Genomic DNA, 57671 nt, shown 5'->3' with positions numbered 1-57671 from the left:
GCTGATGCTGCTTGAGGTAGTCCTGCACCACTCCAACCAAGTGATCGTTGGTCATCGCGCCGCGAGATGGAATTCCCTGTACAAACAGGCTCATGAATGCAAATCGAACCGCTTCTGATTGAGATCCCTGTCTCAATGGCGGGGAAGCTCCATCCGGCCACGACTCGGCTGGTGTAGTTCGAACTGCTTTTGGCGCATCATCTGACTCCAGTGTCAGCACTGCGGTCTCAGGCAATAGGTGATGGAAATCCGGATGCTTGAAAAACCATCTTGCCGCACCCGCTCGATTTACTTCGACGCGAGACAAATTGACTAAATGCGCGTAATCTATTGGCAGATGTTCGATATCACCTCTAATCCAACCTTCCCGATTATTGATTGCAATCGAAAATGCCTTGCAAACGCGCTTTTCTAGTTTGCCTTGCAGCGGATCAGTACTCGATAGCCACAACATCGTGTAGTATGGCATGTCTTTGTTTTGCATCAACTGGGAATGCTGCTGCCTTTCTTTAATCGAGGCGGTTTTTGAGAGATGAGCTACCAGCATCCGACCGAACTCGTACATTGATGACCAGTCAGCAGCGAACCACCCTCGCCAATACTCTCTCCCATTTCTATCTCCATAGGCAGCCTCGTATATATCAGCGATCGATAGTTCCGGGAAAATGAAACTGTTAGCAATAATCCATCCAATTGAATTGCGGCGGTCCTCAGGTGGAAGATTGCCAATTGTTTTGGCTTGGGCAAGCAGCGACTCAGCCGGAATCTGCTCCCTAAAGGACTTCGGTTGAAAGTCAGCCAATGTGATCTCCCGTACGCTGGCAGGACTTCTGGTAGGGTGTCTGCTGTATGCACCACATTGCCCACGCATCCATCAGCTCGCGCCGCTTCTCGAACAAGTCGCCGCGCCGGTATGCCGCCTCGACCTTGTTCTCCAGCGTGTGCGCGAGTGCGGCTTCGGCGACCTCCCGTGGAAACGTCGTGCGCTCCGCCGCCCAGTCGCGGAAGGTTGATCTGAAGCCGTGCACGGTCACGCCCGGCCGATCCATGCGACCCACCACTTCCCACATCATGCCCCGGGCGAGGTGGTCACTCTGACGGCGACCTGGGAACACGTACTCGCCTCCAGATGATCTCAGCGCCTCCAGGATGGCGAACGCCGGCTCTGAAAGCGGAACGCGATGCGCTCGGCCGGCCTTCATGCGCTCGGCCGGAACCGTCCACGTCTTCTCGGCGGAGTCGATCTCGCTCCATCGAGCACCGATCACCTCGTTCGAACGGGCGGCCGTCAGGATGGTGAACTCCAAGGCGCGCGGCGCGATGCCCGCCTGCCCTCGCAGGCTCGCCAGGAAGGCAGCGACCTCGTCGTAGGGCAGAGCCGGATGGTGTGCGGTCCGCTGCACCTTGGACGGTCTCGGCAAGAGGTTCTGAAGGTGCCCACGCCAGCGCGCCGGGTTGTCCCCTGTTCGGTATCCACGCGTCTTGGCCCAGTCGAGCACGAGCTCGATGCGGCCGCGCACCCGGCTCGCAGTCTCGTTCTTCGTCTTCCAGATCAACTCCAGGGCCTCCATGACGAGGTCCGTATCCACGGCCTGCACCGGCAGTGCGCCAAACACAGGGTAGGCGTACGCGGCCAGCGACATTGGCCATTGCGCTGCGTGTGCGGCGTTCCGCCAGCCTGCCTGGTGCGCCTTGATGTACGCCTCTGCGCAGGCCTGGAACGTCACCGACTTCGCGCTCGCGAGGAGTGCCTCCTGGCGGCGCTCTCGCCTGACCTCAATCGGGTCGACCCCCTCGTGAACCATCTTGCGGCACTCGATGGCTCGGGCGCGGGCGTCGGCGAGGCTGTAGATCGAGGCCGAGCCGAGCCCCATCTCACGCACGCGGCCGTTCAACGTGAACCTGAAGGTCCACGACTTGCCTCTGGCCGTGACCTGAAGCCACAAGCCGTTGCCGTCGTTGTACATGCCGGGCGTCTTCAGCTTCGCCACGCCCATGGCGGTCAGTTTGTTCCGCGCGGTTGGATCGCCCATGTTCGTACCCATGGCAGAAGCGCGGATTGTAGCGGATAACGACGCACTCTGGCGAACGCATTCTCCGAGAAAAGGCGTGTTTTCAATGGGGTTTGCGACCGTCGATGAACCGCGGCGAACGCGATCCGTCTGGAGCATTTCTCCGCCTGGCTCAGCCGTCTCCCGGAGGCCGAGGCGTCCGCCATCGTGGCGACGCCGGCCGGCACCTTCGCGCCGCGCGCGCTCTACGGCCGCTATCTCGGCGACCTGCTCACGCAGGCGGTCGTCACAGATGGCGCGCCGAGGCTCCACCTCGTCCACGACGCCGTCGCCGATCTCGTCCCGGTCGCGGGCGGGTACAGCCTGCGCACTGAGGGCGGAGCGGCCTACGCGGTCGCCGGCGCGGTGCTCGCCATGGGAAACCTCACCGGTCCCGGCGCGCCGCCGAGCCGCCACCGGCTCGATCCGTGGCGGCCGGAGGCGTTCGGCCGGCTGCACCCGCACCTGCCGGTGCTCGTCGTCGGCACCGGCCTCACGATGGTCGACGCGGTGGCGTCCCTGCGCGGGCAGGGCTTCTCCGGCCGGATCGTCGCCCTGTCCCGCCGCGGCCTGGTGCCGCGCGTTCACGCACCGACGAGGCCCTGGCCGGTGCCCGACCTCAAGGCCGCCGACCTCGCCTCCCTGGCCCGGCTGACCCGGCGGATCCGGGCCGAGGTCGCCGCGGCGGAGCGGGCCGGACGGGATTGGCGCGACGTGATCGACGCGCTGCGGCCGATCATCGGCTACCTCTGGCGCAGCCTGCCCGCCGCCGAGCGGGCCCGGTTCCTGCGCCACCTGCGGCCGTTCTGGGACGTGCACCGCCACCGGGCCGCCCCGCCCGCCGCGGCCGCCATCGCGGCCGAGATCGACGCGGGAAGCCTGGAGGTGCGGGCCGGGCGCATCCTCGCCATCGCGGACGCGCCCGGTGAGGCCGTGGTGCAGATCCGGCCCCGCAGCGGCGGGGCGGACGAGACGCTGGCGGTGCAGGGCGTCATCGACGCCACCGGGATCGGGCGCATCGACGAGACCGGGGATCCGCTGCTGCGTCGCCTCGTGGTGCGCGGCCTCGCCCGGCCGGACGCATGCGGGCTCGGCCTCGCGGCGGGCGACGACTTCCGGCTGCGCGCCACCCGGCCGGGCCGGCTCTGGACGCTCGGCCCGCTCCTGCGCGGCACGCTCTGGGAATGCATCGCGGTGCCGGACATCCGCAGCCAAGCCGCCGAGGTCGCCGCCGTCGTCGCCGCCGAGGTCGAGCGCCTGCCGGCGTCGCCCCGGCGGGCTGCCTTCGTCTGAACGGCCGCACGCGCGCCGGGCCAGAATAATCCTCGTCGAACTTGATCAATCGAGAGCGCAAGTCTTCTCTCCCGCCGCAGAAATAAAAAATTGTACTTCCATTGACGCTCCGGAAATCCTCTGGACATCATTGAACGCCGAGCGCGTCGAGCGTGCGGGACATTTCGGACACGATCAGGTGCGGCGCTCCGGCAGGCCGGGCGATCCTTGGGGGATGATGACGATGCGCAAGACCACACCGCTCCGAACGGCCCTCGCCGGCGCCGTCCTGGCGGCCCTGCTGCTGCCGGCGGCTCCCGCCCTGGCGAAAGCCGGCGCGTCCGCCACGGCGGCGCCCGTCCGCGACGCCGCGAAGAGCCCGCTCGTCTCGACCGAGTGGCTCGAGAAGAACCTCGACCAGCCCAAGCTGCGCATCGTCGAGGTCAGCGTCGATCCAGGCGTCTACGAGCGCGGCCACATCCCGGGTGCGCACAACATCGCCTGGCACACCGACCTCGTCGAGACGGTGAGCCGAGACATCGCCGGGCCGGTAAAATTCGCCGCCCTGGCGCGCCGTCTCGGAATCGACCGCGACACCACCGTGGTGCTGTACGGCGACAACAACAACTGGTTTGCCGCCTGGGGCGCCTGGGTCTTCGCGCAGTACGGCCTCGTCGACACGGTCAAGCTGCTCGACGGCGGGCGCAGGAAGTGGGACGCCGAGAAGCGTCCGCTCGACACCCGGACGCCGGAGGTCGCGGCCTCGCAGTTCGCCGTGACCCCTGCCTCGACGGCGCTCAGGGCCCGCTTCTCCGACGTGCTGGCGGTGGCGCGCAAGGAGAAGGACGAAAAAATCCTCGACATCCGCTCGCCCGACGAGTTCTCCGGCAAGGTGATCGCCCCGGCCGGGGTGCCGGAACTGGCGGTGCGGGCCGGCCACATCCCGGGCTCGGTCAACGTGCCCTGGGCCAGGGCGGTGAACCCGGACGGCACCTTGCGATCCTTCGAGGAACTGAGGACGCTCTACGCCGAGGCCGGCATCGACGGCTCGAAGCCGGTGATCACCTCCTGCCGCATCGGCGAGCGCTCGAGCCATTCCTGGTTCGTGCTGAGCCGGGTGCTCGGCTACGAAGCCCGCAACTACGACGGCTCGTGGACCGAGTACGGCAACGCCGTCGGCGTGCCGGTGGTCAACCTCGCCGGAACGGTCTGGGGCGGCCGGTGAGCGGCGTCGCGGCGGCCCTGCCGGCCGCCCCTGCCGGTTCAGCCGTCCGCGCCGGCCTCGCCCTGCTCCTCGCCGCGCTCCTCGCGGGAGGCGCCTGGCGCCTCTCGGGCGAGGCCGGGGGCGGCGGCCTCGCCCTCTCCCTGGTGTTCGGGGCGCTGTTCGGGTTCGTGCTGCAACGCTCGCGCTTCTGCTTCCTGTGCCTGTGGCGCGACTTCCTCGACGACGGCGACCCGCGGGGGGTGCTCGGCCTCCTCGCCGCCCTGGCGGCGGGCCTCGCCGGCTACACCGTGGTGTACGGGGCCTGGCTGCCGGATCCGGGCGGGACGCGGCTGCCGCCGGGGGCTCATATCGGGCCGGTCGGGCCGGTCCTGGCGCTGTCCGGCCTCGCCTTCGGGGCCGGCATGGCGGTGTCGGGCTCGTGCCTCAGCGCCCACCTCTACCGCCTCGGCGAGGGCTCGCCGACGGCGCCCTTCGCGCTCCTCGGCTCGGCCCTCGGCTTCGGCCTCGGTTTCGCCACCTGGAACCCGCTCTACCTCGCCAGCGTGGCGGGGGCGCCGGTGACGTGGCTGCCGCGGCATCTCGGTTACGCCGGCCACCTCGCGGCCGGGCTTGCTCTCCTCGGCGGCCTCGCGCTCTGGCTGCTGCGGCGGTGGCCGCCCGCGGCCGCTCCGGCGCCGGCGGCTCCCGATCCGGTGCGGGCGGTGTTCGTGTCGCGCTGGCCGGCATGGCTCGGCGGCCTCGCCGTCGGGGCGATCGCAACCTTCGCCTACCTGCGCGTCGGTCCCCTCGGGGTCACGGCGGAGATCGGCGGGCGGAGTCGGCAGGCCGCGTCGGCCCTCGGGCTGCTGCCGGACCGCCTGGAAGGGCTCGACGGCTTTCGCGGCTGCGCCACCGCCCTGCGCGAGAGCCTGCTGACCCCGAACGGTCTCTTCGTCGGCGGGCTCGTGGTCGCAGCCTTCGCGGCGGCCGTCGCGGCCGGCCAGTTCCGCCCCGCGTGGCCCGGGAGGGGTCAGATCCTGCGCGGCCTCGTCGGCGGAACCCTGCTCGGCTGGGGCGCGATGACCGGGCTCGGCTGCAGCATCGGCACGCTGCTGTCCGGCATCATGGCGGGCGCCCTCTCGGGCTGGGTGTTCGGGATCGCGATGCTCGTCGGCGCGACCGTCACGCTCCGCCTCGGCCGCCGGCTCGGGCTGCCGGCGTGACGCCGCGCACGGGGCGCGGGCCTGCGGGTCGCGACGAACGCCGGCCAGCGCGGCCCACCGCGCGCGTCACCGCGGATTAAAATAATATCCTTTGAACGTCGCCTGCATGGGAGGTTCTGATCTCCTTATCAGGATGAAGGTAAAAAAACGTTTCTGTTGACGGTATTGGCGGAGAACGCCAGATATCCCGTGCGGGATCAGCTGCCTCCCGGCTCCCGAGAGCGATTGAGAAGATGCTGATGATCAAGCAACGCAGCCTGCTTCTGCCCAGGCCGGCCGTCGCCCTGCTCGCAGGTCTGGCCATGCTGGCGGCGCTGCCGGCCGGCCCGGCCGCCGCAGCCGAGGGGAGCCTGCGCATCGCCAAGCAGTTCGGCGTCGTCTACCTGCTCCTCAACGTGGCCGAGGATCAGAAGCTGATCGAGAAGCACGGGCGCGCGGCCGGCCTCGACATCAAGGTCGAGTACCTGCAGCTCTCCGGCGGCTCCGCGGTCAACGACGCGCTGCTCTCCGGCAGCGTCGACATCGGCAGCGCCGGCGTCGGCCCGCTTTTCACCCTGTGGGACCGCACCCGCGGCCGCCAGAACGTCCGCGGCGTCGCCTCGCTGGGCAACTTCCCGTACTACCTCGTCAGCAACCGCCCCGAGGTGAAGTCGATCGCCGACTTCACCGACAAGGATCGCATCGCCCTGCCGGCGGTCGGCGTCTCGGTCCAGGCCCGCATCCTGCAATGGGCCTCGGCCAAGCTGTGGGGCGACAAGGAGTTCGCCCGGCTCGACCGCAACAGCGTGGCGGTGCCGCACCCGGAGGCGGCGGCCGCGATCATCAAGGGCGGCACCGAGATCACGGCCCATTTCGGCAACCCGCCGTTCCAGGAGCAGGAGCTGGCCGAGAACCCGAACGCCCGGGTGGTCCTGAGCTCCTACGATGTGCAAGGCGGGCCGGCGTCCTCGACCGTGCTCTACGCGACGGAGAAGTTCTACAAGGACAGCCCGAAATCCTACCAGGCTTTCGTCGACGCTCTCGACGAGGCGGCGCGCTTCATCGCCGCCGATCCGGAGCGGGCCGCTGACATCTACCTCAGGGCCAACGCCAGCCGGATCGACCGCGCCCTGCTGCTCAAGGTGATCAAGAGCCCCGACGTGACCTTCAAGGTCGAACCGCAGAACACCCTCGGCCTCGGCCAGTTCATGCACCGCGTCGGCGCGATCAAGAACGAGCCGAGAGCCCTGAGCGACTACTTCTTCGTCAACCCGCGCGTCGCGGCCGGCAGCTGAAGGCGAACGGCATGCCGCTCGTGATCGAGCGCGACGCGCCCGCCGCGGCGCCCCAGCCACCCGCGTCGCCGCGCGCCCTGCCCGACCCGCTCCTGCGCATCGCCGGCGTCTCGCTCGAGTACCGCACCCCCGGACGGGTGGTGCGGGCGGCCCACCGGATCGACCTCGACGTCTACGAGGCCGACCGCTTCGTGCTGCTCGGGCCATCGGGCTGTGGCAAGTCCACCCTCCTCAAGGCCATCGCCGGGTTCATCGCCCCGGTCGAGGGCGAGATCACGCTCGCCGGCGTGCCGGTGCGCAAGCCCGGGCCCGACCGCATCGTGGTCTTCCAGGAATTCGACCAGCTGCCGCCCTGGAAGACCGTGGTCGAGAACGTCGCTTTTCCCTTGCGCGCCGCCCGCGGTCTCGGGCGCCGGGAGGCGCTGGAGCGGGCTCGCGTCACGATCGAGAAGGTCGGGCTCTCGGCCTTCGCCGGCAGCTACCCGCATCAGCTCTCCGGGGGCATGAAGCAGCGCGTCGCCATCGCGCGGGCGCTGGCGATGCAGCCGAAGGTGCTTCTGATGGACGAGCCCTTCGCGGCCCTCGACGCGCTCACGCGCCGCAAGATGCAGGAGGAGCTGCTGGCGCTCTGGGACGAGGCCCGCCTGACGCTCGTGTTCGTCACCCACTCGATCGAGGAGGCCCTGGTGGTCGGCAACCGGATGGCCGTGCTCTCGCCGCATCCGGGCCGGGTCCGCGGCGAGTACAATTGCCACGAGTTCGACCTGTCGAGCATCGGCAGCCGCGCCTTCCAGGCCGCGGTCCAGCGCCTGCACCAGCGGCTGTTCGAGCCCGCTCCCGAAGCCGCCCTGCGATGAACCAGGCCCTCTCGCCGCCGGTCCGGCCGGAATACGACCGCGCGCTGCCGCCCTTCGTCGAGGCGCCGGTCGAGCGCATCCTGCCGCTGCCCGCCCGCCTGTGGCAGCAGGGCTGGCTGCGCCGCGGCCTGATCCTCGTGAGCCTGGCGCTGATCTGGGAGGCGCTGGCGCGCTGGCAGGACAACGACCTGCTGCTGCCGGGCTTCCTCGCCGCCCTCTCGGCCCTCGTCGACGGCCTCGCGACCGGCGAGATCCTGGAGCGGACGCGGATCTCCCTCACGCTGCTGGCGCAGGGCTACGTCTGCGGCGTCGTCCTCGCCTTCGGGCTGACCTCGCTCGCGGTCTCGACCCAGTTCGGCCGCGACCTGCTCTCGACGCTCACCGCGATGTTCAACCCGCTGCCGGCGATCGCACTCCTGCCGCTGGCGCTCCTGTGGTTCGGGCTCGGATCGGGAAGCCTGATCTTCGTGCTGATCCACGCGGTCCTGTGGCCGCTCGCGCTCAACACCTACGCGGGCTTCCAGGCGGTGCCGGAGTCGCTGCGCATGGCCGGGCGCAACTACGGGCTCGAAGGGCTGGCTTACGTCGGCCAGATCCTGGTCCCGGCGGCCCTCCCGGCGATCCTGTCGGGCCTCAAGATCGGCTGGGCCTTCGCCTGGCGCACGCTGATCGCGGCGGAGCTGGTCTTCGGCGCCTCGTCGGGCCGCGGCGGTCTCGGATGGTACATCTTCCAGAACCGCAACGAGCTCTACACCGACCGGGTCTTCGCCGGCCTGCTCCTCGTCATCGCGATCGGCCTCGTGGTCGAGACGATCGTGTTCGCGAGCCTGGAGCGGGTGACGGTCCGGCGCTGGGGGCAGGTGCGCTAGCCCGGCACCCGAACCCGCTGCCATCGGGCGCTGCACTCGGCCGTTGTTCCGACGCGCGTCCTCGTGCCGGACCGGTGTCCATTCCGGCGGGGAGCGCTCTGCGTTCGCATCACCGGTCGCAAGACCCGAGCGAACGACGACACCGAGGCCACGATCGCCCCGGCGCCTGCTTCCACGCCACGCGCCACCTCGGCGTCGGCTGGCGCCAGCCCTCGAGCGAGGCCTCGCTGCGCCGCCGGCGGCCTCGCGCCCGGCGTCCGCGCCACCGGCTCGGTTGCGATCATCGGCTCGCTTCGGACCGACGATCGCTCGGGATCGTCAACGCGCCGCACCCCGATCTCAAATCTTCCACATGAATTGCCATCCGAAGAATTTTCATTCCATGGATTCTACGAAATAGAGGCGATCCTGTTATTGACGATCGTTGTATCAACAATCATAACTGACGCACTCATCATAGAGCCCGGGCTGTCGATGCTGCGTCTGGTCTCGTCTGTCGTGAAATTTTCGAGCCAATTCTCAACCGATACACGTAAGCGCCCAGCGAGACACGTGCCGCGGCATGCCTGAGTTCTGTCGCCGACGAACGTTGCGCGCTTCATCCGCGCGCAGCCTCCCTCGCTCGCCCGCTCAGCAAGTTGCGACGTCCCGCCCGCGACTCAGAACGCCACCAACGGAGGCATGCATTGGCTGATGCTATCGTTCGATCGTCGCCTCTGGAGGCCGCGGCGCAACCTCTCCTCGACGGGCTCGTCGCCGAGTACGACGGCCGGTACGGCGCGGCGAGCCGGCCCGGGGGCGCGCGGTCCGAGATCCTGCGCTATCCTGCGGAGGTTTACGGCCCGCCGTTGGGCGATTTCCTGCTCGTGCTGCGCGACCGGGAGACTGTCGCCGGCGGCGCGTTCATGAGCCACGACGACGAGACGGTGGAGCTCAAGCGCATATGGACCCGGACCGACCTGCGGCGGCAGGGGCTGGCCCAGCGCATCGTCCAAGCCCTGGAGGACAGCGCGGCGCGGCTCGGCTACACGCGGGCCTACCTGACGACGGGCTTCCGCCAGCCGGAAGCGACCGCGCTCTACCTCTCCCTCGGCTATCGGCCACTCTACGACGTCGGGGCCGATCCGACCCTGTACCGCTCCCTCCCGTTCGAGAAGCTGATCGGGGCGCGGGCGGGGGAGAGGGCCACGTCCTCGGTCTTCGTGCCGGCTGCCTCCTTCGAGGAGGCGACCGCGCGCGTCGCCGCCGTGAAGGCGGAGCAGGAACGCAAGGTCCTCGACCGGCTCGCGGGCCATCGCGCGAAGGCGGCCTGAGCCGCAGGCCTCTGCCCCGAACGTCGACGAGACCAGGCTCGACGGGGCGGAGGATGCTGACGAGGTCCCTCGGCACACGTCTCAGCGCAGGGAGAGAACGGGTTCGGCTCCGCCCCGCGTCCGGGCGCTCGACGTCGGCGGGATCTTCGGCGAGTGCGCGCGCGACCGCGTGAGACACTTAGACCTCGCCGGAGGCCACACGCCTCCCCCTCGCCCTCGGCTGCGGCCCCGCTCGACCCAGGAACCGGCCCATGGCCTCATCCCGCCCACGCCGTCTCAAGACGCTCGTCGGGGCCGCCGGCATCGTCGCCGCGTCGAACGACGGCGAGCCCGCTGCCGGCATGAGGCGCGCCGTCGACCTCGCACGCAGGGCCGAGGCCGAGCGGATCACCGGCCTGTTCACGGCCGACCTCCTGCAGATCGACCCCGCCGGCCTCGCCGGCACGGCGGGTGCGCAGGAGCCGCTCATCGCGCTCGCGGCCCTGAGCCAGGCGACCTCGCGGATCGGCCTGGTGGCGACCCTGTCGACCACCTTCCACCACCCCTACAACCTCGCCCGGCAGATCGGCACGCTGGACCACGCCAGCGGCGGCCGGGCGGCCTGGAACGCGGTGACCTCCTCCGTCGGCGAGGAGAATTTCGGGCAGGCCTTGCCGAGCCCCGAGGAGCGTTACGCCCGAGCCGCGGAGTTCATCGAGATCGTCAATGCCCTGTTCGACGCGAACGAGCGCGACGCGGCGCAGCGCAAGGCGTCCGGGGCGGTCACGGTCGATCCGACGAAGTTCCATCGCATCGACTACCGCGGCCGCCATTTCACGGTCGCCGGGCCGTTGAACGTGCCGCCGCTGCCGCAGGGCCGTCCGGTCCAGTTCCAGGCCGGGCAGTCGGAGGCGGGCATCGCCATCGGCGCGCGCTACGCCGAGGTCGTCTACACCTCGCAGCCGACGCTGGAAGGCGCCCTCGCCTTCGCGACGGAGCTTCGGCGGCGCGCCTCCGCCTGCGGGCGCGGGAACGGGCTGCCTCTCGTGATGAACTCCTTCCACTCGGTCATCGGCGAATCCGATGCGGATGCGGCCCGGCGGCTCGAGGAGAAGCACGCGCGGATCGACTACGCGCAGGGTCGCCTCAAGCTCGCGGATATGCTGGGCGGCCACGTCGATCTCTCCGAACTGCCCCTCGACGAGCCGCTGCCCGACGCGCTCCTGCCGGACGTGACGAGCATCAACCGCCGGCGCGGGCGCGTGGAGATCTTCCGGCGCTACGCCCGGCAGGGCCTGACTCTGCGCAAGCTCATCATCGAAGCGCAGGAGACGGGGCATTGGTCGGTCGCCGGCACGCCGGAGCGCCTCGCCGACGCCATCGAGGAGCGCTTCCGCGCCGGCGTCCTCGACGTCGTGACCCTCCACGGCCTGGGGAACCCTGATCAGGAGGATCTGCTCCTGAATGGCCTCCTGCCCGAACTGCGACGGCGTTCGCTGATCGATACGGCCTACGTCGGCGACGATTTCCGCGCGAGCCTCGAACTGCCGCCGCTCTCCGGGGCGAGCGCATCCGCGCGCACGCGTCAGGCCTGATCGCCGATCGGCCAGGAGCCGCGGGCAATCCGGAGGAAGCCTCAGCCGCTCAGACACGCGCCCTGCCGGTTCTCGCGCGCCTGAAGAAAATTCTTCCGGTCACCGACTCGGTCCACAAAGTAGATCCCTTTCAAACACCCATCTTTAGAAGGATATTTCATTGACGAACGCGGCGCGAAGTTGAACAAATGGCTCAGGCGAGCGTTGGTTTCTGTTGGTTACCGAGAGGTCATCTGGACCATTCCGCGCCGCGTCAACAACGCTGAACGCACCACGAGGCGATCGTGGATTCCGGAGAACGGAAGTCTTCCTTGATCCTGAGCACGAAACTCGGCTCGACCCTTCGCCGGCGTGGGCGCGCCGACGCGCCTGTCCGCCGAGTTCCGGGGCGGGACGACCTTGGTGCCGGCCGATCGCAACGACCATCGCGGCGCCGGACCGGAGCGCCTCGTTTCGGATCCTTCCGGCGCCGCGTCGTCTCCCCCCGAGCTCACGATGACCTATGATCTCAGCCTCCTCGACAAGAGCCCCCTTCTCGCCGGGGAGCCGGCAAGTGCCGCGCTCCAGCGCACCGTCGCGCTCGCGCAGGGCGCTGAGCGCCTGGGCTACAGGCGTTTCTGGGTGGCGGAGCACCACGCCAATCCGGGGCTGGCGAGCTCCGCACCCGAGGTCCTGATCGCGCACCTCGCCGCGCGTACGCAGCGCATCCGGATCGGCTCGGGCGGCGTGCTCCTGCCGCATTACAGCCCCTACAAGGTCGCGGAAACCTTCAACCTGCTCGCGACGCTGGCGCCCGGCCGGATCGACCTCGGCGTCGGCAAGGCGCCCGGCGGCCTGCCTGCGGCGACGCGGGCCCTGCGGCGTCTGCACGATCCGGCGCGCGTTCCGCCATTCGACGACCTCTTGAGGGAACTCGACACCTACCTCGCGCCGCCGGACGACGCATCGCCCCCGGCGCTCCCGACCCCGCCCGCCCCGCCCGAGCGCTTCCTCCTCGGCGCGAGCCCCGACAGCGCGCGCTCCGCGGCCGAGCGCGGCTGGCGCTTCGTCTTCGCCGGGCAGCTCAACGGCGATCCTCGGGCGATCGAGGCGAGCCTCGACGCCTACGCGAGGGCGGGGGCCGAGGCTGCGCCCCTCCTCGCGGTGACGGCCCTGGCGGCTCCGACCTCCGAGGAGGCAAGGGCGCTGACCGATCCCCTCAAGGTGGTGCGCGTCACGCTGGATGACGGCCAGAGCGTCAACCTCGGCAGCGAGGAACAGGCGGCCGAGTACGCCCGGCAAGCCGGCGCCGCCTCCTACCGGACCGAGATCCGCAAGCCCCACGTCCTCGCGGGCACGGCCGAGGAGGTGCACCGCGAACTCGACCGGCTGCAAGCCCGCTTCGGCGTCCACGAGTTCATCATCGACACTCCCCCGTCCGCCACCGCCAAGCGCCTCGCATCCGTGACGCTGCTCGCGGGCGGTGCGCCGGCCCTCGCGGCCTGACCTGAAGCGTGCAGAGAACGACCCATGTCGCAGACCCGCCTCACCTTCGGCCTGATGCTCCAGGGCGGGGGCAGCCACATGAACGCCTGGCGCCACCCGAGCAACCCGGCCGATGCCAGCGTCAACCTCGACTTCTTCGTCCGGAACGCGCGCAAGGCGGAGGAGAACGGCATCGCCTTCGCCTTCGTGGCCGACGGTCTCTACATCAACGACAAGTCGATCCCGCACTTCCTGAACCGGTTCGAGCCGCTGACCATCCTGTCGGCGCTCGCCGCGAGCACGACGAAGCTCGGCCTCGTCGGCACGGTCTCGACCTCCTACAGCGACCCCTACACCATCGCCCGGCAATTCGCCTCGCTCGACCTGATCAGCGGCGGCCGGGCGGGCTGGAACGCCGTGACCTCGCCCCTGGAGGGCTCCGGGCGCAACTACGGCCGCGCTCACCCCGAGCACGCCCTGCGCTACGAGATCGCGCAGGAATACCTCGATGTCGCGAAGGGGCTCTGGGATTCCTGGGACGACGACGCCTTCGTGCGCGACCGGGATTCCGGCCGCTTCTTCGACCGCGCCGGGCTGCACAGGCTCGACCACAAGGGGCGCTTCTTCCAGGTCGAGGGACCGCTCAACATCCAGCGCTCGCGGCAGGGCCAGCCGGTCATCTTCCAGGCCGGATCGTCCGACGCCGGCATCGGGCTCGCCGGCCGGCACGCGGACGCCGTCTTCGCCAATCACGTCCCCCTGGAGGAGGCGCAGGCACTCTACCGCAGCATCAGGGCGAGCGCTGTGGCCCATCGGCGCCAAGCCGACGACGTGAAGATCTTTCCGGGCGCCGGACCGATCGTCGGGCGCACGCGGGCGGAGGCCGAGGAGAAGTACCGCGCGATCCGGGACCTGATCTCGATCGAGGACGCGCTCGCCTACCTCGGCCGCTTCTTCGATCACCACGACTTCACCGCCTATCCGCTCGACGCGACTTTCCCGGACCTCGGCGACCTCGGCCAGAACAGCTTCCGCTCGACCACGGACCGCATCAAGCGCAACGCGGCGGCGAAGGGGCTTTCGCTGCGCGAGGCGGCGCTGGAGGCCGCGACGCCGCGCACGGACCTGATCGGCTCCGCCGCGGAGGTCGCCGACATCCTGATCGCGCGCGTCGAGAAGGGCGCAGCCGACGGCTTCGTGCTCGGCTTCCCCGTCATCGGCCAGGGACTCGACGACTTCATCGCGCTCGTCATCCCAGTCCTCGAGGCGCGCGGCGTCTACGACCGCGTTCTCCCGGGCGCGACGCTGCGCGACCATCTCGGGCTGCCCCGCCGCGAGAGCCGCTACGCCCGGCCCGCGGACGACGCCCCGGCGCGCAAGGCCGGGTGAGGCGCCCGACATGACGATCCACACCGCGCTCGCCGATCGTGGCATCGATCCGGGCATCCTCGCCACCCTGGACGAGTTCACGGCCTTCCGGCGCGACCTGCACCGGCACCCCGAACTCGCCTTCCGCGAGACGCGGACGAGCGGCCTCGTCGCCGAGCGGCTGCACGCGTACGGTTACGCGGTGACCACGGGGCTCGCAGGCACGGGCGTCGTCGGGGTGCTGCGCAAGGGCACGGGCGAGCGCCGGCTCGGCCTGCGGGCCGACATGGACGCGCTGCCGATCCGCGAGCGCACCGGCCTGTCCTACGCCAGCGCCGCGGACGGCACGATGCACGCCTGCGGGCATGACGGCCACACCGCGATCCTCCTTGCCGCCGCCAGGCGCCTCGCCGAGGCCGACTTCTCCGGCACGCTGACGCTGATCTTCCAGCCGGCCGAGGAGATCGGCGCCGGCGCGCGCAAGCTCGTCAGCGAGGGTCTGTTCGCGCGCTTTCCCGTCGACGCGGTCTTCGGCCTGCACAACTGGCCCGGCGTGCCGCGCGGACAGTTCGGCTTCGTCGCGGGTCCGGCGATGGCGGCGGTGGACAAGGCGGAGATCCGGGTCGTCGGCCGGGGCGGGCACGGCGCCTCGCCCCACGAGACGGTGGACCCCGTGGTCGCAGCCGCCGCCATCGTGCTCGCGCTGCAGAGCGTCGTCGCCCGCAACGTCGATCCGCGGGAGGCAGCGGTCGTGACGGTCGGCGCCATCCATGGCGGCGAAGCCTCGAACGTCATCCCCGACCGCGTCGACCTGAAGCTCACGATCCGCAGCTTCGATCCGACCGTACGGCGCCGGCTCGAGGACCGCATCGTCGCGCTCACCCGCGACCAAGCCGCGAGCTACGGCGCGCAGGCCGAGATCGAGTACCGTCGCGGCCTTCCGACCGTGTTCAACCACGCCGCCGAGACGGCGTTCGCGCGCGAGGTCGCTCTCGCGGCCTTCGGCGCCGAACGCCTTGAGGCGGACTTCAAGCCGCGCATGGCGAGCGAGGACTTCGCCTACCTCCTGGAGGCGCGACCCGGCAGCTATCTCTTCGTCGGCAACGGCGACAGCGCGCCGCTGCACAGCCCCGAATACGACTTCGACGACGCCCTCATCGCCCCCGCGGCGAGCTTCTGGGTTCGCCTCGTCCGCACCTTTCTCGTCTGACCCCGCGACCGGAGAGGCCGCCGCCATGTCCGACCAGTTCGTCTACACCACGCCCCACGATCCCCGGGCAAAGCCCCTCCTCGACCAGCTCACCTGGGAGTACGTCACGCGGTACGGGAGCTATTTCGGCGATCCGCCGGGCGCCGAGATGACGCGCTACCCGGCCGAACTCTTCGCGCCGCCGGACGGCAATTTCCTGCTGCTCCTGCGCAACGGGCGTGCCGTCGCGGGCGGGGCGTTCAAGCGGCACGACGCACGCACGGCCGAGCTCAAGCGCATCTGGACCGACACGGCGTTGCGCCGGCAGGGCTTGGCGCGCCGGGTCACCGTGGAACTCGAGGCTCAGGCCGGACGGCAGGGCTACGACCGCATCCACCTGACGACGGGCTTCCGCCAACCGGAGGCCAAGGCGCTCTACCTGAGCCTCGGCTACACGCCCCTCTTCGACGTCGCGGTCGATCCCGAGATCTACAAGATCCTAGCCTTCGAGAAGGCCCTGTCCGCCACCTCGGCGGCCTCGAAGCCTGCACCTCACGTCCGCGTCCAGCGCAGTGCCGCCTGAACGCGTCGTCCGCCCCTCCGAGACTTCGAGCCCGCCGAGTCAGCCATGACCCTCGCCAGCAACGTGGCGGGCCTGCCCGCGCACGCGGATGCGCCGGCCCCCGGCCGCGATTTCAGTCGCTACCGGATCGTCCCGGCGCGCTATCCCGCGCGCACCGTCGGCACGATCTTCGCCGCGGGCGTGATCGTCGTCGTCCTGCACTCCGTGCTGTCCAACCCGCGCTGGGGCTGGGACATCTTCGCGGAGTGGTTCTTCGCCGAACCCGTGCTGGTCGGGCTTGGGCGCACCCTGCTGCTCACCCTGCTCGGCACCACCTTCGGCTTCCTTCTCGGCACCCTCCTGGCGCTCGCCCGGGTCTCGGGGTCACCGCTTCTCGCGGCGCTCTCCTGGGGCTACGTCTGGCTGTTCCGTTCGATTCCGCTGATCGTGCTGCTGCTGATCCTCAACAATCTCGGCTACCTCTACGGCACGATCTGGCTCGGCGTGCCCTTCACCGAGATCAGCTTCGCGTCCTGGCAGACGACCCAGCTCATCACGCCGTTCCTGGCAGCCGTGCTCGGGTTGACGCTGAACGCCGCCGCCTTCTCCTCGGAGATCGTGCGCGGCGGGATCCTGGCGGTCGACCAGGGGCAGCACGAAGCCGCGGCGGCTTTGGGGCTGCCGCGGCACCGGCAGGTCTCGCGCATCGTGCTGCCTCAGGCGATGCGTTCCATCCTGCCGACCGCCTTCAACGAGATCATCAGCATCGCGAAGGGCACCTCACAGGTCTACATCCTGGCCCTGCCCGAATTGTTCTACACGATCCAGGTCATCTATCGGCGCAACCTGGAAGTCATACCGCTCCTGATGGTGGCAACCGTCTGGTATCTCGTCATTCTGAGCGTCCTGTCATTCGTCCAGCGCCACATCGAGCGCTACTACTCGCGCGGTGCGCTGCGCAATCCGCCGCCCTCCCTGATCGCGCAGGCGCTCGAACGGCTCCGGCGAACGATCGACCAGGGCACGGCACGTTCCACGGTCCCGGCCGTCCCGGCCCCGTCCGCCGGTGCCGGCCTGCCTGCGCGCAGCGGCGGCGAGATCCGGATCAGCTGCGTCTCGAAGAGCTTCGGTGCCCTCAAGGTGCTCGACGACGTGAACCTCGCGCTGCGGCCCGGCAGCGTGACAGCCGTCATCGGCCAGTCGGGCTCAGGCAAATCGACCCTGCTGCGCGCGATCAACCACCTGGAGCGGGTCGATGAAGGCTTCATCGCCATCGACGGAGACCTGATCGGCTACCGGCAGGACGGCGAGACCCTGTACGAGCTCAAGGAGAAGGACATCCTGGCGCGCCGCGTCGACGTCGGCATGGTGTTCCAGAACTTCAACCTCTTCCCCCATCTCACGGCGATCGAGAACATCATCGAGGCGCCCGTGACGGTGCGCGGCGTCGGCCGCGCACAGGCTCTCGCGGAGGCGCGCGAGCTGCTGGCGCGGGTCGGCCTGGCGGAGAAGGCCGACGCCTATCCCCGCCAACTCTCGGGCGGCCAGCAGCAGCGCGTCGCCATCGCGCGGGCGCTGGCGCTGCGACCCAAGGTCCTGCTCTTCGACGAACCCACCTCCGCCCTCGATCCCGAACTGGTCGGCGAGGTGCTCGACGTCATCAAGGAGCTCGCCCGGTCCGGCGTCACGCTCGTGATCGTGACGCACGAGATCGCCTTCGCCCGCGAGGTCGCCGACCAGGTGGTCTTCATGGAGGACGGCCGCATCCTGGAGCAGGGGCCGCCGGCCCGGGTGCTCGCCGAGCCGGATCATCCCCGGACCCGTGAATTCCTCGCCAAGGTGCTGTGATCCCTCTCGAACAAGGACCATGATCGTGCTGACCCGTCGCGACTCGCTCGCCTTCCTCGTCGCCAGCTCCGCTGCGCTCATCCCCGGCCGCACCGCCGCCCAGCAGGCGATCGACTTCTCGCCAGAGCAGCCCGGACGCGTCCGCGCAGGACGCGACGAGGACGCGATCAAGCTGGTCGCCAAGGATGCGCGCTTCGTGAAGGACGGCGTCTTCACGGTCGCCAACAACGCCGGACGTTTCCCGTTCGGCGGCTACGCGAGCGACGCCAGGACGGTGATCGGGGCCGAGCCGGACATCGCGCAACTCGTCGCCGACGCGCTCGGGCGCAGGCTCGAGATCATCCCCACCTCCTGGGCCGACTGGCCGCTCGGCGTCAGCTCGGGCAAGTTCGATGCGGTCATCTCGAACGTCACCGTCACCGAACAGCGCAAGGAGAAATTCGACTTCTCCACCTACCGCAAAGATCTTCTTGGTTTCTACGTCAGGAAAGACAACCCGGTCTTCATCCGCGAGCCGCGGGACGTCGCGGGTCTCAAGGTGATCGTGTCCTCCGGCACCAATCAGGAGCAGATCCTGTTGCGCTGGAACGAGCAGAACGTGAAGGTCGGGCTGAAACCGATCGAGATTCAGTACTACGACGACGACGTCGTACTCTACCTTGCGCTGGCGTCCGGGCGTGCCGATGCCTATCTCGGTCCGAACGCACTCCTGAGCTTCAAGGCCGCGCAGGAGGGCAAGACGCGGCTCGCCGGCAACTTCAGTGGTGGCTGGCCGGCGCTGGCCGAGATCGCGGTGACGACCCGCAAGGGGGCGGGGCTCGCCGACGCTATCACGCACGCGATCAACACGCAGATCAGGAACGGCAACTACGCCAGGGCGCTCGCGCGCTGGAACCTCTCGACCGAGGCCGTGGACGAATCGCGCACGAACCCGCCCGGCCTGCCGAAGGCGTGACCGGCTCCCGCGCGGCCCCGATCGAGACCCGGAGACCTTCATGATTGTGCGGCGCACGCTCCTGTCGCTCCTCGTCGGCGCGCTGTACGCGGGCTGCCTCGCGCCCGCCTCGGCGCAGCAGGGAGCGCCCTTCGACCTCGGCCCCGCGCAGCCGGGCCGCGTCCGCGCCGAGAAGGACCCGGCGGCCATCGCCCGCATCCCGATGGCGTACCGGTTCGCCGAGCCCGGCACGCTCACCGTCGGGATCAGCCCCGGGGGGCCACCCCTCGCCACCTACGCGACGGACGCCAGGACCGTGGTCGGGGCAGACCCCGACTTCGCGCAGCTCATCGCCGACAGCTTCGGGCTCAGGCTCAACCTCGTCGCGGTAGCCTGGGCTGACTGGCCGCTGGGACTGACCTCCGGCAAGTACGACGCCGTGATCTCGAACGTCGGCGTCACGGAGCAGCGTAAGGAGAAGTTCGATTTCTCGACCTATCGCCAAGGGCTGCACGGCTTCTTCGTGAGAGCCGACAGCAAGGTCGCGAGCATCCGGGAGCCCAGGGACGCAGCGGGCCTGAGCATCAGTGTCGGCGGCGGCACCAACCAGGAGCGCATCCTGCGCGAATGGAACAAGCAGAACGTCGCCGCGGGGCTCAAAGCCCTCGACCTGCAGCTCTTCGACGACGACGCCGCGCGCCTCGTGGCGTTGCGCTCCGGCCGGGCCGACGTGATCGTGCAGCCGCACGCGCAGCTCGTCTTCGTGGCGGCGCGCGACAAGGACATCCGGCGGGTGGGCACGCTCAGCGCCGGCTGGCCGCTCAGGTCGGACGTCGCGATCGCGACGCGTCGGGGGAGCGGCCTCGTCGACGCGCTGACGCTCGCCACCAACAACCTGATCGCGAACGGCAAGTACGGCCAGGCGCTGGCGCGCTGGGGCCTCGAGGAAGAGGCGCTTGCGCGCTCCGAGACCAACCCGCCCGGCCTGCCGAAGTACTGAGCCATGGCGCGGCTCGCGATCCGGCGCATCGCCTTCCTGACGCCGGGCAACTACGACGACGCCGACCCGCGTACCGGCTTGGAGGAGACCCTTGATCTCTTCGCGGCCGCGGAGGCGCTCGGCTTCGACGGCGCGTGGGTGCGTCAGCGCCACCTCGAACCTGGAGTCTCGTCGGCGGCGACTTTCCTCGCCGCGGCCACGCAGCGCACGCGCCGCATCGCGCTCGGTACGGCCGTGATCCAGATGGGCTACGAGAACCCGTTCCGGCTGGCCGAGGACCTCTCCCTCGTGGACGTCCTGTCCGGCGGACGGCTCAACGTCGGCCTCAGTGCCGGGCCGCCGCCGCTCGGTGCGCTCCTCGGCGACCGCTTCCTCGACGGCGATCCGGCGACCGTCGACCACTCCCATCGGCGCGTCGCCCGCCTGGCCGCCAACCTCGACGGCGACTGGCTCGGCGAGGCCGACGCCCGCATCACCTCGGCGTCCGGCAGCCACCGCCCGCGGCTCCGCCCGCACGCGCCGGGACTGCGCCAGCGGCTCTGGTACGGCAGCGGCTCGCTGCGATCAGCCCGCTGGGCCGCCGAGAACGGCTTTCATATCCTCGTCGGCAACATCACCGCGGGCGAGGAGACGGACGACTTCCTCGCGGCGCAGCGGCGCCTCGTGGAGACGTTCCGGGCCAGCTGGCGCGGCGGGCAGGCGCCCCGGATCGCAGTCGGCCGGGTGATCCTGCCCCTCGACGGCGCCGACGCGGCGACGCGCGGGCGCTACCGCGACTTCGCCGCGAGCCGCCACGCCCGCACCCTCGCGCCCCAGGGCGAACGGCGCACGCTGTTCGCGCCCGATCTCGTCGGTCGCGCGGCCGAACTGGTCGAGCGGCTGCGGGAAGATCCGATCCTCCCCTTCGCCGACACGCTCCGGCTGGAGCTGCCCTACAACTTCGCCGCCGCCGACTACCGCCAGATCCTCGCGGACTTCGCGGGCCTGATCGCACCCCGGCTCGGCTGGGGCACCGGAGCGCCCGCGTGACGGGCGCCGCGGTCCTGTCACCCGGTCCGACCGCGCGCCGACGAGGGACCGGCGGCTGCACCAACCGCCCGGGTGGCGCCGCCGCCCGAGCACGCCGCATGGAGGTCGAGGCATGGACGACTCGCACGATCATCTCGCCGCGCTCGTCGGCAACACCCCGTTGCTGGAGCTCAAACGCTTCGGCAGCCGACAGGATCTCCTGTGCCGCATCCTGACGAAGATCGAGTACCTGAACCCAGCCGGCAGCATCAAGGACCGCACGGCCTGGGGCATCATCCGCGACGCGGAGGCGGAAGGCCAGCTCGCGCCCGGGCAGCTGCTCGTCGATCTCACCAGCGGCAATACCGGGATCGGATTGGCGGCCCTGGCCGCGGCCCGGGGATACCGGGCGAAGTTCTACCTGCGTGCGTCCACCAGTCCGGAGAAGGTCACCCTCATCCACCATTACGGCGCGCAGACCGTCCTGATCGACGATGCGGAGTTCCTGGAGCCCGGGGCCCTGGACACGATCATCGGCCGGGTGCAGCGGGAGAACCCCGGCGCCTTCTACACGAACCAACGCGCGAACCCGGCCAATCCGCGCGTCCATTCGCGGACGACCGGCCCCGAGATCTGGCGCGACACGGCGGGCGGGGTCGACATCCTCGTCGCGGCGGTCGGCACCGGCGGCACGATCTCGGGCACGGGTCGCTACCTCAAGTCCCGCAAGCCCGGCCTGCAGGTGGTCGTCGTCGAGCCTGCACCCGGGTCCGTGCCCACGCCCGAGCATCCCCACGTCGACACCGTCGAAGGCGTGCACAAGGTGACGGAGGTGGACCCGCGCCACCTTCCCGAAAACTACGACGCGAGCGTCGTCGACGAGGTGATCGCGTGCGAGACGCGCGACGCCCGGACGACGGCGCGGGCGGTCGCCCGGGACGAGGGCCTGATGGTGGGGCCCTCCTCGGGCGCCGTCCTGTACGCCGCCTCCCTGCTCGCAGGGCGGCGCGAGAACAGGGGCAAGACGATCGTCGCCATCGTCGCCGACAGCGGGGAACGCTACCTCTCGCAGGCCCATCCCGCTGGACGGCCGGCCGCCTCGGCCTGAACCCGGGGCCAGGCGTCACGGCAACGGGCCGAGGCACATCGGCCTCCGTATCGGCAAGGCATGTCGCGCCCGTTCGCCCGATGCGGATCACGATTGTCTCGGCTGGACCCTGACCCGGCCGGCGGTTCCGGGACCCTATTGCGTCGCCCTTCCCGACCCTTCTCAGATCCTGAGTACAATCTTCCCGAAATTGTCTGCATGCTCCAACATGCGATGTGCTTCTGCGGCCTTGTCGAAGGGAAGGACTGCATGAACCGCCGGGGTGATGCGGCCGGCGATCAACTCCGGCAGCCAGCGTCGGCGGAAGCGCTCGACGACGGCCGCCTTCTCGACGGCCGAGTGCGGCCGGAGCGTGAAGCCGCGAAGCTGCAGCATTTTCAGGAGCACCGCGGCGACGTCGATCTGGCAGAAGCCGGAGCTCAGGAGCCCGACGAAGGCCAGCCGGCCGCGCCAGCGCAGGAGCGAGACGTGGCGGGCGAGATAGGCGGGCCCGATGAAGTCCTCCACCACGTCGATGCCGTCGGGATGGATCTCGCGAAGCGCGTCCGCGAAATCCACATCGCGGTAGTTGACGACGTGCGGCACTCCCCATTCGCGCAGTCGACGCGCTTTGTCCTCCCGTCCGACGGTCGCCACGATCTCCGCGCCGATGCTCTTCGCCATGAGGATCGCCGTGCTGCCGACTGCGCTGCCGCCGGCATGGATCAGCACCCGTTCCCCAGGGAGGAGGCGGGACAGCTCGAACAGAGTTTCGTGCGCCGTGCAGAAGGTCTCGATGACAGAGGCCGCGCGCACGTCGCCCCAGTCGGTCGGCACGGCGACGACGTGGCGGTGGTCAGCCACGGCGTATTCCGCGTAGCCGCCGCCGGGCAGGAGCGCGGCGACCCGCGTCCCGGGGGCGATCCCGTCGACCTCGGCCCCGGCCTCCACGACCGTGCCGCCGCACTCAACCCCGAGCACGGGGTTCGTTCCCGTCGGGAGAGGGTACTGCCCGGCGCGCTGCATCGCGTCGAGACGGTTGACGCCGACGGCACCGACCCGGATCAGCACCTCGTGGGCCGCAGGGCAAGGTCGTTCGGCCCGCCCGAAGCGCAGTGCGTCCGGCCCCCCGGGTTCGGGGGCGTGGCAGATGCTCATGGTCGGCATGGCTTTGTCCTCGACGCTGCCCTCGGCCTCGGTGGAAGTGCGGTTCTCGAGGCACCCCGCTAGCGGTCGACGGACGCGCTCGGACCGTGACCCGGTGCGTGGAACCACTGCTCCTGGACGAACCGGAACGCGCCGACATGGCCCGGCCGGATGCGGGCGAAGCCGGGGAAGTGGATGTGCATGCCAGCCACCAGAAGATCCTCCTCGATGCAGCGCCGGAGAATGCGCCGCCGCGAGACCGCACCCGCCGCACTGTCGGTGTCGAAGATCATGCCGACGCCCGGGTCGCCGAGCTGGACCTCCGGGACGTGCACGGTGTCGCCCCAGACGATCATCGCCTCGCCGCGCGATCGGAGGATGTAGCAGGTGTGCCCCGGCGTGTGCCCGGTCGAGGGGACCGCCGTGATGCCGGGCAGCGCCTCGTGCTCGTGCGAGAACCGGCGGACCGCGCCGTCGAGGTAGGGGCCGAGCTGGGTCCGACCCGCGTCGAAGTAGACCCGCTGCTGGCGCTCGGTCGCACCCGCCTTCGCCGCATCGTCGAACCAATGGCCGATCTCCGCCTCGTGGACATGCACCAGCGCGTTCGGGAACAGCTTGCGCCCCGTCGCGGGATCCGTCAGGCCGTTCGAGTGATCGGGATGTACATGGGTCAGCAGCACGTCGGTGATCGCGCCAGGGGCGATCCCGAGCGCGCGAAGGAGGCCGGGCAGGTGGCCGCAGGTCGGCCCCATGATGTCACCCGACCCGCAATCGACGAGGATGCTTCGGATGCCGTCGCGGATCAGGAAGGCGTTGATCGAGACGACGGGAGGCACCGTCCTCCCGTCGTCCCGCAGGAAGCGCGCGAGCTTGGCGTGATCGCCGTCACGCATGATCTCCAGTGTGTCGTAGGCGACGTAGCCGTCGCACAGCGCGGTCACGAGAACGTCGCCCACCGGGCGATGGTAGAGTGCCGGCACCTGGGAGAAGGGGGTCATGTCGCGTCTCCTCCCGGTTTCGCGACGAGAGCGGGCCGGGCCGCCTCGACGAGGTCGTGGGTCTTCATCAGGTGGCGGCGGAGCTGCGTCCGCGCGATCTTGCCGATCGCGTTGCGCGGCAGTTCCTCGACGGCGGCGAACAGGCGCGGCCGCTTGTAGGGCGTCATCGCGTCCAGTGCCGGGCCGAGGCGCGCGCGCCAATCCTCCGGCGGCCGTTGCGCGACGAGCGTGACGATCTCGCCCCAATAATGGGATGGAATGCCGAGGACGACGAGTTCCGTCTCGGGGAGAAAGGGCGCGAGGGCGCGCTCGACCTCGTCGGGCGAGACCTTGTAGCCGCCGCTCTTCATCATGTCGGCGTGGCGCGCGACGAGGAAGAGACGCCCGCGCGCGTCCACGAACCCGATGTCGCCCGTGTCGTGAAACTCGCCGTCGGCCCGCAGCCTCCGGCCCTCGCGCGTGATGTAGCCGGTCGAGAGATGCGGGCTCATCAGGTGGATCGCCCCGGTCTCGCCGCGTGGCACGCGCAGGCCCGCCTCGTCGCGGATCTCGACCTGGACGCCCGTCGCCGGCCAGCCGACGCACAGTCCCTCCCCGGGCGCCTCGGCGTAAGCCGCGGCGGTCTCGGGTGGATCGAGAACCGTGATCGGGTTGAAGATCTCGCTCTTGCCGTAGGTCACGCGGACGATCTCGCCGAACCGCGCGACGGCGCCACGGTAGAGGAGCGGCGTCAGGGGCGCCGTGCCGGTCAGGATCGTGCGCAGCTTCGGCACGAGGTCGCGATACTCCGGGCGAGCCCAGGCATCGAGGAGCTTGGCGAGCACCGTCGGTGGGGCGAAGGCCTCGGTGATCTCGCCGGAGGCCAGGAGCGGCAGCACCACCGCCGGCGCGACGCCGCGCAGGAGATGCACGCTCGCCCCCTGCGCGAGGTACGCGAAGGTGAGCAGCGAGCTGCCATGCGAGAACGGCGTAATGAGGAGGACGCGGCTCTCCCGGCCCGGCGCGACAGGCAGGGAGGCGCGCAGCATCAGGGTGCCGGTCCACCGGCCGCGATGCGTGTGGATCGCTCCCTTGGCCGGGCCCGTCGTCCCGCTGGTGAAGACGATCCGGCTCGGGGCGTCCGGATCGACGTCCGGCCATCCCTCCGGCACGAAGGGGTACGCCCCGATCCCGCGGACGTCCTCGCAAGGCACGCCGAGGTCGGCCGGGAGCTCATCCGCGCCGTCCATCAGGACCAGCCCGGCGCCCGTGCAGGCGAGGGCGTGCGCGATCTCGTGAGGGCTCAGGAGCGGGTTGACGGGCACCTCCGCCGCCCCCGCGAGCGAGACGGCGTAGCTCGCCGATGCAGCGAGCGCCGAGTTGTGGAAGATCGTCGCCACGACGGCGCCCGGGCCGAGGCCGCGGGCCGCGAGGCGGCGCGCGATGCCCGCCGCGACGTCGAGCACGTCCGCGATCCGGTGCGGCCCCTCCGCGTCGACGATCCCGATGCGGTCGCCGTAGCGCTGATGGGTCGTCGCGAGCTCGGTCCCCCAGTTCATCCCGTGCCCTCCCTCATCCCACCGCTTCCACGAAGCGCTCCGGCCCGAGCGGATCCTCTCCGCTCGCGTCGAGCGCGCGGGCCCACTTGTCGAGCCACCAGCCGTAGGGCTCGGGCCAGGACGCGAAGTCCCGCTCCACGCCCATCTCCCAGGCGGCGTGATGGGCCCAGAACGGGTCGAAGAGCATCTGGCGCCCGATGCAGACGAGATCCGACCGCCCCTCCCGGAGGATCCGCTCGGCATGGGCCGGGGTGCGGATCATGCCGACCGCGGCCGTGGGAATGCCCGCCTCCCGCCTCAGCCGGTCGGACAGCGCGACCTGGTAGCCGGGACCCCGCGCGAGGTTGGAGTTCGTCGCGCCGGCCCGCATGTTGCCGCCCGACGAGCAGTCGATCAGGTCGACGCCCGCATCCTTCAGTTCCCGCGCGAGGACGACACTGTCCGCCTCCGTCCAGCCGCCCTCCATCCAGTCCGTCACCGAGAGGCGCGCGAACAGGGGCATGGACCCGGGCAGCATGGCGCGCAGGCGCCGCACGACGGTGAGGGGCAGCCGCATCCGGTTCTCGAGCGAACCGCCCCAGCGGTCGACGCGATGGTTCGCGATCGGCGAGAGGAAGCTCTGCAGGAGGTAGCCGTGGGCGAGATGCAGCTCGATGAGGTCGAAGCCGGCGAGGACCGCGCGACGCGCGCCGGCGACGTAGGCCTCGATCACGCCCTCGATCTGCGCCTCGCTCATCGCGACCGGGACGCGCCAGCCGTCCGAGAGCGGCACCGCCGAAGCGCCCATGGGAAAGAGCGGCTCGGTCCCGGCGGCGAGGTCGCGTTCGCCGATCGGACCGTTGCCCTCGTGCGCGCGCTGCTGCCCGCCCTTGCGGCCCCCGTGGCTGATCTGGATCGCCGTCCGGGCGCCGTAGCGCTTCATCTCGCCGACAAGAGCCGCCATCGGCTCGATCTGGCTGTCGGCCCAGAGACCCGGATCGCCGTTGCTGACCCGCCCGGCCCGCGTCACGAAGGTCTGCTCGATGATCACGAGGCCGGCGCCGCCCATCGCCATGCGCTGGTAATGGGCGAACTGGAACGGTGTCAGGCGGCCGTCCTCGGCCGCATAGGTGCCCATCGGCGAGACGACGATCCGGTTCTTGAGCGTCACGCCGCGGATCGTGAACGGCTGGAACAGGAGAGGCCGGCCCTCGTGCCAGCCCTCCTCGCCGTTGGTGGTCAGGGCCGCCGTCATCGCGCGAGCGCCAGGATGTGGTGGAGCACGGTGCCGAGCGGGAGGCTGCCGGCGTCGTCGAGCCCGTCGAACAACCGTTCCCCGAACGCGTGGGCGGCGCCCGGGGCCGCGCCGAGACGCGTCAGGCGCGCGTCGAAGACCGCGAGCGTGCGGTCGCGCGTCAGGAAGATCAGCTCTCGCGGCATCTGCGAGGAATGGGCCTCGCGGCGGGAGCCGTCCTTCATCCGGATGGTGATGCGGGAATCGAGCGCCCCGCCCTCCGCGTCCGGCACCACGGTCGTTCGGCGCACGAGGTCGAGGATCACCGGATCGTCCCGCAGGCTGTTCCCCATCTCGTAGGTGATGTCCCCGCGCGCGAGCATCGCCGAGACGGCGAAGGCGGTGCTCGCCTGGGTCTGCACCAGGCGCTCGTACGGGCCCTTGAAGTTCGTGCCGGGGTAGACCGTGTAGGGCTCCCAGAGCGTGACCTCGATCGCCTCGACCGCGGCGGGGTGGAGGCCGTCCTGGTGAAGCTTCTGCGCCGCCATGGCGGCCGGCATGTTGTCGCCGAGCGTCGCGTAGGGCTTGCACATGATGCCGCGCATCGCCGCCGGATCGGGCGGCGTCGACCAGACGTCCGGCGCGCGCTCCATGCCGGCGACGGTGGCGAGGAAGCCCTTCGGGCCGTCGAGGGCCCCCGGGGCCCCCACGACACCGGCCGCGGCGAGGCAGGCCGCGACGAGCCCGCCCTGCGCCGCCCGCCCGTTCTGGACGCGCCACTCGTCGGCGCCGGCCCGAACGGGCTCGAGGGTGCCCCCTGTGGTGGAGGCCGCGATCGAGACCGCGGAGGCGGCGCGCTCCGGGTCGAGGCCGAGCACGACGGCGGCGCCCGCCGCCGCGGCGATCGTGCCGAAGGTCGGGCTGGTCCGGAAGCCGCGGGCGATCAACCGGCGCGCCACGACCTCGTCGCGGCCGAGCCAGTTGATCGTGCTGTAGCCGGCGACGAGGGCGCGGAGCGCGGCCTCGAGGCTCGCACCGTCGCGCTCGGCCAGGGCGACGACCGCCGGCGGCACGAGGGAGCCCGGATGCGTCCAGGACTCGTGGTCGGTGTCGTCCTGGAAATGCGCGTGCGCCGCGACCCCGTTGGCGAAGGCTGCCTCGGACGGGGCGAGGCGGACCCCGGACGCCCAGGCCCGCGCCGCGCCGTCGCTGTCGGGGGCGAGCGTCCGCGACAGGGCGATCGCCGCGCGGGTCGTCGGCTCGTCGCGTGCCGAGAGCGCGAGGCCGAGGGTGTCGAGGAGGCACATCAGCGCCTTCTCGCGGATGTCCGGAGCGAGCGTGTGCGACGAGAAGCGCCCGAGATAGTCCCCGAGGATGCGTCCGGCAGGCGTCATGTCAGTGTCTCCCCCTCGTGCCGGGCATCAGCCGCGGCTGTAAGCCCAGGCGCGGCTGACCGAGAGCCCGAGCCCTTGGTGCAGGCGCACGAGGGACAAGGCGTGGCTCCAGGCGGCGGCGAACACGTCGAGCACAACGGCCCCGTCGATCCGGCGCAGGCCCTCCTTGGCGAAGATCTCCGCCATCACGCCTTCGGCCGGCACGACGACCTCGGCCCCGTCGGCGATCAGCGCGCGCGCGGTCCGGGTGAAGGTCTCGATCAGAGCCGACGGGTCGTCGCGGGCCGCGATCAGCGCGTACTCGTCCATGCCCGGGTCCAGCGCGGTCACGGCTTGGACCCGGGCCTCGAGATGGTGCTTGGCCACCGAGAGCTTCGTCATGTAGGCGACGTTCGGGGCGTTGGAGATCAGGGCGATCCGCGTGCCGAGCGAGCAGCCGACGAGGAGCGACGCCTCCGTCAGGGAGACGACCGGGATGTCGACCGCACTGCGCATCTCGCGCAGGTAGGGCTCGCTGAACGAGCCCATCACGAAGGCATCGTAGCCCTGGCGCTCCGCCGCCACGGCCTGCTCGACGATCGGCCCGAGCACGCGATGGTAGAGGTAGGCGTTGCCGAGCGCGTCGCTCGGGCTGAGGTCGCCGTAGGTTCCCTCGGCGAGACCCTGCACGTGGATCTCGGCCTGCGTGCCGAGGAACGCCCGGGCATGGGCCTCGATGCCCTGCTTGTAGGCCGCGATGCGGCTGAGCTCGTTCACGGATTGGTGCCATATGCGCGTCGGCATGGTGCTCTCCCGTTCCCCCTGGTGCTCAGGCCGCAGAGCCCTCGCGGGCTGCATGCATCGACGACGGCGCGAAGACCTCGGGACCCGTCGGCCGCTCACCGTTGGCGGAGAGCGCGCGGCCCCACTTCTCCAGCCACCAGCCGTATTGCGGCGGCCAGTCGGCGAAGCCGTCGTTGACCCCGAGCGCCTCGGCCGCGTGGTGGGCCCAGAACGGATCGAACAGCGCCTGGCGGGCGATGCAGATCAGGTCGGCCCGCTCCTCTCTGAGGATCCGCTCGGCGAAGTCCGGCGTGCGGATCATGCCGACGGCCGCGGTCGGGATGCCCGTCTCCGCGCGGATGCGCTCGGCGAAGGGAACCTGATATCCCGGCCCCCGTCCCAGGCTCGCATTGGTCGCGCCGACGCGCAGGTTGCCGCCTGACGAGCAATCCACGAGGTCGATCCCGGCATCCGCGAGGGCGCGGGCGAGGACAAGGCTGTCATCCATCGTCCAGCCGCCCTCGATCCAGTCGGTCGCCGAGATGCGGGCGAAGAGCGGCATCGAGGGCGGCACGACCGCGCGGACGGCGCGCACCACCTCCAGCGGGAAGCGCATGCGGTTCTCGAGGCTGCCGCCGTACTCGTCGTCCCGCTGGTTGGCGAGCGGGGACAGGAAATTCTGCAGCAAGTAGCCGTGCGCCATGTGGATCTCGACGAGATCGAAGCCCGCCAGGACCGCGCGCCGTGCCGCCGCCGCGAAGGCGTCGCGCAGGCCGTCGAGCTGGCCCGCGGTGATCGCCTCCGGCATCCGCCAGCCCTCCCCGAGCGGCAGGGCCGAGGGCGCGAGCGGCACCCATTCCTCCTCGCCCATCGCGAGGTCGCGGTCGGTCAGCGGGCCGTTGCCCCGGAACGCCCGCTGCATCGACGACTTGCGGCCGCCATGGTTGAGCTGGATGCCGGCCCTGGCCCCGTAGCTCTTGATGTGGCTCACCAGAGCGCGCATGTCGCCGATCTGGCCGTCCTCCCACAGGCCCGGATCGCCGTTGGTCACCCGCCCGCGCCGCGTGATCGAGGTCTGCTCGATCATCACCAGGCCTGCGCCACCCATGGCGAAGTTGGCGTAGTGCGTATGATGGAAGGGCTGGAGGCGGCCATTCTCCGCCGAATAGGTGCCCATCGGCGAGATGACGACGCGGTTCTTCAGCGTCACGCCGCGCAGGGTGAAGGCGGAGAACAGTTTGACGTCGGCGTCCATGGCAGTTGCCTCCCGATTGTCATGTCGGCCCGAACGGGATCCACGTCCCGTCAGGCCGCGTCGTCGTGCCCGCCGCCCGCTGCGGGCTACGGGCCCTCGGCCGCTCCCTGCCCGCGGGGCGGGGCGCAGGATGCCTGGGGATCGAAGGTCGTCGGGATGAGGACGCGCCGCGGCTCGTCCCGGCTGCCCCGGATGATGTGGTCGAGGAGCAGCGACGCGGCCGTCGCCCCGACCTCGCTCTGCTCCCACCCGACCACCGCGATCGGCGGCTGGTGCAGGTCCGAGAGGTCGTTCCGCCCCGAGGCGACCACCGAGATGTCGCCCGGGATCGTGAGGCCGTGCGTCCGGATCGCCCGCAGGACGCCCGACAGCATGTCGATGCCACCGGCGATGATCGCCGTCGGCTGCTGCGACAGGCCGAGGAGCGCCGAGGTCGCCCGGTAGGCGTGGTCGCGCAGGAAGCTCCCGGACACGATGAAATCCGGCATGGGGGCGAGCCCCCGTTCGGCATGGGCGCGCTCGAAGCCGCGGACGCGGGCCGCTCCGGGATGCAGCCCCGTCGGCCCGGTCAGGAGCGCGATCCGGCGATGGCCGAGACCGAGGAGATGCGACGTCGCGAGACGCGTCCCGCCCTCGTGATCGACGTAGACGGCATCACACCAGGGCGGCTGGTCGCGGTCGATCATGACGAGCGGGATCGGCAGGTCCCGGAGGATCTCCTCCATCTCGCCCTCGATCGGCGTGTAGGGGCCCATCAGGACGCCGTCGACCTGACCGCTCGAGAAGCTGCGCAGGAGCTTGATCTCGCGCTCGCGCCGGCCCTCCGAGTTCGAGATGAGGAGCGCGTAGCCGGCTTCGTTGAGGACGTTCTGCGCGGTCGAGACGAAGCCGCCGAGCTGGGCGATGTTGATCTCGCGCAGGATGCAGCCGACGGTGCGGGTGCGCCCCATCCGCATCGACTTGGCCGCAGCGTTGGGAACGTAGCCCAGTTCCGCGATCGCCTCCTCGACCGCCTTGCGGACCGCCGGCTTGACGTCGGCCGCATCGTTCACGACCCGCGACACGGTCCCGGTCGAGACGTTGGCGAGCTTCGCGACCTCGCGGATGGTGGGGGCCCTCGGTGCCTTCTCTCGGTGCACGCTCATCGGATCTCGAACTGCCACTGCTCGGTTGCGACGCGGTAGCCCGCCCCCTCGCGCACGAGGTAGCCGAACCCGGGGAAGTGGATGTGCATCCCCGCGACCAGGATGCCCTCGTGGTGGATGCGCTCCAGCAGCGTCAGGCGGTTCGCCGCCGCCATGTCGGGATCGTAGTCGAAGCTCATCGAGACCTCGGGGCGCGCGACCTGGATCTCGGGAACGTGCGCGAGGTCACCCCAGACGATCATCCGTCGGCCCTGCGAGCGCAGGACGTAGGTCGAGTGGCCCGGCGTGTGGCCGGCGCATTCGACGAGCGTGATGCCCGGCAGGACCTCGTCGCCGTCCTGCGCGCACCGCAGATGCTCCGCCCGGTAGGGCCCGACCTGCTCGCGCGCCCAGCCGAAGTAGCGCTCGCGCTGGCGCGCATTCGCGCGCGCCAGCGCTTCGTCCGAGAACCAGTGCGCGATCTCCTTGCGATTGACGATCACGGTCGCGTTCGGGAACAGCCGCCGGCCGCTCGCTGCGTCCGTCAGGCCGCAGGAATGGTCGGGATGGCAGTGGGTGAGGAGCACGTGCGCGATCTCGCCCGGTTCGACGCCGGCCGCCGCCAGGTTCGCGAAGAGCTTGCCCGCGGTCGGTCCGAACTTGTCCTGCGAGCCGCAATCGACCAGCACCGTGCCGGCCGGACCCCGCAAGAGGAAGCAGTTCACGGAGATCCGCGGCGGCGAGATCCGGTGGTCGCGCGCCATCATCCGATCCACGTCCTCGCGCGAGAACTCCCGGAAGATGTCGTAGCCCATCTCGACGTAGCCGTCGGACAGGGCCGTGACCAGGATGTCGCCGAAGCGGCGGTGATAGACCCCGGGGATCTGCGTGTCTGGCAGGCTCATCGTGCATCCTGTGTCGCGACCGTGGAGCACAGCGGGACGCGTCTAGTTCAGAGCGAGGTCCCGAAGGTCGCCGACGGCCTCGATGTCCCAGAGCTTCGCGAACAGGGCCGCGGCGCGTTCGGGCGGCAGCTCGATCTCGGCGCAGTCGCGGAACTTCGCCTCGAGCTCCGCGCGCGCGAGCGGACGCTGCCAAGAGCCGCGCGCGTGCTCCACCGGGGCGTGGCGATGCACCGTGCCGTCCTTCAGCGTCACCCAGACGAGGTCGTGCGGCGCCATGGGCATGTCGGTCCCGGCGCTCTCCTCGCCCGCCGTGACGTCGACCCGTTCGAGCATCGCCTGGATGTCGGCGCGGCCGACGAAGGTGTCGGTGAGTTCCGCGAGCCCGACCCGCCGCGCCAGGAGGGCGCTCGCCATCGCGAACTCCATCGAGAACTTCGCCTCGAGACCGGTCCTGGGCCGGGTGTTGCGCAGCATCAGGCGCTGGGTGGCGCCCGTGTGGACGTGGATGGTCGCGACGGTCTCGGGCCCGAGGTCGTGCTCGTCCGCGAGGTCGATCATCGCGTCGATGGCCCGGTGCGTGGCGTAGCAGGTCGGGTAGCGCTTGATGTTGACGCCGTATCGCTCGACCAGCCACTCCTCGCCGATGCGGAAGGCGGCGGGATCGAGGTCCGGGCCGCCGGACGGCGAGAAGGCCCTCAGGAACCCGGTCCGGTGCTCGAGGGCATCGAGGCTGGCTGTATAGCCGACGCTTGCGAGCCGGGCGGCCTGGATGCCCGACTGCGCCGTGCGCCCGGCATGCAGCGACTTCGTCATCGAGCCGAAATTCGCCACGAGCCCGGCCGCCAGCGAGGCGGCGATGGCGAGCGCATGCGCGGTCTCCTCCGGCCCGAGCCGCCGCAGACGCGCGGCGGCGGCCGCGCAGGCGAGCGTTCCCATCACGGCCGTCGGATGGAAGCCGCGATCGTGCAGGTGACCGGGCTCGAGCTCGGCCAGATGCGCCCACAGCTCGTAGCCGACCAGATAGGCGTCGATCGCCGCCTCGCCCGAGGCCGAGAGCGCGTGGGCCTCGGCCAGGATCGCCGGCACGAGGACGGTGCTCGGATGCCCCGCCAGCGCCACGTCGTCGAAGTCGAGGACGTGGGCGGCGACGCCGTTGACGAAGGCGGCCTCGGCCGCGACGTAGCTCCGCCCGTCCACCGCCACCGGCGCCTGGTTGCTGCCGGGGACGGGCGAGGCGATCGTGGCAGCCAGCCGCACGGCCGGCTCGCGCGCGCCGGCGAGCATCACGCCCACGCAATCGACGAAGCCGATGCGAGCGGCGTGCCGCGCCTGCGCCGGAGCCCGCGCGCCGTCGATGCGGGCGACGAAATCGGCGGCCTTTCGGGTGATGCTGTCCATGGCTACCTCAGTAGGAACGCGGCATGCCGAGGACGTGCTGGCCGACATAGGCGAGCACGAGGTTCGTCGAGATCGGGGCGGTCTGGTAGATGCGGCACTCGCGCCACTTGCGCTCGATGCCGTATTCCGTCGCGTAGCCGAAGCCGCCATGGGTCTGGAGCGCCGTGTCCGCCGCGTTCCAGGTCGCCTCGGAGGCCAGGAGCTTGGCCATGTTGGCCTCGGAGCCGCAGGGCTGCCCGGCATCGAACAGGGCAGCGGCCTTGCGTGCCATGAGGTCCGCGGCCTCGAGCGCCACGTGCGCACGGGCGATCGGGAACTGGATGCCCTGGTTGGCGCCGATCGGCCGGTTGAACACGACGCGCTCGTTGGCGTAGGCCACCGCCCGCTGGATCATGTAGCGCCCGTCGCCGACGCATTCGGACGCGACGAGGATCCGCTCGGCATTCATCCCGTCGAGGATGTAGCGGAAGCCCTTGCCCTCCTCGCCGACCAGGGCGGAGCCCGGGACGCGCAGGTTCTCGATGAACATCTCGGTCGTGTTGTGGTTCATCAGCGCCTTGATCGGGCGGATGTCGATCCCGTTGCCGCGGGCCTCGCGCAGGTCGATCAGGAAAACGGAGATGCCGTCCGTCTTCTTCTGGACCTGATCGATGGGCGTCGTGCGGGCAAGCAGCAGGAGGAGGTCGGAGTAGCGGGCGCGGGAGGTCCAGACCTTCTGCCCGTTGATGACGTAGCCGTTGCCCTCGCGCACGGCCCGCGTCTTGAGCTGGGTGGTGTCCGAGCCGGTGGTCGGCTCGGTCACGCCGAAGGCCTGGAGCCGCAATTCGCCCGAGGCGATCTTCGGCAGGTACTCGCGCTTCTGCTCCTCCGAACCGTGCCGCAGGAGGGTGCCCATGATGTACATCTGGGCGTGGGCCGGGCTCGCCACGCAGCCGCAGGCGTTGATCTCCTCGAGGATGACGGAGGCGGCCCGGAGCGGCAGCCCGGCGCCGCCGTACTCCTCCGGGATCAGGGCGGCGAGGAACCCGCTCTCGGTCAGCTCGGCCACGAACTCCGACGGATAGCCCGATTCCTCCTCGAGCTTCGCCCAGTACTCCAACGGATACTTCTCGCAGATCCGGCGCACCGAATCGCGCAGCTCGGGATAGTCCTTGCCGATATCCAGCATGACGTCTGACTGGCTCATGTCACAATCTCACGAAGCGGGGGCGGGAGGCGCGGCCGTGGGCAGGCCGGCCGAAGAGGTCTTGGACAGGTAGGTCTTGGTCAGGTAGGTCTTGGACAGGTAGGTCTTGGGCAGGCCCGCGCGGGCGATCGCGCCGCTGGTGCGCTCGTCGCCGAGCCAGCCCTCCACGTCGCGGCGCAAGGCGAGGAGCGCCGGGATGTCGAGGCCGGTTGCAAAGCCCATGCTGTCGAGCATGAAGGCCGCGTCCTCGGTGTTGATGTTGCCCGTCGCGCCCGGCGCGAAGGGGCAGCCGCCGAGCCCCGCGAGGGAACTGTCGAAGGTGCGCACGCCCGCATCGAGCGCCGCCGCGACGTTGGCGAGGCCGAGGCCGCGCGTGTCGTGGAAGTGGCAGATCACCCGCCGCCCTGCCGCGATGGCGAGGATCGCCGGCAGGAGGGCCTTGACCTGGGCCGGGTTGCCGTAGCCGACGGTGTCGGCGACGATCAGCTCGTCGGCGCCGCCCTCGGCGACTGTCGCGGCGACCGCGAACACCCGGTCGGGATCGACGTGCCCCTGGAGCGTGCAGCCGAAGCTCGTGGCGAGCCCCACGCCGAGCACCATGCCACGTCCCGCCGGCGTCGCCTTCAGGGCGGCGATCCGCGCGAACTCCGCGATCGCCTCGTCGGTCGAGCGGCGCACGTTGGATCGAGAGTGGGCTTCCGAGATCGACAGGACGTAGTTGATGTGGGTGAAGCCGGCCGCGAGTGCCCGCTCGGCGCCCTTCAGGTTCGGCACCAGGGCCGAGGCCGTGACGCCGGAGAGGTCGGGCAGGGCGGCCGCGAGCGCGTCGGCGTCGGCGAATTGCGGCACCACCTTCGCGGGCACGAAGGAGGTCAGCTCGATCTCGCGCAGACCGGCCTCCTTCAGCCGCAGCGCCCATTCGCGCTTGCGCTCCGTCGGGAGGAAGCGCGCCGCCATCTGGATGCCGTCCCGCAGGCCGACCTCGCGCAGGATCGCGTGTTCCGGCATGGGCTACTCTCCCCGGAAGCGCGGCTTGCGCTTCTCGTTGAAGGCGCGCACGCCCTCGTGCCGGTCCTGCGTCGCGACCATGCGGTTGTAGCACTCGATCTCGAAGGCGAGCCCGTCGGCGAGCGACATCTGCAGGCCGCGGTGGATCGACTGCTTGGCCTGGCGCACGGCGATCGGCGCGTTGCCGGCGATCCGGCGCGCGGTGGCGAGGGTGGCCTCCAGGAGCTCCGCTTGGGGCAGAACGCGGTTGACGAGACCCCAGTCGCAGGCCTCCCGCGCGGTGAAGGGCAGCCCGGTCAGGATGATCTCCTTGGCGCGCCGTTCGCCGAGCGCCCGCGGGAGGTTCTGGGTCCCGCCGGCACCGGGCATGATGCCGAGCGTCACCTCGGTCAGCGCGAAGCGCGCGCTCTCGGCCGCGTAGGTGAAGTCCAGGGCCGCCGCGAGTTCGCAACCGCCGCCGAAGGCCGCCCCGTTGATCGCGCCGATCAGGGGCAGTGGGCAGGCGACGAGCGCGCGCAGCATCCGCTCGAACATGGCGTGCTGGCGCAGCCACTGCGCATCGGTCATGCCGTTGCGCTCCTTGAGGTCGCCCCCGGCGCAGAAGGCCTTCTCGCCGGCCCCGGTGACGACGATCGCCCGCACGCCGTCCGCCCCGAGCTGGAAGCGCTCGAAGAGGTCGAGGAGCTCCTCGCCCATGCGGGTGTTCATCGCGTTGGCGGCCTGGGGCCGGTTCAGCCGGACCAGGAGCAGGTCGTCGTCGAACCGCTCCAGCCCGAGTGTCTCGAAGGTGGCGTTCATCCGTGGTCCTGTACGAGGCTCGCGTTGTGGGCGCCGAGGGCCGGCGCCGCGCCGCCCGAGGTGGGGCGGACGTCGTCGAGCGTGATCGGCAGCCCGACCCACTGGTGGCCCGCCCCCTCGGTCAGGATGCCGACGGCCTGCGTTTGCGGGTGGGCCCAGACCTGATCGATGGCGAGCAGCGGGCAGCTCGGCACCTGGGCGGCGTCGAGGGCGTCGCCGAGCGCCGCCGCGCTCAGGCCGCGGATGGCGGCAGCGATTCGCGGCACGAGCTCATCGCGCAGGAGCACCCGCTCGCGGTTGCGCGCGAAGCGGGGATCGCGCCCGACCTCCGCGAGCCCCGGTATCGCCTCGCACAGTCTCGCGAAAAGCTTGTCGTTGCCCGCCGCGATCATCACCCAGCCGTCGCTCGCCTCGAAGGCCTGGTAGGGGACGATCTCGGCCAGTCCCGACCCCTGCGGCTTGCGCACCTCGCCCGACACGGCGTGCGCGGCGAGCGGGATGGTCATCCAGGCGAGCCCGGTCTCGAAGAGCGAGGTCGCCACTCGGGCGCCGGTTCCGGTCGTGCCGCGCTCGCAGAGCGCGGCGAGGAGGCCGATGACGGTCCACATGCCCGCCCCCATGTCCACCAGGGACACGCCGACGCGGACCGGCGCCCGGTCGGCCTCCCCGGTGATCGACATGATCCCCGAGCTCGCCTGGGCGAGCGGGTCGTAGCCGGGCTTGCGTGCCAGCGGGCCCGACGCGCCGAAGGCGCCGATGTCGCACCAGATCAGCTCCGGCTTCTCCCGGCGCAGCGCGTCCGCCTCGACACCGAATTTTTCGAGGAGGCCGGGCCGGAGGTTCTGGATGACGGCGTCCGAGTCCAGGATCAGGCGCTTAAGGGCGGCCTTCTGGACCGGGTCCGAGAAGTCGAGCGTCACGCTTTCCTTGGAGCGGTTGAGGGCGTGGAAGACGGTGGCGTCGTCGCCGAGGAAGGGGGGACCCCAGCCGCGGGCGTAGTCGCCGGTCGCCGGGTTCTCGACCTTGATCACCCGCGCGCCGAGCTCGGCCAGGATCAGGCCGGCATAGGGCGCGGCCACCGAGTGGCCGAGCTCGAGAACGGTCAGGCCGCCGAGTGGTGCGGTACGCTGCAAAACGCTTCTCCTCATCGGATGGTGGGACACCGGAGCCGGGGTCACAGGTACTCCTCGGCGAGTGCGGCTCCCCTGATCTCCTCCGTCCGGCCCGAACGGCGGATCTGGCCGGAGCGCATCACATGACCGAACTGGGCGATCCGCAGCGCCGGACGGGCCATCTGCTCGGTCATCAGCACGGCGATTCCCTCGTCCTGCATCCGCCGGACCGCCGCCGATATCTGCTGGATCCAGACCGGGGCGAGGCCGAGGAACGGCTCGTCCAGGAGGAGCAGCTTCGGCGCCCCGCTCATCGCGCGGGCGATGGCGACGAGCTGCTGCTGGCCGCCGGACAGCTCGCCCGCCGCCTGGGCCTGCCGCTCGGCGAGGAACGGGAACGATTGCACGAGCCCGTCCCAGCGGCGCGCCTGCTCGCGGGGCGCCAGGCGCACCGCCCCCGACAGCACGTTGTCCTTGACGCTCATGCTCGGGAAGACGCGCCGCCCCTCCGGCGAGTAGCCGATCCCGCAGCGGGCCCGGGCGTCGCTCGGCAGCCCGGCGATCTCCCGGCCCTCGAAGGTGACGCGGCCGCGCGCGGTGCGGACGAGGCCGATCACGGCGTTGATCAGGCTCGACTTGCCGGCGCCGTTCGCGCCGATCAGCAGGACGGTTTCCCCTGCGCCGACGTCGAGGTCGATTCCGTCCACGGCCCGGGTGCCGCCGTAGGAGACATGGAGGTCACGAATGCTGAGCATCGCAATCCTCCTCGTCGGCGCCACCGAGATAGGCGTCGATCACGTCCTTGCGGCTCAGGACCTCGCCCGGCGGCCCGGCAGCGATCAGGCGGCCGCCGTCGAGGACGATGACTTGCGGACACAGGCGCCGGATCAGGTCCATGTCGTGCTCGACGAGCAGGATGCCGCAGCCGAACTCGCGCTGGGCGAAGCCGACATAGGCGTCGATATTGGCCCGCTCGGACTTCTCGAGCCCGGCGGCCGGCTCGTCGAGCAGCAGCATCTTCGGCTGCGTCGCCAGCGCCATGGTCAGGCCGAGCATCTTCTGGAGGCCGTAGGGCAGCACCTCGGCATGGCGCCCCCAGCACTCGATCAGCCCGAACCGGTCGAGCAGGGGAGCCAGGCGCTCGAGCACCGAGCGGTCGCGCTTCGCGAAGCGCAGCGCCGCCGTGAGGTTGTCCCCCACGCTGGCGCCCGCGAAGGTCGCGGTGTGCTGGAAGCTGCGCACCAGCCCCTGCGCCGCATTCGCGTAGACGGGACGGCCGTCGATCCGGGCGTTGCCGAGCAGGACCCGGCCCGAGCTCAGCGGCAACCGGCCGGACATGATGTTGATCATCGTGGTCTTGCCGGCGCCGTTGGGTCCGATGACGCCGAGGAGCCCGGCCGGCGGCAGGGTGAAGCTCACGTCATGGAAGACCTTGAGGCCGCCGAACGCCTTGGACATGCTGTCGGCGCGCAGCGCGTCGGGATGGGTCGGGTGCGCGCTCACGATTTCATCCCCCGGGCCGGAACCGCGGTGATCGGGGCGACGCGGGCGGGCGCTCCGGGCGATGCCCGCCGGAGCCGCCCGACGGCCTTCGCGGCGAGCCCGATGAGGCCGCCCCGCGCCAGGAGCGTGACGACGATGATCAGGAGCCCGAACAGGCCAGGGGACAGTTCCCCCTTCAGGGCGAAGAGGTCAGTCGCCGTGACGAGGAGCGCGGCGCCCGCGAGCGTGCCGAGAATCGCGCCCTTTCCGCCCACGATGGTGTAGGTGATGTAGGTCACCGACGACATCGGCGCGAAGGAGGTCGGGTGGGCGGTGAGCAGCATGTTCACCAGCGCGAAGCCGGCGAGGCCCGAGACCCCGGCCGCGACCGAGAAGGCCAGCGCCTTGTAGCGCCAGCAGGCCAGGCCGAGGCTCTCGGCGAGCACGTCGTTCTTCTCGATCGCGGCGAACTCGTAGCGGAAGGACCGGGTGAAGAGCGCGGTGATCGCGAAGCCCGCGAAGGCGAGGCCCGCCGTGGTCAGCAGCACTTGGCTGTTGTCCATGAGCTCGATGCCGAAGAGGGTCACCGCCGGCATTCCCACGAGGCCGTTGGAGCCGCCGGTCAGGGGTGTTGCCTCGAACAGGAGAAGCTGGACGATCTCCGTCAGCACGAAGGTGACGAGGACGAAGTAGACCCCCTTCAGGCGCAGGATCAGCCAGCCGAGCGGGATGGCACAGAGGGCCGGCATCACGAAAGCCGCGACCCCGAGCAGGATGGCGTCGGTCACGCCGAGCCTCAGGCTGAGCAGGGCGACCGTGTAGCCGCCGGTCGCCATGAAAGCCGGCACGGCGAAGCTCATCAGGTCCATGCGCAGCATGATGTAGACGCCCAGCGAGGCGGTGGCCGCGATGAGGATCAGGTTCGTCTGCGAGAGGATCTGCGGGTTGCGGGTGAGCACCGGCACCGCGAAGGCGAGGCCTACGACGCAGAGCGTTGCCCATTCGTAGCCGCCGAGGAGGCCGGGACGTCGCGCCTGCGGGAGGCGCGTGATGGCTGCCTCTTCACTCATGCCCGCCGCACCTCCCTGCCGAGGAGGCCCTGCGGGCGGACCACGAGGATGAGGAGGACGAGGACGAAGAGCGCCAGCGCTCCCTTGGAGCCGCCGAGATAGACGGCGGCGTAGGCCTCGACCATGCCGACGATGAAGGCCGCGACCGTTGCCCCGGCCACGCTTCCGAGCCCGCCGAGAATCACGGTCAGGAAGGAGAAGGCGAGCACCGGATCGCCGACATGGGGGGCGAGCGCGAGGATGGGGGTGACGAGCGCACCCGTCAGGCCGGCGAGGCCCGTCGCGAGGGCGAAGGCGAACGGGAACAGGGCCCGCGTGCGCATCCCGAGGGCGCTCGCCACCGCCCGGTCCTCCGCCATGGCGCGCATCGCCCTCCCGATGCCGGAGCGGTAGATGAGCCAGTAGACGGAGACGATCGCCGCGAGGCAGACGCCGATGACGACCATGTTCGCGTAGGGGACGTAGGCACCGCCCGCCCGCCACACGCCGGTGATCGGGAACGAGAACTCAGGCGATTCCGGACCGAACAGGAGCAGGATCGCGGTCGCCATGACGAGGTAGAAGCCCATGGTGACCATCAGGGTCGCCTGATGGTCCTCGATCACGCGCTCAAGAATAATCGTCTCGAACAGCCAGCCGAGCGCTGCCGTGGCGATCGCCGCAGCCAGCACGGCGACGGGGAAGGGCAGGCCGAGCACGACGGAGCAGTAATAGGCGACGTAGCCGCCCATCACGTAGAACCCGCCATGGGCGAAGTTGACGACGCCCAGGATGCCGAAGATCAGGGTGAAGCCGAGCGCCAGGAGCGCATACTGTGAACCGAGGCTAATCCCGATCAGCCCCGTCGCAATGACGTTGTCCATCATTCCTCCGAAGGTCAGTCTTCTTTGACGGCGTCGGCCCGAATGTATTTCTGAATTTTACCATCTCTGACCTGCCCGATCGCAAACGGGTAGGACATCTCCTGGTTGATCCCGAAGAACTGCTGACCGATCCAGGATCCCTTGCCGATATTCTCGTCTTCGACCGGCAGCTTGCGCATGGCGTCGGCGATGACCTGAGGCTTGTCGATCGACTGCGCGGCCTGCGCGGCCTTGACCATCATCCGCGCCGCGAACACCCAGCGGAAGAAGTCGGCGTTCTCCGGGCGCGGACCGCCCATCAGGTCCTGGTGCTTCTTCTCCAGCGCGCGCAGGCCTTCATCCATCGCGACGGGCTCGTACCAGAGGAAGTCCTTCAGCACCTCGACGCCGCCGGCCACGCGGGCGATCTCCTCGAAGCCCGGCCCGCCGAGGCGGAAGATCGGCCCTGCAAAACCGGCCTGGCGCAACTGCTTGATGATGATGCCGGCATCGCCCGCCGGCGAGGACGCCAGATCGATCGCACCAGGACTGGAGCGGAGCACACGCGTCACAATCGGCGCGAAGTTGGTCGTGCCGCGCTGGTAGTACTCCTCGACGACGCTCACGCCCTTCTTCTTGAAGATCTCGGCGTTCACGCCTGCGACGTCCGTACCTCCCTGGTCGTTCGGGGCGACGATACCGACGGAGGAGAAGGTGTAGTGCTTTCGTCCCTCGTCGATGATCGGGCCGGCCCAGCCCGACGGGCCCGGGCCGATGTGAAAGACGTTCGGCCAGCGCGGGCCGATCGAGTCCCGGGCGAAGCTGTTGACCATCGCCACCATGCGATTGCGGAGAGCCACTGGCTTCATCCCGGTCACTTCCGGCGAGCCGACGGGGCCCACGATCACGGTTATGCCCTCGGCCGCGAGCGCGTTCATCGCCGAGGCAGCTCCCTCCGCGGTGTACTTGGAGTCGATCGCCTTCACGGAGACGGTGCAAGACGTGCCGCCGATCACGAGTCGGCGCTCCTGCGCCGTCTCCTTGGCGACGAACTCGAGTGCCCCCCGCAGGGCGATCCCCCATTGGGCAGCCGGGCCCGACAGGACGGCCGGTGCGCCAATCTTCAGTTCACAAGCCGATACTGCGCCGCAGAACGTGACGGAAGCCAGCAATGCGCCGCTCACGGCGCGCTGAGCGCGAAACGCCATCATGTCTCCTCCCGTGCAGCACTCCGTTGAGCGCCAGCTCGATCCGCCGGAAGGCCTCTTCGTGCCTCTGGTCCGGATCGTGGGGCATCCTAGAAGGACGCCGTGACCGCTGTCAATAAAACGTTTCAAAAATCTGATCGCGGCGTTGACGCTCCCCGGAGAGGGCCTGATTGAGGGACATGCTTGCAGATGCAGTTCTAGCTCCGGGTCGCTTGCCCGAACTCGCATCGCGGCGAAGTAAATCCATGGCTTGCGCGGGTAACCATATGAAACGTTTCATTCGTCAGGGCTCCCTCCCCTGCGATCCCTACGGCGATGATGTCCGCTGCTGACCCACTGCCAGTCACCGGTCGGACCGCGCCGGCCCTGCTGGACAAGCCCAGCGCGCGGCGTCGACATCGTGCGGATTCGGCGGGCGTCGCCCGTCCTCGATCGGCAGCGTTCTTTCGAGCCCACCTACCGTCGCGCGTGGTCAGGCGTGATGCTGATGTCCGTGATTGGATCGCGGGGATCGGCTTGTGTCTGGACGCGAGCATCGTTTTGCGCCGCGCCGCCCGAAGGTGATCACGGGCGGCGGCGGGGCGCAGGTCCGGCTCGAACCGTCAGGCATGCGCCTCGACCGCCCAACGCACCTGATCCCGACAACGTTTCGCTACCAAACAGCTCAGCTGGCTGTGAGGGCGCGCTGCTTCACGATGTGCTGGCCACCAATCCGGGTCTCGCCCACGGCGATTTCCGGCGTTACGCAAAATGGCGTAGAGCGCCTTACCTACTTCGGTGAAGCCAAAATATTAAGTGTGTGTACCGGCGCGTTCAAAAGCAAACGATCAATGCCGGTAACGCTGCGAACCCTTGTTTTTCCGAGGAGTGTTGTTTTTTTTCTAGCATGTATTGTGTTAGAAAATCCATAAATAACTCACAAGCACTAGCAAATTGATAAATGATAATCATATGTTCTTAATCTCCGATTAATATGCGAAGTGATGGCCAGTAGAAATCAGTGCATAACCTTAGAAAGTACGTTTGAAATCGATTCATCGGAAAAGCCCGAACAGCCAAACGCCCTGATGTGCGGGATAGCCTCTTGGAAAGCGGGATTTTCCCTGCCATGCTCGGCGCAGGTACAGGCTGTAACAGTGAAGAACAGAGGCGTCAGGCGCCCGATGCATAACTGAATGGGGAGAGGGGAATGGACGTGCCACCAAAGCTGGCCGAAGCGCGCGTGTTGATCGCAGACGGCCACCCGCTCGTCATCCGAGGCATTCGTCACCTGCTCGAGAGCGAGCCTGACATCGAACTCGTCGGAGAGTTCTCATCGCGCACCCACGTCGCACAGGGCATCCTCGACCTGAGACCGGATATCGCCATCCTCGAGACGGGCGCGCCCGGCCTGTGCGGGATCGACTTGATCCGGCAGCTTGCCGTGCAGGCCTCGACGACATTCATCCTGGCGCTGAGCGCGCACGAGGAGCGCGTCTACGCGCAGCAGATCCTCGTCGCCGGGGCGCGTGGCTACGTGGTCAAGCGCTCACCGAGCGAAACCCTGCTTCAGGCGGTCCGCGCCGTGCGGTATGGCGGACTGTTCCTCGACCCCGCCCTCGCTGGCCAAGCGACGGAGGCCGGCCTACTGGAGAACGCGCATCCAAGCGAGGGCGGCCCGTCGGGCTTGACGAGCCGCGAGCGCGCCGTCGTCAAACTCGTCGCGCAAGGCTTCACGAACAAGGAGGCGGCCCTCGCGCTCGGAATCTCGATGAAGTCGGTCGAGACCTACCGCGTGCGGGCCGGGGACAAGCTCCACACCCGCTCGCGCGCCAAGTTCATGCAGTACGCCGTGATGCAGGGGTGGATCAGCGTCGGCGTGCAGTAGAGGCCGTGCGGACAGTCCCGGCGCTCGATGCCCGAGCGCCGGGACTGTCCGCCGCACGATCCCCCGGCCGCCCCCGTACGAGGCCCTCGGAACCGGACGCGGAGACGCTCGTCGCCCGGCTGCGGGAAGGCCGGGACCCCGTTCACCTCACGTACCGGTCCGTCGCATAGAACCCGGGATTCGCGCGCACGAAGGCGATCATCCGCGACAATCCCTCATCGATGGACATGCTCGGGCTCCAGCCCAGCGCTCGGGCGGCGAGGCTGTTGTCCGAGATGAGCTTGTGGACCTCGCTCTGCTCGGGGCGCATGCGTTCCGTCTCGACCTTGATCGGTTTGTCGACGCCCATCAGCGCGAGGATCCGCTGCGCGAACCAGCCGACCGAGAAGGTAACGCCCGTGCCGAGATTGATGGTCATCCCCTCGACGCCGGGCTCGCTCCCCGCGGCCAGGAAGCCCGCCACGGTGTCGGAGACGTAGGTCATGTCGCGTTCGGGCGTCAGCGATCCGAGGCGGATCTCGTCGCGCTCCACCGCCTGGGAGATGATCGTCGGGATGAAGGCGCGCGCGCTCTGCCGCGGACCATAGGTGTTGAACGGCCTCAGCGTGACCACGGGCACACCGAAGGACCGGTGATAGCTCTCGGCCAGCTTGTCGGCCCCGATCTTGGACGCGGAATAGGGCGATTGGCCCTGCAGCGGATGCCCCTCGTCGATCGGGGTCCGGAGCGCCGTGCCGTAGACCTCGGAGGTGCTGGTGTGAACGATGCGCCCGACCGCGTTCCGGCGCCCGGCCTGAAGGACGTTGAGCGTTCCTTCGACGTTCGTGCGCACGTAGGTCCGCGGCGCCTCGTACGAGTAGGGAATGGCGATCAGCGCACCGAGATGCATCACCACCTCGTGCCCGTCCAGGGCACCGGAGATGAAGTCACCGTCCTCGAGGTTGCCGTAGGCGACCTTCAGCTCGCTGCGCACGTCCGGATCGAGAAAGTTCAAGTTGCCGATCGTCGAACTGGAACTGTAGCGCACGACCGCGGTGACGACCGCACCGCTGCGCACCAGAGCGTCGCAAAGATGACTGCCGATGAAGCCGGCCGCGCCCGTAACGGCTACTCGCTTATTCCGCCACACGGCTTTCTCCATGATTGTCCGCCCGACGATAGTTTTGATACAATATAAAAAAACTGCAACCTGAAAATGGCAGTACCTCATCGGGGATTACGATCATCCGTAGTAGGTATATGCGGATTGACGTTATTTTATGATAGCTTTCACCACAAGCAATGGTCGGCATGGAGTGCGGCACCTGTGACATGCGGGAAGATGACGCGAAATCCGGGTGATGTGGCGTCTACCCGAATGTCCTCGCGGTGGCTGAGGCCGCGCCGGACGACCGGTCGACGGGTCCGGCTCGGGACCGCCGGACCGGCGGCGAGACCGCCCGGCATGATGGCTGCGTCCAAGCACAGGATCAATTGCAAGCGCAGGATCAATCGCAAGCGCAGGATCAATCGACAGTGAGCGCGTCCTCGTCGCCGTCGGCAGACCCTCTCTCCGAGGCATTGCAGTCCGCATCCGGTCCGGCCGTTCGCGGGAGGCCGGCGGAATCCGCCTCGCCCGGCGGCTGGTACCGCTACGTCCTCGAATCGGTCGCCCTGGTCGGCCTGCTCGTGTGCATCGACCATGTCTTCTTCGATGGAAACCGATTCGCGAGCATCACGCCACGCCCGTTCTGGATTCCCGTCCTGCTGATGTCGGTGCAGTACGGGTTGGCGGGAGGCGTGTTCGCCGCCTTCGCGTCGACGTTGGCTTTGTACAGTGGAGCATTGCCGTCGCAAGTCGCGACTCAGGATTACTATGCCTATTCGCGCTTGATAGTGGCCGAGCCAATGAGCTGGCTGGCCTGTGCGCTGGTCCTCGGCGGGATGAGCAGCCTTCAGCTCGCTCACGCAGCGGAGGTGCGGCGGCAGCGCGACGACGCGCAAGCCGCCGCGGAGGATCTCGGTCACGGCCTCCAGCAGGCCCTCGCGGATCTCGGCTACCTCGAACTCCAGATCGCGGCCGAGACCCGCACGGCGGGGGCGATCGCACGGGCCTTCGCCAGCCTCGATCCAGCCGGGCCCGAGCGGCTCGCGGCGTCCTTTGCCGAGTTCGCGCGGCTGATCGTCGGGTCGCGCGATCTGACGGTCTACGTGCCCAGGGGCGAGACGTGGGTCGCCCTCGGCCACGCCGGAGAGGTGCGGGATGCGCCGCGTCTGCCGCGCCTCGCGGCGGACGTCCTGCAAGGACCTGGGCGACCGCAGGGGCTCGGCCAGTTCCAGGAGCCTGGCCAGCCGCACGCGTTCGGGCATGGCTCGTCCCGGCGCCTGGAGGCGGGTGCGACCGCGCTCTGGCCCGACGGCGCGGTCCTCGTACCCGTCATCCCGCGGGCCGGAGGCGCGGCCTTGGGGTTGATCGTGGCGGACGGCGTCGGGTCGGGAGCATCGGCTGCCGCCGCCCTGCAGCGTGCGGAGAGCCTCGCCCGGGGCCTCGGCGGTTTCCTGGAGCAGGGCGTGGTTCCGGAGCGCGGCGCGCCATGAGCCTCGAGAGCACAGGGAACGCCCTCGCGCGAGCGGATGATGCGGACCGGCGGATTCCGCCGGAACGCCTTCCCGTGTTCCTCGCGGGCGCGACCGCACTCTGCGAGTGCGGCTTGGCCGTCGCGCTCCTGCGCGGGACCGTCGCGCCATCCACCATCGTCCTCGCGCACCTCGCCGTCTCCGCCGCGATCAGCGCATCGGCGGCGGCAATCCTCCTGCGCACGGGATCGTCTCTCCTGATCCACCTCGCCCTGTGGACCTTCGCCGCAGGACCGTTCGGGGCGGTTCTCGCGGCCAGCCTCATCGTCTTCGACGGCGCCGGGCACGGCAGAACCGCCGACCGGGCGTTCGGCGACTGGCTCGACGAGGAAATCGGGGCGCACGACCTCGGCCCGGTCGGACGGCTGCGCGACGACCTGCTCGACGGCCGCCTGCGCTCCACGCGCCGCGGCGGCGTCCGGCCGCTGCGCGACGCACTCGACGGCAGCGATCGGGCGGCGAAGTTCGAAGCGCTCGCCCGGGTCGGGCGCGCCTTCGACCCGGCGCTCTGCCCCGTCATCCACGCGGCCCTGCGGGACGGCGACCCCTCCGTACGGGTGCTCGCATCGACCGTTCTCGCCAAGCTCCAGGCCGGGCACGGCCGAGAGATTGCGGCCCTCCAGGACGCGGTCGCGTGCGCCCCGCGGGATCCTGCCGCGTGGGTCACGCTGGCCCGTGCCCGGCTCGGGCTGGCGCGCTCCGGCCTCGTCAAGCCGCTGCAGGCCCGCGCGGAGCTGCTCGCCGGCCTTGAGGCCGCGGAGCAGGCCGCTCTCCTCGCGCCCGATCTCCCCGGGGTAGAGGCCCTGCGGCGCGCGCTCGAGGCCGCCACGCCCCCGGCGGACGCGGTCTCATGAAGCCGTCACCGCCGCCATCCTCGAGCTCGCCTGCCCCGAGCGCGCCCGCCGACGTCTGCCTGCTCGTCGAGGGCGGCTACCCGTACCTGCTCGGCGGCGTGTCCTCCTGGGTCGACAGCTTCATCAGGAACCTCCCCCATCGCAGCTTCCACGTCGTCGCCTTCACCATCTCGGCGCAGCCGCGCACGCGAAGGTTCGAGCTGCCGGAGAACGTGATCGCCTTGACGGACGTCGTCATCGACGCGTGTCCGCCGGGGGCCATGCCGATCTTCGGATCGGGGCGGAGGATCGAGGCTCTGGTGGCCGACCTGCGCGTCCTCGTGACGGAGGGGACCGGACGGGCGTGGACGCGGTTCGCGCGGAAGATCGAGACCAGCGGGCTCGCGCAGCGCGCGCTGCTCGACTCGCGGCCGGCATGGGTGGCCTTCCAGCGCCTCTACGACGAGGTCATCCCGGGTGCGCCGCTGGTCGACGTGTTCTGGACGTGGCGCTTCCTGGCCCGAAGCATGCTCGCGATCGCGACTGCGCCGATCCCGCCGGCGCGGACGTACCATGCGATCTCGACGGGCTATCCGGGCCTCTTCGGCGCCCGGGCCAAGGCGTTGACGGGCAATCCCTTCCTGATCACCGAGCACGGCATCTACACGAACGAGCGCCGGATCGAGCTCTCCGTCGCCGACTGGATCTACGAATCGTCGGCGGCCGGCTACGACGTCGGCAGCGATGTCGCCGAGCTTCGCAAGCTCTGGCTCTCGGCCTTCAACGCGATGGCGCGGATCAGCTACGACTGCGCCGACCTGATCACGACGCAGTTCCGGGCCAATCAGGATTACCAGATGCAGGACGGGGCCGAGCCGGCGAAGCTCCGCGCGATCCCGAACGGCATCGAACTGGCACAATTCTCCACCATCGCCCGCAGCCGCGAGCCGCGGCGCCCGAGGGTCCTCCTCGTCGGCCGCCTCGTTCCGATCAAGGACATCCGCACCTTCATCCAGGCGATGGCGCTCCTGAGGCGTGCGGTGCCCGACCTCGATGCGATGGTCGTCGGACCGGACGACGAGGACCCCGCCTACGCCGCCGAGTGCCGGCACCTCGTCCAGCAGCTCGGGCTGCAGGACACGGTCCGGTTTCTCGGGCGGGTCGCCGACGTGCGGGCCCATTTCGGATGCGTCGACGTCCTCGCGCTCACGAGCATCAGCGAGGCGCAGCCCCTCGCCCTGCTCGAAGCGGGCGCGGCCGGCGTGCCGGCCGTCACCACCGATGTCGGATCCTGCCGCGAGATCCTCGAGGGACCGCCCGGGACCGGACTGGACGGCGCCGGCGGCTTCGTGGTCGGCGCCTGCGACCCCCAGGCGACGGCTGACGCACTCGCCAGGCTCCTCGTTGATCCGGCCTTGCGCCAGCGGATGGGAGATGCCCTGCGCGAACGCATCCACGCGGTGTTCGACCAGCGGCGCGTGATCGCGATGTACGACGACGTCTACGCGTCGCTCTCGCGACGATCCTCGACGGCTTAGGCATCCAGGGGAGCGGACGACATGGCCGGCATCGGATTCGCGCTGGAGCGCATGACGGCAGGGCGATCCCTGAGCAGCACGGCGGGCGCGTACCTCTACGCCGCCTTCCTGGTGGCGGGCCCCTGGATCTTCACCGTGCTGGCGATCGCAGGCGTCAGCGCGGCGGCCTGCACCGCCGCGGATTGCCTGGGCCTGCAGGTCTTCCGGTCGATCATGATCTACAACACCTGCGTCACCGCGATCCTGACCGGGCCGCTGGCGTTCGTCTGCACGCGGTACGTCTCAGATCATATCTGGATGAAGCGCTACGACAGCATCACCTTCAGCTTCGCAGCGTCGTTCGCGGTGTTCGTCATCGCCGCCCTGCTCGTCGGCGTTCCGTTCTACGTGTGGATGACGGACCTGTCGGGGCCGGAGGTGCTGGCGGCCCTGCAGAACCTGATGCTCGTCGGCGCGGCCTGGCTGCTGATCCCGTTTATCGGGGCGACCCGCGGCTACCTCACGGTCTCGGCCGCGTTCGCGGTCGGCGTCACGGTCATGGTGTCGGCGCTCGTGCTTGCGCCGGGCGAGGAGCCGGTGCGCCTCCTCGGTGTATTCAACCTAGGGCTGTTCATCATCGATCTCGGCCTCGCCTGGCGCTTGGCCCGCGAATACGGCCTGGCGCTGGTGCCGGACCGGGAGCTCCTGCGCACCGCCGGCATCTACTGGGAGTTGCCGCTGATCGGCCTGACCTTCGCGTGCGGATTGTGGGTCGACAAGCTCATCATGTGGGCGGCCGCGCCGATCGGGGTGTCGACCGTCGCCATCGGCCTGAGGACCATGCCGACCTACGACACGCCGATGTTCTGGGCCCAGCTCGCCGCACTGCCGATCTTCGCGGTCTTCTTCGTTCACGTCGAGACCAATTTCTTTCGCCTGAGCCGTGCCTATTACGGCAGCCTCGCCCAGCAGGTGAGTCGACGGAACCTGTCGAAGATGCGGCTGCGGATGTCCGGTTTCGTCGTCTCGAAGGTGTTCACGCTGTTCCTGTCGCTCGCGGTCATCGCCCTCATCGCGATCCTCATCTCCTTCGTGGCGATCGAGCCGCTGGGCCTGCGGGCGAGCCAGATGGGAATCCTGCGCGCCGCGCTGGTCGGGATGGTCTTCCATACCTCGGCCGTGTTCTGCTTCGTCTTCCTCCTCTACTTCGACCTGAGGCGGTACGCCCTGGGGATCTCGGTGACGTATTTCGTGCTGAACGGGCTCATGACGAGCGCGCTTCTGCCGCTCGGGTTCTCCTTCTTCGGCTACGGCAATCTCATCGCGTCGGCGGTCACGCTGATGCTCGCGATCACGATCCTCGCCCGCGAGCTGCCCTGGCTCGATTTCCACGCATTCATCACGAACAACACGTCGCTTCGCACCGAGCGGCGCAGGGTCGCGGGCAGCGCCCCGCGCGCCTCGGACGGTCCCGGCTCATGAGCGGGGTCCGGCACACGCCCGGCCGCGTCCCGGGAGGAGGCACGATGCAGCGGCGCACGCTCCTCCAGATGCTGGCCTGCGTCGGCGCCGGCGGCGCCAGGGCGGCCGAGCAGTCCCGCCCTGCGCGCCGGATCGCGCGGCCCGATCTCACCTGGGCCGTGTTCTACGGCGAGGACATCGCGCCGGAACGGCTGGCCGGCTACGACGTGATCGTCCTCGATGCCGGCTTCAAGGGCGATGTCGGGCAGATCGTCCGGCAGGGCAAGGACCTGCTGTGCTACCTGAGCCTGGGCGAGATCAAGCGCTCGAGCCCGTGGTTCGGCGGCCTCGAGAATTCCGGCGTCCTGTTGCGCGAGAACCCGAGCTGGCCCGACACGTTCGTCTGCGACGTCCGCCAGAGGAGCTGGTCGGCACTGATCCTCGAACACGCGGTTCCGGCCATCGCCGCCCGCGGCTTCAAGGGCATCTTCTTCGATACGCTCGATACGCCGCCCCATCTCGAGCAGGTCGATCCCGATCGCTACGCCGGCATGCGCCTCGCGGCGATCGACCTCGTCCGCGCGATCCGGCGCGCGTTTCCCGACCTGATCCTCCTCATGAATCGCGGCTACGCCCTCCTGCCCGAGCTCAGAAGCGAGATCGACGGCGTCGTCGCGGAAAGCCTGCTGACGACCTTCGATTTCGGCGCCAAGCAGTACAAGTGGGTCGAGCCCGACCAGCTGATCTATCACATGCAGGCGCTGGACGGGCTGCGCACGGAACCACCGACCGTGCCGATCCTGAGCCTGGACTATTGGGACGCGGCCGACGAAGCGACGATCCGGGAAATCTACGCCCGCGAGCGCGACCTGGACCACCGCCCCTTCGTCTCGGAGGTGCTCCTCGACCGCCTCATCCCGGAGCCCCCGCCCTGCCCGTGCCGGCCGGCCGAGGAGTAATTCCAACGAATTACCTCCAGAGAAAATGGCGAGGAAGCATGGGAGTTGCTGTTTTCCGCTGTCAGGCACACTGTATTGACGCTATGATCGATCCAGATTTTCGAGATCATCAGTCGAGACCGGGAATGACGACCTGCTTCCCGCGACGAGAGTCGACGGCCGAGCCCGATGCCGCGTGATCGGGGCGCGCGGCCGGAACGGGAGAGGCGTCCGAACGGGGCGGAAGGCGCATGCGCGTTCGATACCTTCTCAGCCTGTGCGTCAGCATCGCGGGCGCGTCCGGCTACCTGCTGTTCCCGACGGCTGAGGAGCAGCTCGCCATGCTGGCCCGGGACGGCCGCACCAGCGAGGCCTCGGGGCGCCTGACCGAACTGCTCGCGTTGGCTCAGCGCGATCCGGCACTCATGGCGGCGGCCGCCCGCGTCCACGAGCGGTCGGGCCGCTTCAAGCGCGCGGCCGAGCTGCTCGAGCTCTACGTCGGGGAGCGGCCGGCCGACACGCGTGCCCTCGACTGGCTCGCCTCCCTCTACGAGGCGGGCAAGGACCCCGCCGGGGCGACGCATGCCCTCGCGCGGGCCTTCGCGATCGCCCCGACCCGCGCGCGCCTCTCCGCCCTCCTCGACCTCTACCGCTTGCAGGAGCGGGCGGACGAGGAGCGCGCGCTCCTCAAGACGGTGACCGATCCCGACCTTCTGCGCCCGGTCGACGTAGAGCGGTTCGGGGTGCTGCTGTCGTGGGCGGGGGAGCAGGAGGCGGCTTTGGCCACCCTGCGGCGGGCGGACGCGCTGCTGCCGGCGGAGAGCGAGGTCGGCCGCTTCGTGCTCTTCGACATCCTGATGGCGCTCGGCCTGCACGACGAGGCGGCCGGGCGGGCAGATGGCTGGGTCGAAGGCTGGCGCGGCAAGCCCTGGCTCGGCGTGCACGTGACCCGCTCGATGGCTCGCAGGGGTAATCGCGCCCGCGCGGAGGCCCTCGGCCGACGGGTGATCGAAGCCAAGCCTGAAACCCGGTTCTACCTCGCGCGCGTGGTCGCGGAGGACGGCAACCGCCCCACGGCGACGGCGCTCCTCGAGAGCTGGCCGACCCGGGGAGCCGAGCCGCCGGCCGACGAGATCGCGCAGTACCTCGCGGCGGCCGAGGCCGTGGGCGACGCCGCCGCGCTCTGGCGCAAGGTCTGGGCAATCCTCGGCGAGCCGGCCTGGCTCGACGCCCATGCCGCGCTCGCAGAGGCGCTCGCGCAGCGGCAGGGCTTCGGCGTGATCGCGCCGATCCGGTACAGGCTGTCCTGGGAGACGTTGCGGCGCCGGCCGCTCTTCGGGGTCAGGTTGGCGCTGTACGAGGGCAACCCTGTCTTGGCGCGCCGCCTGCTCGCGGACGTGACGCCCACCGCCCTGGCGCCGGCGGCGCAGCGGGAATGGGCCGCGCTGCTCGCCCAGGTGCTGGGCGACCAGCGGGCCCTGGCGGTCCTGTCCGACCTGGGACGCCGGCGCGCCCTGCCGGTCGATCTCGTGCCCGTGCAGGCGCAGCTGGCCGCGGCCCTCGGTGACGGACCGGAACATGCGCGGGCGATGGGCGAGCTCCGCCGCCTGGCGCAGGCGCCGGCCGGCGCGTCGCGGGTCCGCTGACCGCCGGGGCCGGCAGCGGACCCGCGGTGTCCTCGATCGTGAAACGGGAGCAGGCGATGATCGTGTCTCGTACCAAGCAGCTGGCGCTGGGCGCACTCGGTCTCGCCGCGGCGCTCCTCACCCCGCCGGCGCTGGCCGGCGACGCGGCGATGCTCAGGATCGGGGATAAACTCAAGATCACCTTCTTCGAGACGATGGACATCCCGAATCCGGGCGCGGGCGAGAAGGGAGCGGAAGCGGCCGCCGTCACCCAGGCCTTCTACCAGCGCGTCGACCTGTCGGGAGAATACCCGATCGAACCGGGCGGCACGATCGCCATCCCGCTCTTCGGGTCGATCCAGGCCTCCGGCAAGACGCTTGAGGCCGTGCGGACCGATCTCGGCGCCGCGTTCGAGAAGACCTTCGGACGCCGGGGCGGCCTGACCGTCGGCGTGACGCAGCGCGCGCCGGTCTTCGTCGCTGGAGCCGTGCGGTCGCCCGGCGCCTTTCCGTATACGGGCGGCATGATGGTGATCCAGGCCGTGGCGCTCGCCGGGGGCATCGAGAAGGATCAGGCGAGCGCCACGCACGTCGTCGAGGTGATGCGGGAACTGGAGCGCCGGGCCGCCATCCGCGACCGCCTGAAGAACGCCCTCGCCCGCAAGGCCGTGCTCATCGAGCGCCAGGGGAGCGGCGCCAACCCGGCCCTCGGCCGGCTCCTTGCCCTCGCCGCTGACGGCGAGGTCACGGCGCTGCTGGCGGGGGCCGGCCGGGTCGCCCGCCTGGAGGCGGACCTCGCCGCGAAGGAGGACGGCCTCCGCCGCACCACCGCCGAGGCGGCCGCGACCGAAGTGGACCTGCTGCAGAAGCGCCACGCCGCCTTCGTGGCGCAGCTCAACGCGCGCGGTGAGCGGCTCAAGACGATCGAAGCACTCTACGCCCGACAGATGGTGGAGAGCGAGCGCGTGGCCGATATCCGGCGCGACTTCATCGACATGGAGGCCCGCAAGCGCGAGTTCGAGGTCGGGGTGATGCAGGCCGAGTTCCGGCAGGGCGCCGCGAAGGAGGCGACGGACCAGGCCGGCCTGCGCCAGAAGCTCTCACTCGAGAAGGAGATCGCGGTCCTCAACGGCGAGATTGCGGCGGCCGAGCAATCCCTGACGACGTCCCTCAACGTCGTGGCGACTTACGCTGTCGGACAGGGCGATGCGACGCAGCAATACCAGATCGTCCGCATGGGCCCGACCGGCGCCCAGGTCGTGTCGGCCGAGGAGACAGATCCGCTGGAGCCGGGCGACGTGGTCAAGGTCGTGACGGTGCGCGCCACCGGCCGGTCGGAGCGGATCAAGGCGGCGGCGCGGTAGGGCGCATCCTGTAGGGCGGAGCCACTGCGTTCGCGCCCCCGATCCTGAGAGCCCGGTGGGCCGCTCCACACCTTTCGTCCCTCCCGGGAACTCCTCCCCGGCCTCGGAGGAGGCCTCCGGACGGCGCCGTGGTGGCTGGAGCTCTCCTTCGAGGCTGCCGCGAACGGGAGCCCCTCATGAAGTGGTTGGAGGGTGCGATGAACGATACCCGACGCCATCGGCAGAGTACCCTGCTCCGGCAGGCTTCGATGCGGGGCAAGTCCCTCGTCGGGGAGGCCCGGGGGATGTGGATGGGGACGTCCCGTGGCGGCGCTCGATCAGGCGTTCGCACCCCGCCGAGCCGATCCGGTGGGCCGCGGATCACGCGGGCGAGGGCATCACACGCTTGATCGACAGCGCGACAGATCCGGCGGGAGCCGCATCAGACGATCGTATCATCCTTGCCGACCAGCGCCGGCTCCGCCCCGCCCTCGACGACGTCCTGCGTTCGCGCCGGGTCCCGATCGCAGAGCCAGGCGGCGCCATAGCCTTCGGCGGTGGGGCGGACGCTCGCGTCGCCCGACGCTGCTTCGTCCCCGGTCACGAGCGCGGTGTCGCTCGTACGCTGGTCCTGGACGGGGAACCGGTCGGCGCCGCCTGGTTCCGGCTCGCCGAAGAGATCGTCACCGGCAAGTTCCGCGAGCGGGTCGCTGCCGGAGGTATCGTCGGCGGGCATCGGCGCGGCCGTGGGCGGTGCTGCGGGGTCCGAAAGGCCGTCGTCCCGCATCACTTGGCTGGGTCTGACGCCGTCCAGCGAGACGCCGTCGAGGTCGAGGCGGGCGATGTAGCTGGCAAAGCCGGCGGCATCCGCCTTCGCCTGCACGTCGGCGATCTTCGCAGGCCCGCTGACGTACTCGATCGCGACCACGTCCTTGCCGGCCGCCTGGGCGCGCTTGAGGTAGTCGAGGCTCCATCGGGTCTCGGCCCGTGGCTGGGGCGCCGAACCGTCGCTGTTGTAGAACAGATTTTCCTTGAACAGGCCGTCGATACGGCTCAGATAGTTCTGGTCTGTCAGTAGCTCCTCTCCACCATTGACCCATATCTTGAAAGTCGGAACCTTCGATTTGGCGTAGTCGCTCAAGTCGCCGATCAAGTTCTTCATCGCTCCGGCGGCGTCACCTCCCGGGGCATTCTGCTTGGCCCAAGGCAGCTGAAATTCGTCGACCACATCGAAATACGCGCCATCGTATCCCATCGAGACGATCTTATCGATCTCACGCTTAGCGATTGTCTTCCACTCGTCAGTCCAGTATTTGACTTCGTAGTTGCCCTTCCAGTTCGGATCGACCGGGCCGATCGCGGATTTGGGGATCGTGTTCCAGTAGGCGCGGTAGTCTTCCGCCTCGCCGATGCTGAAATACCCAAGCAGCAATGCCCCGCCCGGCCCGCCTCCCATCTGCCTGACTTGCACCGGGTCGAACAGTCGACCGTCGGAATCGTAGATTTCGACGACCTTCACGTCGAACGGAGCGGCCGCAATCTGGGCGGGATTGACCCCCTGAAGCACGTACATGCCGGTTTTCATCGCCGTCTCCCCTGTGGTGATCGGTTCCGTGGGCAGCACGGGGCAGGACCGTCCGGCCACTGGCGGTCGATCCGAAAGAATGGCGCGGTGTCGTGGTGCCGGCGAAAACGACGCGACTGTAAAGATTGCGAACAGTATCACATGGCAACGCTGCAAAATCCCGCACAACGCCACGGAATGAGGCCGGAACCTGTCGATGACCCCGCAGCCGATGAGGCGCGGGCGCTTCAGCTCTCGAAGAGCTTGAACCAGCCCTTCATCATGCCGTACTCGACGATCTCGGCGCGCGTCCGAACGCCCAGCTTTTCGCTCGCGCGCCGCTTATAGGTCTCGACGGAGCGCTCGTTGATGCCGAGCCTGTCCGCGATCTCCTTGGCGGTGAAGCCGAGCGCGATGAAACGGAGAACCTCCTCTTCGCGCGGAGCGAGTGGCCTGTCGGCCATCGCGCCGGCTGCCGCCGCGCCGAGGCCGACGGCCCCGAGAGCCCCGGCCAGCGTCTCGCCGAGATCGGCATCGAGGTACACGCCCCCCGCATGCACCGAACGGATCGCGTGGACGAGCGTGCGGCTCGAGGCGCGTTTGAGCACGTAACCGCGCGCGCCGGCGACGAGTGCCCGGTGGATGCTATGATGGGTCGAGAACGCGCTCACGACGACGACCGGGATGGGCAGACCCTCCTGCCTGACGAACTGCAGGAAATCGGTTGCGGTCGTTTCGCTCAGGCTCGAATCGTACAGGAAGAGGTCGCACGGCGCGGTCGCGACGAGGTGCATCACGTCGCACCGCGAGGTGCCGCGGCCGACGACGTGCATATCGTCGTGCCGTGAGAGAAGACATTCGAGCGCCTCAAGAATCAGGTTCTGATCGCCTGCGAGGAGCACCTGGATGCCTTTCTGCACCGAACCATCAGTCATCGCATCGTCTGGACATCGGTGTCGTGTCGGCACGATCTCGGCATGGATCGGAACTCCTGTGCAGGCGGGCGCAGAACCCGTCGGTTCTGCGCTCCATCATCGTGGGAGGCCGCGGTTCCCAGGCACGCGGGGTTGGTTCTGGTCCGGATCGTCTCGGTGCCTTCCGCGTGGCCGGAGCGACGCTCAGGCCGCGAGCTTGCGCAAGACGCTGACGATGTCGTCGACCACTTCGCCGACGAGGTTGCAATCGTCGCCCTCCGCCATCACCCGGATCACCGGCTCGGTGCCGGACGGGCGGATGACGAGGCGCCCGCCCTCCCCCAGGCGCTGCCGGGCGCCCTCGATGACGGCAACCACGCTGTCCTGGCGCAGGGGCTCGCCGCCGGCGCCGTAGCGCACGTTCTCGAGCACTTGCGGCAGCGGGTCGAAGCAGTGG

49 protein-coding genes and 1 pseudogene (1 of these 50 running past the window's edge) are annotated in these 57671 nt (G+C 69.8%); 25 read left to right on the top strand and 25 right to left on the bottom strand.

The window, feature by feature from the left end:
* Both DT057_RS06240 and DT057_RS06235 read right to left on the bottom strand, forming a co-directional pair.
* Positions 1-802, bottom strand: partial view of a hypothetical protein gene (locus DT057_RS06240; protein WP_128561213.1) — the 5' portion only. The gene continues 56 nt to the left of window position 1, outside the view; the window shows 802 of its 858 coding nt (coding positions 1-802); it begins with the start codon at positions 800-802; its stop codon lies beyond the left edge, outside the window.
* Positions 795-2033: a tyrosine-type recombinase/integrase gene (locus tag DT057_RS06235; RefSeq protein ID WP_238314002.1), complete on the bottom strand. Its 1239-nt coding sequence runs from the start codon at positions 2031-2033 to the stop codon at positions 795-797. Before DT057_RS06235 ends, DT057_RS06240 begins: the two co-directional genes overlap by 8 nt.
* 123 nt (positions 2034-2156) lie before the next feature.
* Here DT057_RS06235 and DT057_RS06230 point away from each other — a divergent pair, with 123 nt between their 5' ends.
* From DT057_RS06230 to DT057_RS06150, 17 genes are all read left to right on the top strand, one after another.
* Entirely contained in the window at positions 2157-3344 is a 1188-nt protein-coding gene (locus DT057_RS06230; RefSeq protein WP_128561212.1) for an FAD/NAD(P)-binding protein, read from the top strand.
* Positions 3345-3567: 223 nt separating this feature from the next.
* Entirely contained in the window at positions 3568-4548 is a 981-nt protein-coding gene (locus DT057_RS06225) for a sulfurtransferase (protein WP_128561211.1), read from the top strand.
* Complete coding sequence (locus DT057_RS06220; RefSeq protein WP_203236203.1) at positions 4545-5750, top strand: YeeE/YedE family protein; 1206 nt, start codon at positions 4545-4547, stop codon at positions 5748-5750. The genes DT057_RS06225 and DT057_RS06220 overlap by 4 nt, the downstream gene beginning before the upstream one ends.
* 239 nt (positions 5751-5989) lie before the next feature.
* Positions 5990-7024 carry an ABC transporter substrate-binding protein gene (locus DT057_RS06215; protein WP_128561210.1) on the top strand — a complete coding sequence of 345 codons (1035 nt, stop codon included), beginning with the start codon at positions 5990-5992 and terminating at the stop codon, positions 7022-7024.
* 11 nt (positions 7025-7035) lie between these two features.
* On the top strand, positions 7036-7881 hold the full coding sequence (locus DT057_RS06210; RefSeq protein WP_128561209.1) for an ABC transporter ATP-binding protein: 846 nt from the start codon (positions 7036-7038) through the stop codon (positions 7879-7881).
* Positions 7878-8750 (top strand): ABC transporter permease, encoded by an 873-nt coding sequence (locus DT057_RS06205; protein WP_128561208.1) that lies wholly within the window; start codon positions 7878-7880, stop codon positions 8748-8750. The genes DT057_RS06210 and DT057_RS06205 overlap by 4 nt, the downstream gene beginning before the upstream one ends.
* A 686-nt stretch (positions 8751-9436) precedes the next feature.
* Positions 9437-10063 carry a GNAT family N-acetyltransferase gene (locus DT057_RS06200; protein ID WP_128561207.1) on the top strand — a complete coding sequence of 209 codons (627 nt, stop codon included), beginning with the start codon at positions 9437-9439 and terminating at the stop codon, positions 10061-10063.
* Positions 10064-10314: 251 nt separating this feature from the next.
* Positions 10315-11637 (top strand): NtaA/DmoA family FMN-dependent monooxygenase, encoded by a 1323-nt coding sequence (locus DT057_RS06195; protein ID WP_128561206.1) that lies wholly within the window; start codon positions 10315-10317, stop codon positions 11635-11637.
* 495 nt (positions 11638-12132) lie between these two features.
* Entirely contained in the window at positions 12133-13122 is a 990-nt protein-coding gene (locus DT057_RS06190; RefSeq protein ID WP_128561205.1) for an MsnO8 family LLM class oxidoreductase, read from the top strand.
* 24 nt (positions 13123-13146) lie between these two features.
* Positions 13147-14490: an LLM class flavin-dependent oxidoreductase gene (locus tag DT057_RS06185; RefSeq protein WP_128561204.1), complete on the top strand. Its 1344-nt coding sequence runs from the start codon at positions 13147-13149 to the stop codon at positions 14488-14490.
* A gap of 10 nt (positions 14491-14500) precedes the next feature.
* Positions 14501-15679 carry a M20 aminoacylase family protein gene (locus DT057_RS06180; RefSeq protein WP_128561203.1) on the top strand — a complete coding sequence of 393 codons (1179 nt, stop codon included), beginning with the start codon at positions 14501-14503 and terminating at the stop codon, positions 15677-15679.
* Positions 15680-15704: 25 nt separating this feature from the next.
* Positions 15705-16241, top strand: a complete 537-nt coding sequence (locus DT057_RS06175; RefSeq protein WP_128561202.1) for a GNAT family N-acetyltransferase — start codon at positions 15705-15707, stop codon at positions 16239-16241.
* Between the two features lie 45 nt (positions 16242-16286).
* The gene (locus DT057_RS37190) at positions 16287-18068 is read left to right on the top strand and encodes an amino acid ABC transporter permease/ATP-binding protein (protein ID WP_128561201.1); all 1782 of its coding nucleotides are present in this window, start codon (positions 16287-16289) and stop codon (positions 18066-18068) included.
* A gap of 19 nt (positions 18069-18087) precedes the next feature.
* Positions 18088-19023 (top strand): ABC transporter substrate-binding protein, encoded by a 936-nt coding sequence (locus DT057_RS06165; RefSeq protein WP_128561200.1) that lies wholly within the window; start codon positions 18088-18090, stop codon positions 19021-19023.
* A 40-nt stretch (positions 19024-19063) separates the two neighbouring features.
* On the top strand, positions 19064-20002 hold the full coding sequence (locus DT057_RS06160) for an ABC transporter substrate-binding protein (RefSeq protein WP_128561199.1): 939 nt from the start codon (positions 19064-19066) through the stop codon (positions 20000-20002).
* Between the two features lie 3 nt (positions 20003-20005).
* Positions 20006-21031 carry an LLM class flavin-dependent oxidoreductase gene (locus tag DT057_RS06155; protein WP_128561198.1) on the top strand — a complete coding sequence of 342 codons (1026 nt, stop codon included), beginning with the start codon at positions 20006-20008 and terminating at the stop codon, positions 21029-21031.
* A 112-nt stretch (positions 21032-21143) separates the two neighbouring features.
* Entirely contained in the window at positions 21144-22118 is a 975-nt protein-coding gene (locus DT057_RS06150) for a PLP-dependent cysteine synthase family protein (protein WP_128561197.1), read from the top strand.
* 162 nt (positions 22119-22280) lie between these two features.
* On the opposite strand, the gene DT057_RS06145 is transcribed toward DT057_RS06150, so the two are convergent.
* The 19 genes from DT057_RS06145 to DT057_RS06055 all read right to left on the bottom strand — a co-directional run bounded on the left by DT057_RS06145 (position 22281) and on the right by DT057_RS06055 (position 42539).
* The gene (locus DT057_RS06145) at positions 22281-23264 is read right to left on the bottom strand and encodes an NAD(P)H-quinone oxidoreductase (RefSeq protein ID WP_128561196.1); all 984 of its coding nucleotides are present in this window, start codon (positions 23262-23264) and stop codon (positions 22281-22283) included.
* Positions 23265-23323: 59 nt separating this feature from the next.
* Positions 23324-24241 carry an MBL fold metallo-hydrolase gene (locus DT057_RS06140; protein WP_128561195.1) on the bottom strand — a complete coding sequence of 306 codons (918 nt, stop codon included), beginning with the start codon at positions 24239-24241 and terminating at the stop codon, positions 23324-23326.
* Complete coding sequence (locus tag DT057_RS06135) at positions 24238-25779, bottom strand: class I adenylate-forming enzyme family protein (RefSeq protein WP_128561194.1); 1542 nt, start codon at positions 25777-25779, stop codon at positions 24238-24240. Before DT057_RS06135 ends, DT057_RS06140 begins: the two co-directional genes overlap by 4 nt.
* Before the next feature lie 13 nt (positions 25780-25792).
* Positions 25793-27013, bottom strand: a complete 1221-nt coding sequence (locus tag DT057_RS06130; protein WP_128561193.1) for an NADH:flavin oxidoreductase/NADH oxidase — start codon at positions 27011-27013, stop codon at positions 25793-25795.
* The gene (locus DT057_RS06125) at positions 27010-28386 is read right to left on the bottom strand and encodes an MmgE/PrpD family protein (RefSeq protein WP_128561192.1); all 1377 of its coding nucleotides are present in this window, start codon (positions 28384-28386) and stop codon (positions 27010-27012) included. Before DT057_RS06125 ends, DT057_RS06130 begins: the two co-directional genes overlap by 4 nt.
* Positions 28387-28413: 27 nt before the next feature.
* Entirely contained in the window at positions 28414-29169 is a 756-nt protein-coding gene (locus tag DT057_RS06120; protein ID WP_128561191.1) for an aspartate/glutamate racemase family protein, read from the bottom strand.
* Between the two features lie 25 nt (positions 29170-29194).
* Positions 29195-30403: an NADH:flavin oxidoreductase/NADH oxidase gene (locus tag DT057_RS06115; protein ID WP_128561190.1), complete on the bottom strand. Its 1209-nt coding sequence runs from the start codon at positions 30401-30403 to the stop codon at positions 29195-29197.
* Between the two features lie 86 nt (positions 30404-30489).
* Positions 30490-31548 carry a LacI family DNA-binding transcriptional regulator gene (locus DT057_RS06110; RefSeq protein ID WP_128561189.1) on the bottom strand — a complete coding sequence of 353 codons (1059 nt, stop codon included), beginning with the start codon at positions 31546-31548 and terminating at the stop codon, positions 30490-30492.
* On the bottom strand, positions 31545-32432 hold the full coding sequence (locus tag DT057_RS06105; protein ID WP_128561188.1) for an MBL fold metallo-hydrolase: 888 nt from the start codon (positions 32430-32432) through the stop codon (positions 31545-31547). The genes DT057_RS06110 and DT057_RS06105 overlap by 4 nt, the downstream gene beginning before the upstream one ends.
* A gap of 42 nt (positions 32433-32474) precedes the next feature.
* Positions 32475-33830: an MmgE/PrpD family protein gene (locus DT057_RS06100; RefSeq protein ID WP_128561187.1), complete on the bottom strand. Its 1356-nt coding sequence runs from the start codon at positions 33828-33830 to the stop codon at positions 32475-32477.
* Between the two features lie 7 nt (positions 33831-33837).
* The gene (locus DT057_RS06095; RefSeq protein ID WP_128561186.1) at positions 33838-35016 is read right to left on the bottom strand and encodes an acyl-CoA dehydrogenase family protein; all 1179 of its coding nucleotides are present in this window, start codon (positions 35014-35016) and stop codon (positions 33838-33840) included.
* A gap of 9 nt (positions 35017-35025) precedes the next feature.
* The gene (locus tag DT057_RS06090) at positions 35026-36024 is read right to left on the bottom strand and encodes a hydroxymethylglutaryl-CoA lyase (RefSeq protein ID WP_128561185.1); all 999 of its coding nucleotides are present in this window, start codon (positions 36022-36024) and stop codon (positions 35026-35028) included.
* 3 nt (positions 36025-36027) lie between these two features.
* Positions 36028-36822, bottom strand: a complete 795-nt coding sequence (locus DT057_RS06085) for an enoyl-CoA hydratase-related protein (protein WP_128561184.1) — start codon at positions 36820-36822, stop codon at positions 36028-36030.
* Entirely contained in the window at positions 36819-37955 is a 1137-nt protein-coding gene (locus DT057_RS06080; RefSeq protein WP_238314000.1) for a CaiB/BaiF CoA transferase family protein, read from the bottom strand. The genes DT057_RS06085 and DT057_RS06080 overlap by 4 nt, the downstream gene beginning before the upstream one ends.
* Before the next feature lie 41 nt (positions 37956-37996).
* The gene (locus DT057_RS06075) at positions 37997-38689 is read right to left on the bottom strand and encodes an ABC transporter ATP-binding protein (protein WP_128561182.1); all 693 of its coding nucleotides are present in this window, start codon (positions 38687-38689) and stop codon (positions 37997-37999) included.
* A complete protein-coding gene (locus DT057_RS06070; protein WP_238313998.1) occupies positions 38673-39437 on the bottom strand; it encodes an ABC transporter ATP-binding protein in 765 nt (254 codons plus the stop codon). Before DT057_RS06070 ends, DT057_RS06075 begins: the two co-directional genes overlap by 17 nt.
* A complete protein-coding gene (locus tag DT057_RS06065; RefSeq protein ID WP_128561181.1) occupies positions 39434-40486 on the bottom strand; it encodes a branched-chain amino acid ABC transporter permease in 1053 nt (350 codons plus the stop codon). Before DT057_RS06065 ends, DT057_RS06070 begins: the two co-directional genes overlap by 4 nt.
* Positions 40483-41349 (bottom strand): branched-chain amino acid ABC transporter permease, encoded by an 867-nt coding sequence (locus tag DT057_RS06060; protein ID WP_128561180.1) that lies wholly within the window; start codon positions 41347-41349, stop codon positions 40483-40485. The genes DT057_RS06065 and DT057_RS06060 overlap by 4 nt, the downstream gene beginning before the upstream one ends.
* A 14-nt stretch (positions 41350-41363) precedes the next feature.
* Complete coding sequence (locus DT057_RS06055) at positions 41364-42539, bottom strand: ABC transporter substrate-binding protein (RefSeq protein WP_128561179.1); 1176 nt, start codon at positions 42537-42539, stop codon at positions 41364-41366.
* Between the two features lie 1186 nt (positions 42540-43725).
* Between DT057_RS06055 and DT057_RS06050 the strand changes: the two genes are divergently transcribed.
* Positions 43726-44403 (top strand): response regulator, encoded by a 678-nt coding sequence (locus tag DT057_RS06050; RefSeq protein WP_128561178.1) that lies wholly within the window; start codon positions 43726-43728, stop codon positions 44401-44403.
* A 142-nt stretch (positions 44404-44545) separates the two neighbouring features.
* On the opposite strand, the gene DT057_RS06045 is transcribed toward DT057_RS06050, so the two are convergent.
* The gene (locus DT057_RS06045) at positions 44546-45544 is read right to left on the bottom strand and encodes a GDP-mannose 4,6-dehydratase (protein ID WP_128561177.1); all 999 of its coding nucleotides are present in this window, start codon (positions 45542-45544) and stop codon (positions 44546-44548) included.
* Between the two features lie 227 nt (positions 45545-45771).
* Here DT057_RS06045 and DT057_RS06040 point away from each other — a divergent pair, with 227 nt between their 5' ends.
* The 7 genes from DT057_RS06040 to DT057_RS06010 all read left to right on the top strand — a co-directional run bounded on the left by DT057_RS06040 (position 45772) and on the right by DT057_RS06010 (position 54757).
* Positions 45772-46980 carry a hypothetical protein gene (locus DT057_RS06040; RefSeq protein WP_128561176.1) on the top strand — a complete coding sequence of 403 codons (1209 nt, stop codon included), beginning with the start codon at positions 45772-45774 and terminating at the stop codon, positions 46978-46980.
* A gap of 74 nt (positions 46981-47054) precedes the next feature.
* Complete coding sequence (locus DT057_RS06035) at positions 47055-47873, top strand: hypothetical protein (RefSeq protein ID WP_128561175.1); 819 nt, start codon at positions 47055-47057, stop codon at positions 47871-47873.
* Positions 47870-49390 carry a GT4 family glycosyltransferase PelF gene (gene pelF / locus DT057_RS06030; RefSeq protein ID WP_128561174.1) on the top strand — a complete coding sequence of 507 codons (1521 nt, stop codon included), beginning with the start codon at positions 47870-47872 and terminating at the stop codon, positions 49388-49390. The genes DT057_RS06035 and pelF overlap by 4 nt, the downstream gene beginning before the upstream one ends.
* 21 nt (positions 49391-49411) lie before the next feature.
* Positions 49412-50851, top strand: coding sequence for an exopolysaccharide Pel transporter PelG (pelG, locus tag DT057_RS06025; protein ID WP_128561173.1), 1440 nt, complete (start codon positions 49412-49414; stop codon positions 50849-50851).
* A gap of 44 nt (positions 50852-50895) precedes the next feature.
* Entirely contained in the window at positions 50896-51789 is an 894-nt protein-coding gene (locus DT057_RS06020; protein WP_162501337.1) for a glycoside hydrolase family 191 protein, read from the top strand.
* Between the two features lie 230 nt (positions 51790-52019).
* Positions 52020-53414, top strand: coding sequence for a tetratricopeptide repeat protein (locus DT057_RS06015; protein WP_128561171.1), 1395 nt, complete (start codon positions 52020-52022; stop codon positions 53412-53414).
* A gap of 56 nt (positions 53415-53470) precedes the next feature.
* Positions 53471-54757 (top strand): polysaccharide biosynthesis/export family protein, encoded by a 1287-nt coding sequence (locus DT057_RS06010; protein ID WP_128561170.1) that lies wholly within the window; start codon positions 53471-53473, stop codon positions 54755-54757.
* A 421-nt stretch (positions 54758-55178) separates the two neighbouring features.
* Here the strand turns inward: DT057_RS06010 and DT057_RS06005 are convergent, their stop codons facing one another.
* The 3 genes and pseudogenes from DT057_RS06005 to glmM form a co-directional block, all read right to left on the bottom strand.
* Positions 55179-56321: a glycoside hydrolase family 191 protein gene (locus DT057_RS06005; protein WP_128561169.1), complete on the bottom strand. Its 1143-nt coding sequence runs from the start codon at positions 56319-56321 to the stop codon at positions 55179-55181.
* Between the two features lie 227 nt (positions 56322-56548).
* Positions 56549-57220: a LuxR C-terminal-related transcriptional regulator gene (locus DT057_RS06000; RefSeq protein ID WP_162501336.1), complete on the bottom strand. Its 672-nt coding sequence runs from the start codon at positions 57218-57220 to the stop codon at positions 56549-56551.
* 198 nt (positions 57221-57418) lie between these two features.
* Positions 57419-57671, bottom strand: a pseudogene (gene glmM, locus DT057_RS05995) (phosphoglucosamine mutase); the annotation flags it as partial.

The sequence above is a fragment of the Methylobacterium crusticola genome (assembly GCF_003574465.1).
Classification (GTDB): Bacteria; Pseudomonadota; Alphaproteobacteria; order Rhizobiales; family Beijerinckiaceae; genus Methylobacterium; species Methylobacterium crusticola.
Note: the sequence above shows the minus strand (reverse complement) of the source record. Positions and strands in the feature narration are given on the sequence as shown.

Coding starts and splice junctions, on each gene's coding strand:
- DT057_RS06145 (WP_128561196.1), bottom strand. CDS start 23,264: ATGCCGACCATGAGCATCTGCCACGCCCCCGAACCCGGGGGGCCGGAC.
- DT057_RS06155 (WP_128561198.1), top strand. CDS start 20,006: ATGGCGCGGCTCGCGATCCGGCGCATCGCCTTCCTGACGCCGGGCAAC.
- DT057_RS06015 (WP_128561171.1), top strand. CDS start 52,020: ATGCGCGTTCGATACCTTCTCAGCCTGTGCGTCAGCATCGCGGGCGCG.
- DT057_RS06180 (WP_128561203.1), top strand. CDS start 14,501: ATGACGATCCACACCGCGCTCGCCGATCGTGGCATCGATCCGGGCATC.
- DT057_RS06085 (WP_128561184.1), bottom strand. CDS start 36,822: ATGAACGCCACCTTCGAGACACTCGGGCTGGAGCGGTTCGACGACGAC.
- DT057_RS06110 (WP_128561189.1), bottom strand. CDS start 31,548: ATGAGCGTGCACCGAGAGAAGGCACCGAGGGCCCCCACCATCCGCGAG.
- pelG (WP_128561173.1), top strand. CDS start 49,412: ATGGCCGGCATCGGATTCGCGCTGGAGCGCATGACGGCAGGGCGATCC.
- DT057_RS06100 (WP_128561187.1), bottom strand. CDS start 33,830: ATGGACAGCATCACCCGAAAGGCCGCCGATTTCGTCGCCCGCATCGAC.
- DT057_RS06045 (WP_128561177.1), bottom strand. CDS start 45,544: ATGGAGAAAGCCGTGTGGCGGAATAAGCGAGTAGCCGTTACGGGCGCG.
- pelF (WP_128561174.1), top strand. CDS start 47,870: ATGAAGCCGTCACCGCCGCCATCCTCGAGCTCGCCTGCCCCGAGCGCG.
- DT057_RS06020 (WP_162501337.1), top strand. CDS start 50,896: ATGCAGCGGCGCACGCTCCTCCAGATGCTGGCCTGCGTCGGCGCCGGC.
- DT057_RS06095 (WP_128561186.1), bottom strand. CDS start 35,016: ATGAGCCAGTCAGACGTCATGCTGGATATCGGCAAGGACTATCCCGAG.
- DT057_RS06115 (WP_128561190.1), bottom strand. CDS start 30,403: ATGGACGCCGACGTCAAACTGTTCTCCGCCTTCACCCTGCGCGGCGTG.
- DT057_RS37190 (WP_128561201.1), top strand. CDS start 16,287: ATGACCCTCGCCAGCAACGTGGCGGGCCTGCCCGCGCACGCGGATGCG.
- DT057_RS06210 (WP_128561209.1), top strand. CDS start 7,036: ATGCCGCTCGTGATCGAGCGCGACGCGCCCGCCGCGGCGCCCCAGCCA.
- DT057_RS06050 (WP_128561178.1), top strand. CDS start 43,726: ATGGACGTGCCACCAAAGCTGGCCGAAGCGCGCGTGTTGATCGCAGAC.
- DT057_RS06120 (WP_128561191.1), bottom strand. CDS start 29,169: ATGCCGACGCGCATATGGCACCAATCCGTGAACGAGCTCAGCCGCATC.
- DT057_RS06130 (WP_128561193.1), bottom strand. CDS start 27,013: ATGACGGCGGCCCTGACCACCAACGGCGAGGAGGGCTGGCACGAGGGC.
- DT057_RS06195 (WP_128561206.1), top strand. CDS start 10,315: ATGGCCTCATCCCGCCCACGCCGTCTCAAGACGCTCGTCGGGGCCGCC.
- DT057_RS06205 (WP_128561208.1), top strand. CDS start 7,878: ATGAACCAGGCCCTCTCGCCGCCGGTCCGGCCGGAATACGACCGCGCG.
- DT057_RS06060 (WP_128561180.1), bottom strand. CDS start 41,349: ATGGACAACGTCATTGCGACGGGGCTGATCGGGATTAGCCTCGGTTCA.
- DT057_RS06010 (WP_128561170.1), top strand. CDS start 53,471: ATGATCGTGTCTCGTACCAAGCAGCTGGCGCTGGGCGCACTCGGTCTC.
- DT057_RS06075 (WP_128561182.1), bottom strand. CDS start 38,689: ATGCTCAGCATTCGTGACCTCCATGTCTCCTACGGCGGCACCCGGGCC.
- DT057_RS06185 (WP_128561204.1), top strand. CDS start 13,147: ATGTCGCAGACCCGCCTCACCTTCGGCCTGATGCTCCAGGGCGGGGGC.
- DT057_RS06235 (WP_238314002.1), bottom strand. CDS start 2,033: ATGGGCGATCCAACCGCGCGGAACAAACTGACCGCCATGGGCGTGGCG.
- DT057_RS06150 (WP_128561197.1), top strand. CDS start 21,144: ATGGACGACTCGCACGATCATCTCGCCGCGCTCGTCGGCAACACCCCG.
- DT057_RS06105 (WP_128561188.1), bottom strand. CDS start 32,432: ATGAGCCTGCCAGACACGCAGATCCCCGGGGTCTATCACCGCCGCTTC.
- DT057_RS06175 (WP_128561202.1), top strand. CDS start 15,705: ATGTCCGACCAGTTCGTCTACACCACGCCCCACGATCCCCGGGCAAAG.
- DT057_RS06140 (WP_128561195.1), bottom strand. CDS start 24,241: ATGACCCCCTTCTCCCAGGTGCCGGCACTCTACCATCGCCCGGTGGGC.
- DT057_RS06215 (WP_128561210.1), top strand. CDS start 5,990: ATGATCAAGCAACGCAGCCTGCTTCTGCCCAGGCCGGCCGTCGCCCTG.
- DT057_RS06225 (WP_128561211.1), top strand. CDS start 3,568: ATGCGCAAGACCACACCGCTCCGAACGGCCCTCGCCGGCGCCGTCCTG.
- DT057_RS06160 (WP_128561199.1), top strand. CDS start 19,064: ATGATTGTGCGGCGCACGCTCCTGTCGCTCCTCGTCGGCGCGCTGTAC.
- DT057_RS06005 (WP_128561169.1), bottom strand. CDS start 56,321: ATGAAAACCGGCATGTACGTGCTTCAGGGGGTCAATCCCGCCCAGATT.
- DT057_RS06135 (WP_128561194.1), bottom strand. CDS start 25,779: ATGAACTGGGGGACCGAGCTCGCGACGACCCATCAGCGCTACGGCGAC.
- DT057_RS06125 (WP_128561192.1), bottom strand. CDS start 28,386: ATGACGCCTGCCGGACGCATCCTCGGGGACTATCTCGGGCGCTTCTCG.
- DT057_RS06165 (WP_128561200.1), top strand. CDS start 18,088: ATGATCGTGCTGACCCGTCGCGACTCGCTCGCCTTCCTCGTCGCCAGC.
- DT057_RS06055 (WP_128561179.1), bottom strand. CDS start 42,539: ATGATGGCGTTTCGCGCTCAGCGCGCCGTGAGCGGCGCATTGCTGGCT.
- DT057_RS06065 (WP_128561181.1), bottom strand. CDS start 40,486: ATGAGTGAAGAGGCAGCCATCACGCGCCTCCCGCAGGCGCGACGTCCC.
- DT057_RS06190 (WP_128561205.1), top strand. CDS start 12,133: ATGACCTATGATCTCAGCCTCCTCGACAAGAGCCCCCTTCTCGCCGGG.
- DT057_RS06090 (WP_128561185.1), bottom strand. CDS start 36,024: ATGCCGGAACACGCGATCCTGCGCGAGGTCGGCCTGCGGGACGGCATC.